46 protein-coding genes and 1 riboswitch (2 of these 47 running past the window's edge) are annotated in these 57,671 nt (G+C 38.9%); of the genes, 28 read left to right on the top strand and 18 right to left on the bottom strand.

Going from position 1 to position 57,671, the window contains the following annotated elements; all coding sequences use genetic code 11:
• Both BLR30_RS07035 and lon read right to left on the bottom strand, forming a co-directional pair.
• Positions 1-715, bottom strand: the 5' portion of a protein-coding gene (locus BLR30_RS07035) for an AI-2E family transporter (RefSeq protein WP_089856488.1). Its footprint begins 398 nt before the window's first position; only the first 715 of its 1,113 coding nucleotides appear in the window; its start codon is at positions 713-715; its stop codon lies off the left edge, out of view.
• A gap of 179 nt (positions 716-894) precedes the next feature.
• On the bottom strand, positions 895-3,300 hold the full coding sequence (gene lon / locus BLR30_RS07030; protein ID WP_175443617.1) for an endopeptidase La: 2,406 nt from the start codon (positions 3,298-3,300) through the stop codon (positions 895-897).
• A 259-nt stretch (positions 3,301-3,559) separates the two neighbouring features.
• Between lon and BLR30_RS07025 the strand changes: the two genes are divergently transcribed.
• From BLR30_RS07025 to serS, 10 genes are all read left to right on the top strand, one after another.
• Positions 3,560-5,707, top strand: a complete 2,148-nt coding sequence (locus BLR30_RS07025; protein ID WP_089856486.1) for a SurA N-terminal domain-containing protein — start codon at positions 3,560-3,562, stop codon at positions 5,705-5,707.
• A 128-nt stretch (positions 5,708-5,835) separates the two neighbouring features.
• Entirely contained in the window at positions 5,836-6,786 is a 951-nt protein-coding gene (locus tag BLR30_RS07020) for an MlaD family protein (protein ID WP_089856484.1), read from the top strand.
• A gap of 10 nt (positions 6,787-6,796) precedes the next feature.
• Complete coding sequence (locus BLR30_RS07015; protein WP_089856481.1) at positions 6,797-8,134, top strand: 4Fe-4S dicluster domain-containing protein; 1,338 nt, start codon at positions 6,797-6,799, stop codon at positions 8,132-8,134.
• Between the two features lie 81 nt (positions 8,135-8,215).
• Complete coding sequence (locus tag BLR30_RS07010; RefSeq protein WP_089856478.1) at positions 8,216-9,001, top strand: (Fe-S)-binding protein; 786 nt, start codon at positions 8,216-8,218, stop codon at positions 8,999-9,001.
• A 19-nt stretch (positions 9,002-9,020) separates the two neighbouring features.
• Positions 9,021-10,160: a hypothetical protein gene (locus tag BLR30_RS07005; protein WP_089856476.1), complete on the top strand. Its 1,140-nt coding sequence runs from the start codon at positions 9,021-9,023 to the stop codon at positions 10,158-10,160.
• Positions 10,161-10,184: 24 nt separating this feature from the next.
• The gene (locus BLR30_RS07000) at positions 10,185-10,673 is read left to right on the top strand and encodes a hypothetical protein (protein ID WP_089856473.1); all 489 of its coding nucleotides are present in this window, start codon (positions 10,185-10,187) and stop codon (positions 10,671-10,673) included.
• Positions 10,674-10,775: 102 nt separating this feature from the next.
• Positions 10,776-11,912: a glycosyltransferase gene (locus tag BLR30_RS06995; RefSeq protein ID WP_228400732.1), complete on the top strand. Its 1,137-nt coding sequence runs from the start codon at positions 10,776-10,778 to the stop codon at positions 11,910-11,912.
• Between the two features lies 1 nt (position 11,913).
• Positions 11,914-13,167, top strand: a complete 1,254-nt coding sequence (locus tag BLR30_RS06990) for a lipopolysaccharide biosynthesis protein (protein ID WP_089856471.1) — start codon at positions 11,914-11,916, stop codon at positions 13,165-13,167.
• 119 nt (positions 13,168-13,286) lie between these two features.
• The gene (locus BLR30_RS06985; RefSeq protein ID WP_089856469.1) at positions 13,287-13,793 is read left to right on the top strand and encodes a hypothetical protein; all 507 of its coding nucleotides are present in this window, start codon (positions 13,287-13,289) and stop codon (positions 13,791-13,793) included.
• 66 nt (positions 13,794-13,859) lie between these two features.
• Positions 13,860-15,128, top strand: coding sequence for a serine--tRNA ligase (gene serS / locus BLR30_RS06980; RefSeq protein WP_089856466.1), 1,269 nt, complete (start codon positions 13,860-13,862; stop codon positions 15,126-15,128).
• Positions 15,129-15,231: 103 nt separating this feature from the next.
• Here serS and BLR30_RS06975 read toward each other — a convergent pair whose 3' ends face one another.
• The 9 genes from BLR30_RS06975 to BLR30_RS06935 all read right to left on the bottom strand — a co-directional run bounded on the left by BLR30_RS06975 (position 15,232) and on the right by BLR30_RS06935 (position 25,485).
• Positions 15,232-16,179, bottom strand: coding sequence for a T9SS type A sorting domain-containing protein (locus BLR30_RS06975; protein ID WP_089856463.1), 948 nt, complete (start codon positions 16,177-16,179; stop codon positions 15,232-15,234).
• A 385-nt stretch (positions 16,180-16,564) separates the two neighbouring features.
• Complete coding sequence (locus tag BLR30_RS06970) at positions 16,565-17,332, bottom strand: sulfite exporter TauE/SafE family protein (protein ID WP_089856460.1); 768 nt, start codon at positions 17,330-17,332, stop codon at positions 16,565-16,567.
• On the bottom strand, positions 17,323-17,775 hold the full coding sequence (locus tag BLR30_RS06965; protein WP_089856553.1) for a FixH family protein: 453 nt from the start codon (positions 17,773-17,775) through the stop codon (positions 17,323-17,325). The genes BLR30_RS06970 and BLR30_RS06965 overlap by 10 nt, the downstream gene beginning before the upstream one ends.
• 72 nt (positions 17,776-17,847) lie before the next feature.
• On the bottom strand, positions 17,848-19,302 hold the full coding sequence (ccoG, locus tag BLR30_RS06960; protein WP_089856458.1) for a cytochrome c oxidase accessory protein CcoG: 1,455 nt from the start codon (positions 19,300-19,302) through the stop codon (positions 17,848-17,850).
• Between the two features lie 98 nt (positions 19,303-19,400).
• Complete coding sequence (locus BLR30_RS06955) at positions 19,401-20,282, bottom strand: cbb3-type cytochrome c oxidase N-terminal domain-containing protein (RefSeq protein ID WP_089856455.1); 882 nt, start codon at positions 20,280-20,282, stop codon at positions 19,401-19,403.
• A 10-nt stretch (positions 20,283-20,292) separates the two neighbouring features.
• Entirely contained in the window at positions 20,293-20,493 is a 201-nt protein-coding gene (locus tag BLR30_RS06950; protein WP_089856453.1) for a cbb3-type cytochrome oxidase subunit 3, read from the bottom strand.
• An 18-nt stretch (positions 20,494-20,511) separates the two neighbouring features.
• Positions 20,512-22,770 (bottom strand): cytochrome-c oxidase, cbb3-type subunit I, encoded by a 2,259-nt coding sequence (gene ccoN, locus BLR30_RS06945; RefSeq protein WP_089856451.1) that lies wholly within the window; start codon positions 22,768-22,770, stop codon positions 20,512-20,514.
• 5 nt (positions 22,771-22,775) lie between these two features.
• Positions 22,776-23,000 (bottom strand): cbb3-type cytochrome oxidase assembly protein CcoS, encoded by a 225-nt coding sequence (gene ccoS, locus BLR30_RS06940; RefSeq protein ID WP_089856450.1) that lies wholly within the window; start codon positions 22,998-23,000, stop codon positions 22,776-22,778.
• Positions 23,001-23,109: 109 nt separating this feature from the next.
• A complete protein-coding gene (locus BLR30_RS06935; protein ID WP_175443616.1) occupies positions 23,110-25,485 on the bottom strand; it encodes a heavy metal translocating P-type ATPase in 2,376 nt (791 codons plus the stop codon).
• Between the two features lie 89 nt (positions 25,486-25,574).
• Here BLR30_RS06935 and BLR30_RS06930 point away from each other — a divergent pair, with 89 nt between their 5' ends.
• The 15 genes from BLR30_RS06930 (at position 25,575) to BLR30_RS06860 (ending at position 50,499) form a co-directional block, all read left to right on the top strand.
• Positions 25,575-26,288: a Crp/Fnr family transcriptional regulator gene (locus BLR30_RS06930; RefSeq protein WP_089856448.1), complete on the top strand. Its 714-nt coding sequence runs from the start codon at positions 25,575-25,577 to the stop codon at positions 26,286-26,288.
• Positions 26,289-26,350: 62 nt separating this feature from the next.
• On the top strand, positions 26,351-27,166 hold the full coding sequence (panB, locus tag BLR30_RS06925) for a 3-methyl-2-oxobutanoate hydroxymethyltransferase (RefSeq protein ID WP_089856446.1): 816 nt from the start codon (positions 26,351-26,353) through the stop codon (positions 27,164-27,166).
• A 15-nt stretch (positions 27,167-27,181) separates the two neighbouring features.
• Positions 27,182-27,505: a hypothetical protein gene (locus tag BLR30_RS06920; RefSeq protein ID WP_089856444.1), complete on the top strand. Its 324-nt coding sequence runs from the start codon at positions 27,182-27,184 to the stop codon at positions 27,503-27,505.
• The gene (locus BLR30_RS06915; protein WP_089856442.1) at positions 27,506-28,186 is read left to right on the top strand and encodes an RluA family pseudouridine synthase; all 681 of its coding nucleotides are present in this window, start codon (positions 27,506-27,508) and stop codon (positions 28,184-28,186) included. It abuts the gene before it with no gap.
• A gap of 432 nt (positions 28,187-28,618) precedes the next feature.
• A riboswitch (TPP riboswitch) is annotated at positions 28,619-28,720 on the top strand.
• Positions 28,721-28,778: 58 nt separating this feature from the next.
• Positions 28,779-28,985 (top strand): sulfur carrier protein ThiS, encoded by a 207-nt coding sequence (gene thiS, locus BLR30_RS06910; RefSeq protein WP_089856440.1) that lies wholly within the window; start codon positions 28,779-28,781, stop codon positions 28,983-28,985.
• 22 nt (positions 28,986-29,007) lie between these two features.
• Positions 29,008-30,819, top strand: coding sequence for a phosphomethylpyrimidine synthase ThiC (gene thiC, locus BLR30_RS06905; RefSeq protein WP_089856439.1), 1,812 nt, complete (start codon positions 29,008-29,010; stop codon positions 30,817-30,819).
• A complete protein-coding gene (locus BLR30_RS06900; RefSeq protein WP_089856437.1) occupies positions 30,816-31,400 on the top strand; it encodes a thiamine phosphate synthase in 585 nt (194 codons plus the stop codon). Before thiC ends, BLR30_RS06900 begins: the two co-directional genes overlap by 4 nt.
• Positions 31,376-32,119, top strand: a complete 744-nt coding sequence (locus BLR30_RS06895) for a hydroxymethylpyrimidine/phosphomethylpyrimidine kinase (protein WP_089856436.1) — start codon at positions 31,376-31,378, stop codon at positions 32,117-32,119. The genes BLR30_RS06900 and BLR30_RS06895 overlap by 25 nt, the downstream gene beginning before the upstream one ends.
• A 105-nt stretch (positions 32,120-32,224) precedes the next feature.
• Positions 32,225-32,839 (top strand): thiamine phosphate synthase, encoded by a 615-nt coding sequence (locus BLR30_RS06890; protein ID WP_089856434.1) that lies wholly within the window; start codon positions 32,225-32,227, stop codon positions 32,837-32,839.
• On the top strand, positions 32,836-33,612 hold the full coding sequence (locus tag BLR30_RS06885; RefSeq protein ID WP_089856432.1) for a thiazole synthase: 777 nt from the start codon (positions 32,836-32,838) through the stop codon (positions 33,610-33,612). The genes BLR30_RS06890 and BLR30_RS06885 overlap by 4 nt, the downstream gene beginning before the upstream one ends.
• 237 nt (positions 33,613-33,849) lie before the next feature.
• Positions 33,850-34,962 carry a 2-iminoacetate synthase ThiH gene (gene thiH / locus BLR30_RS06880; RefSeq protein WP_089856431.1) on the top strand — a complete coding sequence of 371 codons (1,113 nt, stop codon included), beginning with the start codon at positions 33,850-33,852 and terminating at the stop codon, positions 34,960-34,962.
• Between the two features lie 344 nt (positions 34,963-35,306).
• A complete protein-coding gene (locus tag BLR30_RS06875) occupies positions 35,307-36,017 on the top strand; it encodes a HesA/MoeB/ThiF family protein (RefSeq protein WP_089856429.1) in 711 nt (236 codons plus the stop codon).
• Positions 36,018-36,669: 652 nt separating this feature from the next.
• Entirely contained in the window at positions 36,670-38,568 is a 1,899-nt protein-coding gene (locus BLR30_RS06870) for a hypothetical protein (RefSeq protein ID WP_089856426.1), read from the top strand.
• Between the two features lie 677 nt (positions 38,569-39,245).
• On the top strand, positions 39,246-39,824 hold the full coding sequence (locus tag BLR30_RS06865) for a hypothetical protein (RefSeq protein WP_139164602.1): 579 nt from the start codon (positions 39,246-39,248) through the stop codon (positions 39,822-39,824).
• Positions 39,825-39,873: 49 nt separating this feature from the next.
• Positions 39,874-50,499: a LamG domain-containing protein gene (locus BLR30_RS06860; protein ID WP_139164601.1), complete on the top strand. Its 10,626-nt coding sequence runs from the start codon at positions 39,874-39,876 to the stop codon at positions 50,497-50,499.
• Positions 50,500-50,564: 65 nt separating this feature from the next.
• Here BLR30_RS06860 and BLR30_RS17890 read toward each other — a convergent pair whose 3' ends face one another.
• Positions 50,565-50,783, bottom strand: coding sequence for a hypothetical protein (locus tag BLR30_RS17890; RefSeq protein ID WP_228400731.1), 219 nt, complete (start codon positions 50,781-50,783; stop codon positions 50,565-50,567).
• A gap of 61 nt (positions 50,784-50,844) precedes the next feature.
• Here BLR30_RS17890 and BLR30_RS17885 point away from each other — a divergent pair, with 61 nt between their 5' ends.
• From BLR30_RS17885 to BLR30_RS06845, 3 genes are all read left to right on the top strand, one after another.
• Positions 50,845-51,135 (top strand): hypothetical protein, encoded by a 291-nt coding sequence (locus BLR30_RS17885; RefSeq protein ID WP_228400730.1) that lies wholly within the window; start codon positions 50,845-50,847, stop codon positions 51,133-51,135.
• A 165-nt stretch (positions 51,136-51,300) separates the two neighbouring features.
• The gene (locus tag BLR30_RS06850; RefSeq protein ID WP_089856416.1) at positions 51,301-52,035 is read left to right on the top strand and encodes a DNA-binding domain-containing protein; all 735 of its coding nucleotides are present in this window, start codon (positions 51,301-51,303) and stop codon (positions 52,033-52,035) included.
• Between the two features lie 96 nt (positions 52,036-52,131).
• On the top strand, positions 52,132-52,332 hold the full coding sequence (locus BLR30_RS06845) for a hypothetical protein (RefSeq protein ID WP_089856414.1): 201 nt from the start codon (positions 52,132-52,134) through the stop codon (positions 52,330-52,332).
• A 697-nt stretch (positions 52,333-53,029) separates the two neighbouring features.
• Here the strand turns inward: BLR30_RS06845 and BLR30_RS06840 are convergent.
• The 6 genes from BLR30_RS06840 to BLR30_RS06815 form a co-directional block, all read right to left on the bottom strand.
• Positions 53,030-53,665, bottom strand: a complete 636-nt coding sequence (locus BLR30_RS06840) for a carbonic anhydrase family protein (RefSeq protein ID WP_089856412.1) — start codon at positions 53,663-53,665, stop codon at positions 53,030-53,032.
• 50 nt (positions 53,666-53,715) lie between these two features.
• Positions 53,716-55,308: a SulP family inorganic anion transporter gene (locus BLR30_RS06835; protein ID WP_089856410.1), complete on the bottom strand. Its 1,593-nt coding sequence runs from the start codon at positions 55,306-55,308 to the stop codon at positions 53,716-53,718.
• 137 nt (positions 55,309-55,445) lie between these two features.
• A complete protein-coding gene (locus tag BLR30_RS06830; RefSeq protein WP_089856408.1) occupies positions 55,446-55,745 on the bottom strand; it encodes a hypothetical protein in 300 nt (99 codons plus the stop codon).
• Positions 55,746-55,765: 20 nt separating this feature from the next.
• The gene (locus BLR30_RS06825) at positions 55,766-56,434 is read right to left on the bottom strand and encodes a carbonic anhydrase (protein ID WP_089856406.1); all 669 of its coding nucleotides are present in this window, start codon (positions 56,432-56,434) and stop codon (positions 55,766-55,768) included.
• A gap of 250 nt (positions 56,435-56,684) precedes the next feature.
• Positions 56,685-57,236, bottom strand: coding sequence for a serine acetyltransferase (locus tag BLR30_RS06820; RefSeq protein ID WP_089856404.1), 552 nt, complete (start codon positions 57,234-57,236; stop codon positions 56,685-56,687).
• A 10-nt stretch (positions 57,237-57,246) separates the two neighbouring features.
• Positions 57,247-57,671: the 3' end of a glycosyltransferase gene (locus tag BLR30_RS06815; protein WP_175443615.1), read on the bottom strand. 727 nt of this gene lie beyond the right edge of the window; the window shows 425 of its 1,152 coding nt (coding positions 728-1,152); its start codon lies beyond the right edge, outside the window; the stop codon is at positions 57,247-57,249.

Below are 57,671 nucleotides of genomic sequence, written 5' to 3'. Positions count from 1 at the left end.
AACCAGTAAGAACTCCCAGTAGAATGGCATATTTTACCCCCAAAATAGTAAGGACAATAGTAGTAAGGAAAGAAACGATGATAACCTGAAGGCAAAGCCCCGTAATGTATCTTTTGGTCATGATTCTTACCTCTGAAACGACTTCCTGGACACTGCTTTTATGCTTTTCGGTAAAAACATTAACGATGAAATTGTTTAAAATTCTTCTGTAATTTAAAATGAAAATAAAAAATAAAATGAAAAATGCTAAAAATCCTAATCCGGTAGAGAATATCCCAAAAGTAAATCCCAGAATGATACCTGTGGAAGAAAGAAGTTTCTTTAAGCCTTCGTCTAGGTACGCAAACTGCTCATCTATTTTTACATTAAAGGTTTTAGAAACCCATCTTTGAAGATCGTGAAAAACATGGTTTGCCTGTTCACTAAGCTGGGGAATATCTTTACTGAAGCTGGAAATCTGGGAGCCGAAGAAAAAAATGAGTCCCGTAAGAACAATCAGTAAAATCATTACCGAAAAAATGGTAGACAATGATCTGGGAAATTTTAATTTTCTTTCCAGAAAATTTGCAAACGGCAAAAATAGCATGGCCATAAGAAACGCCAGGAAAAACGGAGCCAAAATACTTTCGCCTAATGCCAGAAGATAGCCGATTCCAATAATGGAAACTACAACCAGCGTAAGCTTTATCAGAAAAGGAAGTCGAAGAAAATTCATAATTTCAAAACTGTTGTATAAAAATAGCAAAACCCTCCGAATAGAAGAGTCTTATTATAAATTATTTTTGAGTTTAGAAAATTTTATGCCAGATACTGTGGTTATTAAATTTTTTACTATTCATTAAAAAACACACCCCGATTTGAGATGTGTTCTTTTATTGAGAAAGTGAATATGTATTATTTTTCCAAGGCAAGCTCCAGAACTTCCCTCATCCAGTTTACATAATGAACGTTGAGGTTTTTCAGATAATCTTTTTTAATTTCCTCCACGTCTTTTCTGTTAGCTTCACAAAGAATTACTTCCTTTATTCCTGCTCTTGTGGCTGCCAGAAGCTTTTCTTTAATCCCGCCTACCGGAAGAACCTTTCCGCGTAATGTAATTTCACCGGTCATCGCAAGATGGGGTTTTACTTTTTTATTTTTAAATGATGAAACCATTGAGGTGAGCATGGCAATACCTGCAGAAGGACCGTCTTTAGGTGTCGCACCTTCCGGAACGTGTACGTGAATGTTTTTCTTTTCGATATCATCCTGTGAAATTCCAAGTACATCATGCTTTGCTTTAATATATTCCAATGCAATGGTTGCAGATTCTTTCATTACTGTTCCCAGGTTTCCTGTCATAGTGAGTGCGCCTTTTCCGTTGCTGATGATACTTTCGATAAACAAAATATCTCCACCTACACTTGTCCAGGCAAGACCTGTAACAACTCCCGGAACATCGGTCAGTTCGGCAAGACTTTTAGGTCTCGGAACGCCTAAAATTTCATCAATTTTTTCAACAGAAATCTTAGGGTTGTATTCTTTCACCAAAGCCGTTTGAAGAGCTACCCATCTCGCTATGGCGGCAAGTCTTTTTTCTAAAGTTCTTACGCCGCTTTCAGAAGTGTGCGCTTCAATAATATGTTTAAGCTCAATATTTCCAAGTTTAAATGATTTGGAATCCAAACCGTTTTCTTCCTGTTGTTTCTTTATTAAGTGTCTTTTAGCAATCTCAATTTTTTCTTCCAGCGTGTAACCTGTAATCTGAATGACTTCCATTCTGTCAAGCAAAGGAGTCTGAATGGTAGAAAGTGAATTTGCCGTTGCAATAAACATTACTTTAGACAAATCATAACCCATTTCAAGGAAGTTGTCATAGAATGATTTATTTTGTTCAGGATCAAGTACTTCTAAAAGAGCAGAGCTTGGATCGCCATGCATACCTTTTCCAACTTTGTCGATCTCATCGAGAACAATTACCGGATTAGATGTTCCTGATTTTTTTATGGATTGAAGAATTCTCCCAGCCATCGCTCCGATATAGGTTTTTCTGTGGCCGCGGATTTCACTTTCGTCGTGAAGCCCGCCCAAAGAAACGCGTACATATTTTCTTCCCAAAGCATCAGCAACAGATTTTCCCAGAGAGGTTTTTCCGACCCCCGGAGGTCCTACCAAAAGAAGAATTGGAGATTTCATGTTGTTTTTAAGCTTTAAAACAGCCATGTGTTCCAGTATTCTTTTCTTAATATCTTCCAGTCCAAAGTGAGCTTTATCTAAAATTTTCTGGGCTCTCTGGATATCAAAAGTATCTTTGGTGAAAGTATCCCAAGGAAGATCTGTAAAGAAATCAAGGTAATTTCTCTGAACGTTATAATCAGGAGAATTAGGATTTTGACGCTGAAGTCTGTTGATCTCTTTCTGGAAATGTTCTTCAACTTCTTCGCTCCAGGATTTTTTTCTTGCTTTTGTGATAAGCTCTTCTACATCACTTTCAGGTCCGCCGCCAAGTTCTTCCTGAATGGTTCTGATCTGTTGATTCAAAAAATATTCTCTCTGCTGCTTATCAAGGTCTTTTGAGGTTTTCTGATGAATCTGATTTCTCAATTCTAATTTTCTGAAATCCTCATGCATCATTTCATAGCATTTGTTTGCTCTTTCCATAAGGTTTTTTTCTTCCAGAAGTTTTTGCTTTTCTGAAGACGGAAAATTAGCATTTGTACAAATGAAATTCAGCAGGTCATCATTATTGTTAATATTTTTGATGGCGAAATTTGCAGCATTCGGAATGTTTGGATCAAGATCAATAATTTTTAAAGCAAGATCTTTTACATTTTCAAGTAAGGCTTCGTACTCTTCTTTATTTTTAGGTCTTGAATCTTTTAATTTTGAAATTTCAGCTTTAAAATAAGGTTGGGTGGCAACAATCTTTTTTACTTTGAATCGGTGAAATCCTTTTGTAATTGCCGTAATATTGCCTTCCGGAAGCTTTATGATTTTAATAATTTTAGCCAAAGTACCTACCAGATAAATGTCTTTTTCAGAAGGTTGTTCCAGATCAGAATTTTTCTGGCTTACAATACCTATGAAATCACCGTTTTTCTGAGCTTCTTCCAAAAGTTGTATCGAAGTCTTTCTTCCGGCTGTAATCGGAATGACAACGTTCGGGAACATTACCATATTTCTTACAGGAAGGATAGGGAATATTTTTTGTCCGGAATTCTTCTCTGTTTCGGAAAGATCAGAAAGATTGATCTCCTCGGCTACAATATCAAATCCGTCGCTTATCATTTCTTCTAAACTTATATCTTCAAATTCTGTCATAGTATATCGAATGACAAATTGTCATTACCGTTTTAATTCATTAACGTGAAATCCTGCAATATATATTGAAAACTATACTGCATCTTGTGTGTGCTTTAATGACACAAGAGCTATGCCATTTGTTTTTTGCTAAAAAATACGGTCAAAATTTCCTTTTTTATAAAAATTAAATTTTAAAATTAAAATAAAGAACCAGGATTTCCGTAATTTCTTAAAAATGTGTATTTTCGCACACTGATAAAAAACTATAATATATATAATGGCAATTTTAGGACAAATTAGGAGTAAACCTTGGCTTTTAATGGGAGTAATTGCACTGGCGCTTTTGGCGTTCCTTGTAAACCCTGACAGTATCGATAAGGTTTTTGGTAAAAATCCTGATGTTTTAGGAAAAGTAAATGGTGAGAAAATTACCCGTGAAGAATTCAACGATCAACTTTTCGTGCTACAACAACAGGCAGAGCAACAGGGACAACCAAAGACTGGTCTTGAAGAGCAGGCCTGGCAGTTGCTGGTACAGTCTAAACTGATTAAGCAGCAATTCGAAAAATTAGGCTTCGAAATGACAGAAGATTATTTCTGGAACCAGCTTCCATATGATCAGATGTTTGCTCAGCAGAAGCAGTTTTTCGACGAAAAAGGTAATTTTAAAACCCAGGAGCTTAAAAAACAGATCGAAGATATGAAGGCTACTTCGCCGGAAGGGTACAACCAATGGTTGAAAACCAGAAAATCAATTGAATATCGATTGATGGCGAGACAGGTATTTGCCAACGTTTCTACAGGGATCACCACGGGAAAAAAAGAAGCTGAAGAATTGATGAAGCAAAGAGATCAGCTGGCTGATATCGACTTTGTGAAAATTGATTACGCAACATATCTTCAGAAAAACAATATTAAAGTTACCACTGAAGATCTTGCAAATTATATTAAGCAGCATCCTGTGATGTTTAAAGCTGAAGAAAGCAGAAATATCGGGATTGTTTATTTCCCTTCTCAGCCAAGTGCTGCAGATGATGCAGCGGCACAGAAAGAAATCAATAAGCTTTTTTCTGGTGGAACTGATGCGAGTGGAGGTACAGAAAATTTCCAGAATACAAAGAACGATTCTATGTTTGTAATGGCAAATTCTGATATGCCTTACAATCCTCAGTATCTGAAACCAAATCAGTTGCCGCAAACTATTCAGAATCAGATTCCTTCTGCTGCTATCGGACAGACTTTCGGACCTTATAAAGAACAGAACTTCTATGTGGTTTCTAAACTTTTAGATAAGAAAACTTCAGATTCTACATTATCAAGACACATTCTTATTGCTTTTAAAGGAAGCCCTGCAGGAGAAGGTGTTACAAGATCTAAAGAACAGGCTAAGAAATTAGCAGATTCCATAGGAGCAATTGTAAAAGCCAATCCTGGTAAATTTACAGAATTCCTTAAGCTTTCAAACGATCCAAATTCAGCGGCTCAGGGTGGAAGTTTAGGGTGGACAACTCCTGAAACACCTTTCGTTCCTGAATTCTTAACATATTTAGCAAATAACCCGAAAGGAGCTACAGGTGTTGTAGAAACTCAGTTCGGTTATCATATCATTAATATTGAAGATAAAAAACCGGGAGCCATGGCCTATAAGGTTGCTAACCTGGTAAAAGCAGTAAAACCTTCTGATGCTACCGAAGCAGAAGTGAACAAAAAAGCAAGCCGATTTGTTCAGCAGGTTCAGGGGAAATCTTTCAACGATTTCGTGAATATTGCTAAGAAAGCAAATTATCAGTTCTCTAATCCAAAACAGGCAAAAAGATTTGATGGTCAGCTTCAGGGACTAGGAACGGAAAAAGATTCTGAAATTCTGGCTTGGGCTTTTAATAAAAAAAGAGAGAAAGGCGATACTGAATTATTTACAGTAGACGGAACAGGAGATAAAATTGTTGTTTATCTAAATGGCAAACAATCAAAAGGTACTGCAGATCCTGAATCTGTGAGAGATCAGATTGAAGTTGTTGTGAAAAACAAATTGGCAGCAAAACAGATTTCTGAGAAAATCGGTAAAACAGGAAGTTTAGATCAGATCGCTAAACAGTTTGGTACAACAAAACAATCTGCACAGGTTAACTTACTGAATCCTTCAGTAGCAGGTTCTATGGAACCTAAAGTTGCCGGAGCTGCATTTGGTGTAGAAAAAGGTAAAATTTCCAATCCTGTGGAAGGTGGAACCGGTGTTTATGTTTTAATTAAAAAGAACGAGACGATCAATAAGCAACCGGGAGATCTTAAACAATTCACAGAATCTATTACACAAAGAAATGCAGGAATGTTCGGACAGGCTTGGTTGAAGAGCTTGCAGGATAATGCTGATATCGATGATTATAGAATTGAAATCTGGAACAAATTAGGTTCTCAGCAACAATAAAAAATTATTTTTTAAAAAGATAAAAAAGCGGCAAAGTTTTTGCCGCTTTTTTTGTGTTTAACGCAGGGCAATAGAGAAAAACATTAATTTAAATGTAGTATATTTGCTCATTAGAAAAAAATTAGCAAGTGAAGTTCAGTAAAGAATTAAAAGCTGGTGTGATCGCACTTTTGGCCATAGTTGGTTTTGTGGTGTTATTTCAATTTATGAAAGGTAGAAGCCTTTTTACTACCGACAATATATTTTATGCAAAATATGACAATGTAGAGGGATTAGCCCAATCTGCACCTGTTTCCATTAATGGATTAAAAGTCGGACAGGTTGATAAAATTATTCCCAATACGTCAAAAGACGGAAAAATTGATTTTCTCGTAAAAATTACTGTTGATAATAATTTTGAGTTTTCAAAAAATTCTACGCTGGAAATTTTTGAGCCTGGCTTGATGTCCGGCAAAGAAATGCGGATTAACCTCATGTATGGAGGGCCAACGGCTAAAGACGGAGATACTTTAAAAGGAGCTTTTAAACTGGGAACTTTAGGAAGTCTTTCCTCTCAGGTAGGTCCTGTAAAAGATCAGCTGCAAACTGTTCTTTACAGAGTGGATTCTTTGATGTCTAATGCCAATCAGGTAGTAAATGCTCAGAATAGAGAAGAGATCAGGTTATTGTTAGAAAATCTCAATAAGACCGTAGCCGCTTTACAAACTACGGCGGGTAGTGTGAACAATCTTGTTGGGCATAATGATCCTAAACTTCAGAAGGTTTTGGATGATGCAAGTCTTACAATGCAAAGTGGTAAAGTTACTTTGGATAAGTATGGAAGTCTAGCTGAAAGCATCGATACGAAAAGACTTAATGAAACCATTGCAAATCTTGATCAGACAGTTGGAAAGCTTAATAATGTAGTTGCAGGAATTAATAATGGAGAAGGTAGCTTAGGCAAACTTATGAAGGATGAAGAACTGTATAATAATCTGAATTCTGCATCCAATAATCTAAATTCTTTAATAGAGGATGTGAAGGCTCATCCTAAGAGATATGTAAATTTCTCAGTATTTGGAAAAAATAGTAAAGACTAATAAATAATCCATGCAATATATCGCTCATATTATTTTTCTGATTTTATTAGTTGCAGGTTTTGGGCTGTTTGCAAAAAGTCTGCACAAGATATACAGAAACATCAGATTAGGACGTGAAATAAAACGCAACGACAGAAAAGGTGAACGTTGGGAAACCATGACCAGAGTTGCATTGGGACAGAGTAAAATGACAAAACGTCCCGTGGCTGGTATCTTACATATTTTCGTATATGTTGGTTTTATTATCATCAATATTGAACTTATTGAAATTATTGTTGACGGAATTTTTGGTACTCACAGATTCCTGGCAACGGTGTTCGGAAATACTCTTTACAGTTACTTCACAGCAACGCTTGAAGTTCTTGCGCTTTTAGTAATTGTTGGTGTTGTATTATTTTTCATCCGTAGAAATTTTTATGGAGTTAAAAGGCTAAACATGAAAGAGCTTTTCGGTTGGCCGAAAGAAGATGCGAACTGGATTCTTATCATTGAATTTGCCTTAATGATGGCTTTCTTTACGATGAATTCATCAGACTTTATTTTACAGGCTAGAGGTTATAGCCATTTTGCACACCTTGGATCTTTTCCTGTAAGTCAAATGACTCTCGTTCCGTTATTTGAAGTTTTTAGCTTTGACAGTGGATTTTTATTCGGAATAGAAAGAGCGGCTTGGTGGTTTCACTTCGTAGGAATTTTGTTCTTCATGAATTACCTTTATTATTCTAAGCATTTACACATTATTTTGGCTTTTCCGAGTACATGGTACGCAAATCTGGAAAAGAAAGGGAAATTCAACAATTTGGATTCTGTTACCAAAGAAATCAAACTAATGATGGATCCCAATGCAGATCCTTACGCAGCTCCGGCTGAAGGTGAAGCAGAAGCTCCTGCAAAATTCGGGGCAGAAGATGTTTTTGATTTAAATCAGGTACAGCTTTTAAATGCTTATTCATGTACTGAATGCGGACGTTGTACAGCCGTTTGTCCGGCCAATATTACAGGTAAAAAGTTATCTCCGAGATTAATTCTGATGAAAACCAGAGACCGTCTGGAAGAAGTTGGGCGAAACATCGATAAAAACGGAAAATTTGAGGATGACGGTAAAAAACTTCTGAACGATTATATTACAAAAGAAGAATTGTGGGCTTGTACAACATGTAACGCGTGTACAGAAGCTTGTCCGGTATTGCTTGATCCGCTTTCTATTATTTTTGAGATGAGAAGATTCCTAGTAATGGAGCAATCTGCTGCACCGCAGGAACTGAATCTGATGATGACCAATGTGGAGAATAATGCTGCCCCATGGCAGTATAACCAAGCAGACCGTTTGAACTGGGCAAAAGATTAATTAATATAACAATGTAAAAATGTAACGATGTAACAATCATTGGTAAACTGTTACATTGATATATTGGTAAACTGAATTAAAATGGATTTCAACATAAAAACAATGGCAGAATATGCTGCCGAAGGAAAATCACCCGAAGTTCTGTTTTGGGTTGGTTGTGCGGGAAGTTTTGATGACCGTGCCAAAAAAATCACGAAAGCATTTTGCAAAATATTAAATAAAATAGGCGTTGAATTCGCTGTTTTAGGTCAGGAAGAAAGTTGTACGGGAGATCCTGCAAAACGTGCAGGAAATGAGTTTGTCTTCCAGATGATGGCTTTAACGAATATTGAAGTTCTTAATGCTTATGAGGTAAAGAAAATTGTTACTGCTTGTCCGCATTGTTTCAATACACTTAAAAATGAATATCCTGGTCTGGGGGGAAATTACGAAGTGATTCATCATACGCAGTTTCTGAGAAATTTGATGGAAGAAGGCAGATTGAAAATTGAAGGAGGCGCTTTCAGTGGTAAGAAAATTACTTTCCATGATCCTTGTTACTTAGGAAGAGCAAATAATGAATACGAAGCACCAAGAGTTTTACTGGAAAAACTTGATGCAGAACTTGTAGAAATGAAACGCTGCAAATCCAACGGGCTTTGCTGCGGAGCGGGAGGTGCTCAGATGTTTAAAGAACCTGAAAAAGGGAATAAAGATATCAATATCGAAAGAACGGAAGAAGCTTTGTCTTTTGAACCTAAAGTAATTGCTACCGGTTGTCCGTTCTGTAATACAATGATGACGGATGGTGTAAAGCATTTCAATAAAAACCATGAAGTTGAAGTAAAAGATATTGTGGAACTTTTGGCAGAAGCCGAAGATTTATAATCTAAATCTCAACAGTTTCATGAAATCAAAATGGAAGATCTCCTTTTTTTTCATTATAATCATTGTTGTTGCGCTTAGTTTCTGGAACTATAAAAACAGAGTCTACGATTGGGATATGCCGGGTTACATCGGATGTTTGTACACCTTGAAATTTCCCGATTCGCCTGATAAAGTTCGCACACTTACCTATACAGAAATAAAGAAAAAAGCTCCTGAATATGAGTTCAGAGATATTTTAGGAATACTAAAGCCTGCCGACAAAGCCCGACAGGCTTTTGCTAATAATACACAAGCCTTTACAGAACAATTGCCATATTTCCAGATCAAAATTGGTTATAATCTTGCGATTTTACTTTTGTATGAGGTCGGGTTTTCTTCACCTGATTCGGTGACGCTGCTAAGCATTTTCTCCTATTTTATTTCAGGGATTATGATCTTTTTTATATTAAAAATCATTTTTCCCGAAAACTATATACTTGCTGTAATATTGACTGTAGGATTGCTGCTTTTACCGCCAATGACGTATATGTCAAGAGTGGCAACACCCGATATGTTCATTGTGCAGATTCTTTTGCTGTTCATTATCGGATTATTAAAAAAGTGGAATTCGTGGGTCATGTTTTTAGTTCTTTTTGCGATTACTTTTACAAGACCTGATTACATTCCTTTCACATTAACTTATCTTGCTGCAGCTGGAATTTACAAATACTCTCAAAGCAAAAAAACAGATTTTATTCTTTTGCTTCAAGGAATTTTGCTTCTTGTTCTTTATTTTACCATTATAAAAATTTGCCATTATCCCGGTTGGAAGCATCTCTTTTATGATACTTTTATCCATCGGCGTTCATTTATTTCTGCGCCACCACCAAACTTCGGTTTGAATGAATATCTTCATATCATCTACATAAAAATCATTTATTTTAAAAGGATAACCGTTGTATCCGTGGGGCTTCTTTGCCTTACTTTTTACTGTTCAAAAGACTTATGGACAAGAATTTGTTCGATTATGATATTTGCAAATATTTACATTAAATTTTTCTTCTTTCCGCATTCTTCGGGGCTGAGATTTTTCTTTCCTTATATTCTGATGCTCTTATTCATCGCTTTGTATGCGTTAAGCAAAAAATACAATGGTTTCAAACTCAGGAAAATTGCGTAATTTTGAACTTTAAAATGTATCAGAATGAAGATCGAAGAATCAAACATAGTAGAGACAAACGATTACAGAGTCATTATATATCCTGCGTCAAGACCTTTTGAAACAAAGGAGGCAAAAGTAATTACTGAAAAACTTTTTGATTTTCTGGCGACTTGGGCCGCGCATGGCAAACCACTTTCGTCATCTTTTAAAATTGAAAAGAACCAGTTTATCATCATTTGTGTTGATGAAGAAAAAGAAATGGCTTCCGGATGCAGTATTGATGCGCTTGGGAAAATAATGAGAGAAATCGATGAAGAATATCAGTTGGGACTTTTCGACAGAATGAAAGCAAGTTTTATTGAAAATGGAGAGGTAAAAACCCTAAAGCTTATCGATTTTAAATCAAAAGTAAGAAGTGGTGAAATTTCTAAAGATACTCAGGTATTTGATTTTTCAAAATACACCTATCTGGAGTTTTTAGGAAACTTTATTTTACCTTTTGAAAGAAGCTGGGCAGCTGGCATTAAATAAAGTTAAGCAAACGATCAATAAAATAAAAAGTGGAGTTTTTCCACTTTTTTTGCTTTAATTATATTTGTTGAAAATATAAAGACAGATTTACTGTAATATTAAATGAAAATACATAAAATTCTTTTTTTAACGACCGCACACCGGCATGATGATGACAGGATTTTTTATCATCAGGCTAAAGCGTTGAAAGAAGAAGGTTATCATGTGAAAATATGCAGTCTTTCATCAGAATTTCAAGGTACCGTTGACGGAATAGAAATAGAATCTTATGCTGTGCTCGAAAAAAGTATTGCAGAAAAGAGAAAAATTCTTGAGGATGTATGTGAAGCTTATCAACCGGATCTTGTGATCTGTTCTGAACCTTTGGCTGTGATTTCGGCAAAGAATATCAAGAGAAGTAAGAAAATAAGCATTATCTACGATGTTACAGAATGGTATCCTTCGATGAGAATGGTCGAACCATTTTCTTTTCCTTTGAATATCATTCATGCGGTGAAGTTTTTTCTCATTCAGTTGTACGCAGGTTTTATAAGCACAAATTATATTTTTGGTGAAGAGACCAAGAAATTTCCGCTGGCGTACTTTTTTCCGTTTAAAAAATCTGTTATTTTACCTTATTATCCTGATGATATTTATATTCATCAAAATATCAAAACATTAAAACCCGGTGAAATAACACTTTGCTATACCGGTCAGTTTTCCGAAGAAAAAGGGATTGGTAATTTTTTTTCAGCAATAGACAGTTTAAGAAAAAAAAGGCCTGAGCTTAAAATATCAATTCTTTTGATTGGTGGCTCAAGAAAGGAGAAAGACGAACGTTATTTCTCTGAATTGCTTAAAAAATATCAGTTTGAAAATCTCAGAATAGAAAAGCCGACATCTTTCGAAACTTTTACAGAAGCTTATGCAGATGTGGACATTTGCTTTGACCTGAGAACTTTGAACTATGAAAACCATCATTGTCTCCCGATTAAGATATTTTATTATGCCGCTTCAGGAAAACCTGTGATCTATACAGATTTGAAAGCGACCCGGCAGCATATAGAAGTTTCAAAGTTCGGATATTTAGTAGATCCCGAGAATTCGGACAGTATTTCAGATCTTATTATAAATTATATTGAAGATCCAAAACTGTATTCTCAGCATGCTCACAACGCGAGAAAAGAATACGAAACAAAATACAATTGGAACAGAATCAGAAATTCTTTCCTGAACTTTGTCAGAAAATCATTGAAATAGCATGAAACAGAACACTATTTTTAAAACTTTTGTTTCAAGATTTTTAATTCTGATATTAAATTTCGGACTTGTGATCTACTCTACCAATATGTGGGGAAGCAGCGGAAAAGGTGTCATTTCGATTATGATTGCTGACCTTACGATCATCAGCTTTTTTGCCAATATTTTTGTGGGAAGTAGCATGAGCTATTTCGCTAAAAAATTCAAAATAGAGGAAATACTACCTTTCGCTTATATTTGGGCGGTTCTCATAGGGATTTTTATCCCTATTCTTTTCAGTTTCAGTCACAATGCTGAATATTCTTATTACCTTATTTTGCTCTGTGTGATGTCATCACTTTTAACGGCCAATATAAATCTGTTTGTCGGGCAGCAGAATATCAGAATGTTCAATCTATATACGGTTTTGCAGCAGGTTGTTCATATTTTATTTATTGTAATCATTGTTTACATCATTAAAATTACTTCCGTTAATGCTTATTTCATTGCTCAGATAAGCTGTTTTGCATTGTTGTTTGTCGTCAGTACAATTCAGGTAACCAAGCATATACATTTTAATACATTTTCCTTTACTAAAAAAATTGGTAGACAATTATTCAATTATGGGTGGAAAACACAGCTCAGTGCATTTCTGCAATTTCTGAATAACAGATTATCATTTTATTTTCTTGAATATTTTAAAGGAATTGTAAGTGTCGGTGTATTTTCCGTAGGAGTTGCCTTTTCGGAGGCGGTGTGGACGGTAAGCCGAAGCCTTTCCGTAGTGCTTTATGCCGATGTGGTAAATAATACCAGCTCTAACGATGCTATTGAAAAAACCAAAATATCATTACGGATCAGTTTTCTTATCACGTTGCTGTTTATTCTGGTCATGTTGCTTATTCCTGCTGAGCTGTATGCTGTGATTTTCGGAAAAGATTTCAGTCAGACGAAAGAAATTGTTCTGCTTCTATCACCGGGAATTCTTGCCATTGCCGTGAGCAATATCATTGGGTATTATTTTGCCGGAATCAACAAGTTGAGAATATTGAATGTAAAATCACTGATCGGACTTGTTTTCACGATAGTTTCTTCATTTTATATCATTCCGAAATGGGGAATTCATGGAGCATGCATAGTAAGTTCTATTTCCTATTGCCTGTCATCAGGATTGCTGTTCTGGCGATTTTATCAGATCACAGAATTTCACGTACAGGATTTTATTCTTTCCAGAGCCGAGATCAATCTTCTGTGGAAGAAAATTCTGAGAAAGTAATATCTGAGAAACTGTGTTGAGATTTTGAATTTTAACTAAGTCTTTCAACGCAGGAATATTTACCTTTAAATAATCTTCATCGTCAAATATATCAGAAGAAAATTTTATCTTTGCTGAACATGAAGAAGAATGTTTTTTTCGGAATTCTGATTATTTTTTGTGCCTTTCTGAGCTGCAGAACAGGTGATGATGAGTTACAGAGAATCGACCAGATTTTAAATATTTATATGAAAAACAAATCAGGAAGAGATCTTTTTCATAAAAAAAACGACTCTACCTATTTTACCTACTCGTTGAATGACGTAAACGGAGTGGCAGATTTGGCACCTGTAAACAGCACTTTGAAGGCAACTTCAGATTCCACACTTTTTATAGAATATATCGCCGGCGCAAAAAGGGTAGGGGTTGATACTTTAAATGCAGATAACAAAATATACCAATCCGAGATCACCGTTTCCCTTATCAAAAGATTAAACAATACTATTCTGGATACCATTAATGAAGATCTGAAGATAGAATACAGAATGACTCCATCGGTATTTGAGGTCTCGAAAGTTTATTATAATGATACTTTAAGATTCACAAAACAAGAGGGTTCCCCGAATGTAGTTACAATCGTAAAATAATTTTATACATTTGCAAAACTGTTGACATTCTGTGTTCAACATTCTAATAACTAACATCTAAATAAAATGTTACAAGTCAATTTTTTGCGCGACAACAAAGAGCGCGTTTTAGAAGGTCTTAAGAAAAGACAATTCAGGAATCTTGAGTTGGTAGACGAGGCTATTGCTACTGACGACGAAAGAAAAAGAATTCAGTTTGAATTGGATTCCCAGCTTTCTGAGAGCAACAAAATTTCCAAAGAAATCGGGCTTCTAATGAAAGAAGGAAAAAAAGAAGAAGCCGAATCTGCAAAATCTAAAACTGCACAGCTTAAAGAGTCGACATCGGAATTGAAATCTCAATTAGATGTAAAAGAAAAAGAACTGATTAATATTCTGTATCAGCTACCGAATATTCCTCATGAAAAAGTGAAAAGTGGAGCTTCTGCAGATGATAATGAGATCATCTATCAGTCTCATGATGTGGAAGGTCTTGGGGAAGGAGCAATCCCTCACTGGGAACTTGCAAAAAAATACAACCTTATTGATTTTGAACTAGGGGTAAAAATTGCCGGTGCCGGTTTCCCTGTTTATCTTGGAAAAGGAGCGAGGCTTCAGAGGGCTTTGGTTCAGTATTTCCTTGATAAAAATGTTGAAAAAGGATATATGGAAGTTAATCCTCCTCATGTGGTAAATGAAGCGTCAGGATACGGTACAGGGCAGTTGCCGGATAAAGAAGGACAGATGTATTACATCAATGAAGATAATCTTTATCTTATCCCGACAGCTGAAGTGCCTGTTACCAACCTGTATCGTGATGTTTTGCTTGAAGAAAAAGATTTACCGATTAAAAATACGGCTTTCTCACAATGCTACAGAAGAGAAGCGGGAAGTTATGGTGCTCACGTAAGAGGACTGAATCGTCTCCACCAATTTGAGAAAGTAGAGATTGTAAGAATTGAGAAACCTGAAAATTCTTATGCAGTTCTAGAAGAAATGGTAGAGCATATCAAAGAAATTTTGAGTGATCTGGAATTGCCTTACAGAGTGTTGAGACTTTGTGGTGGTGATACCGGTTTTGCCTCTGCGATGACCTATGATTTTGAAGTATGGAGTGCGGCTCAGGAAAAATGGCTTGAAGTAAGTTCTGTATCCAATTTTGAAACATTTCAGGCGAACAGATTAAAGTGCCGTTATAAAACAGACGGAAAATCTCAGTTAGTTCATACGTTGAACGGTTCTGCAATGGCATTGCCAAGAATAATGGCAGCTTTGCTTGAAAACAATCAGACAGAAGAAGGAATTAAGCTTCCGAAGAAGATCGCTGAATATGCGAGATTTGATGTGATTAATTAAATAAGAGACTAATCAATTAATAAAACAAACCACTGTGTAAAGCAGTGGTTTGTTTTGTGTATAATCTTTATTCCGGATTTTCCAATTACTTGAAATAACTGAATTATTCCTTAATAAATTTAGTTGAAGTTGAACTTCCGGTTTTATCAATAGTCTGCAAAATATAGTTTCCTTTTGCTAAACCTGATACGTTAACCTGTGGATTTCTAGCTGAATTTTTTTGAGAATAAACTTTTTGCCCGACTAAATTAAAAATATTTAATTCCACAATATCGTTAGCCGATTTTACAAAAAGCTGATCTTTTACCGGATTAGGATAAACTGTTGTGCTGCCATCTATCTCAACAGACTTCACACCTAGCGAACTTCCCGAGCTTATTTTCACATAAGAAAAATTTCCTTGCAATACACTGGTTGTTGAGCTTGACCAACAAGCAGTAAAAAGACTAGCATATCCCGAAGTACTTGTTCCTGCAGCATCAATAGAAGTTGTAATTCCGTTACTGCCAGTATGGCGTACTTCTATAACAAGGTTGGTACCCGTGTACAAATAGGGCGTATTAAAGTTTATATTAAAAGTGAAACTTCCATTGTTGGAAACAGAGCCTGCCGGTATTGAAAGGCTTCCGGAGCGTACCTGTGTTTGTGTTCCTACTACGTTTGCCGCAAAGTTAAGTTGTCTGTTGACGGGATCTACACCATCACTCAAATAAACCTGATAATCAGGAAATGTAGTGTCAGAAACTGGCCATGCAGCAGTAGCTGAAGTTGGAAGTCTGAATGATATTGAGCTTATATACTGCCCGGATAAGGCAGTTAGTTGAGAATCATCAATAATCATCTGATAAGTTCTGGCAGAATTAGCAAATGGTCCTGTAAATGCTCCCGCTACAGTTAAGTTAGGAACCGTAACTGTAGTTTGAGATTTTACTGATGAAAACATTAGCATCATACTTAATGCAAGTGCATGAAACGCGATTTTTCGAAAAGGATAAAAAGGTAATTGATATCCGGATTTTTTTAAATCAGAAAATGGTAGTTTTGTTGACATATTATAAGTTTTTATTATAGGATAAAGGTATGAAAATGATTTTATAATAAAATGATATTTAAAAAGATTATTTTATAGTATTTTTGTTTTTATTAGTAAATTTTTAATAGAAATATTTTATTTGAGTTGTTTTATTTCTTTTTTAATGCCCGGAAAGCCTCTTACCAGGGTGTAACAAGGTTTCCCGCTTTCCGGAATGTTTGTCGCAAGGTTGTAACAGCCTTTCCCTGTTCCCGGAAAAGTCGCTGCAGAGTGCAGGAAGGTTTCCCACTCTCCGGAAAATTCGCCGCAGGCTGCAGGAAGTTTTCCGGAAACATATGCTTTAGCATAAAACCCTCTGAACGAACATTCAAAGGGTTTATTATGATTTAAATTTACTTAAAATTTAATGACAGTTTGTATTGCTGTGATTGTGCGTACTGTGATCTCCCGGTAAGTTGCAGTCGCCTTGGTTATCTTTGGATATTGTCATAGCTTCTGCTCTTGGAGAAATATAGGGAATTCCCAATTCTAAGCCTCTTACAATGAAGAGACCTCCTAAAATAATCATCACAATAGGAATCGCTTTTAAAACTTTTATTCTGAATGCCTGGCTCATGAGATTACCTACCAAAACTATGGCAAACATAAACGGAAGGGTACCCAAGCCGAATAACGCCATATATAAAGCGCCCTGCCATATTCCGCCGCTTGCGAGGCTTGCTGTTAAAGCCATATAAACCATTCCGCAAGGGAGAAAACCGTTCAGTAGTCCCGTAGTGAATCTTGATCGGTAATCTGCCTTTTGAAGTAATCTGCCTAAATTTGATTTTACTTTAAATAAAAATTTAGAGAAGAATGGGATTTTAGAAGCAAAATCTTTACCTCCGAATGAAAAGACTGCCATAATAATCAGCAGTATTCCCACTGCAATCGTCAGATATTTCTGGATTCCAGCCATCTCAAAACCTTCACCTATAATTCCCAGGATGGCTCCTAAAAGTGAATAAGTGAAAATTCTTCCAAACTGGTAAGTAAGATTTTGCAGATAATAATTAGTTGCCTGCTTTTTGGTTAATCCCATCGACAGAGCAATCGGTCCGCACATTCCGACACAGTGAAATCCGGAAGCAAATCCCAATCCTATAGCCGATACAATAAGTGCTATTTCCATATCACATCATAATCCATTCTATAGTCTGTTTTGTCTTTGGTCCAGTTCAATCTTAGTGTATAATTTCCAAATCTCAATACCTGAGCAGGAATTAAAAAAGATTTGCTGGCATCAAGCTGTACAGATTTGTGTATATCTAAATTCTGATCGTCGGTTCTGTTTAAAACGAATTTTACCGTTGTATTGGAATTATCGTAATCTTTAGGAAAAGTAATTTTGATCCCCGATTTATCCTGACTGTAAACCGGTTTTTCCTGTAATTCATCAGCTCTTTTCTTGGCATCAATAACGTCCTGATATTTCAGCTCTTCTTCATAGTAATTATCGGTTACCATTTCAGAATTTTTCTGTCCGTTCGGGAAGAGAAACAACATGGAAAGTATAAATATGATGAATGCTAATAATGCGAGTACAACACCATGTCCCCAAGTGAATTTTTTCATTTCTTCGAAATTAATAGGTTTGAAAACCTCAATATCCAATCAGATATTATTGTTGATATTGAGGTTTATGAATTAAAATTGTAATTTAAATGGCCCTTCAAAATAAGTCTGATAAGAGTCTACCAGTTTACCACTCATATCATACACACCAATGGTGATATTCTGCTTGGAAAGGTTCATTTCACTTTCCGGGAAGCTGATATTGATGGTTCCCTTTGAAATCTTATCACGATCTACGGTGATCTTGCTTGATGCACTGTAAATTACTTCTCCGTGTTTCGGCTCGATTACTTTCACAGTTACGACTTTCTTTTCATTGGTTTTATTCAGGAAAGTATAATTATAAGTATTGGTAATTTTTCCGTCTCTTACAAAGAATGTACTTCCGGCAGGTTTAATAAACTTGGCTTCCATTTCACCACGATTATAGAGAAGATATCCTAAAAATGCAGTTAAAAGGACAAGAATTATAGTAAATCCTTTCATTCTTCCTGTAAACTGGAACTTGGTTTCTTTTTCGATTTCGTTTTCTGTAGCATATCTTATCAGTCCTTTCGGAAGACCAACCTTTTCCATTACTTCGTCACAGGCATCGATACACGCAGTACAGTTTACGCACTCAAGCTGCTGGCCATCTCTGATATCAATTCCTGTAGGACATACCACTACACACTGATGGCAGTCGATACAATCTCCTTTTCCTGCCGCTTTACGGTCTTCGCCTTTTCTCCATTTTGCTCTGTTTTCTCCTCTTTTAAAATCGTAAAAAACATTTACGGTATCCTTATCAATCAATACTCCCTGCAATCTTCCGTATGGACATACCAACGTACAAACCTGTTCTCTGAACCAGGCAAATACAAAATAAAATGCCGCAGTGAAGAGGATCATTACGATAAAATTGGTAGGATTGGCAAATGGCCCTTCAGAAATAATTTTAAAAACTTCCTTATATCCCACGATATACATGAACATAAAATGGGTAATGACCAATGAAATAATAATGTAGACCGTCCATTTAAGGCTTCTTTTCCATATTTTTTCGCTGTTCCATTCCTGGCGGTCAAGTTTCATCTGCTTGTTTCTGTCTCCTTCAATAGCATACTCTATTTTACGGAAAATCATTTCAAGGAAAATTGTCTGAGGGCATATCCAACCGCAGAAAATTCTACCGAAAGCAATCGTAAATACAATAATGAAAATAAGGGAGGTGATAGCTCCAAGTGTAAGGATGAAAAAGTCCTGAGGATAGAAAGGTTGTCCAAAAATGAAAAACTCTCTGTCAATTACATTAAAAAGAATAAGCGGATTGCCATTGATTTTAATAAATGGTACCGAAAAATAAATTAATAATAATATACAGCTTACAATGTATCTATAGTTGGTATATTTTCCTTTAGGCTTTCTGGGATACACCCATTTCCTTTTCCCGGACTGATCCATCGTGCCTATAGAATCTCTGTAAGTTTCAGGGTCAAGAACCTGCCCTTCCCCGCCGCGTGCTTCTATTTCTTCTATGTCTGACATTTGTAATTGTATTTAAAAAAGAAAAAACATAATTCGTTACTATTTTAATGTAATAACAAATTATGCTTTTTCATATGTTTCTAATTTTTAAGTTAAAATTATTCTTTTTCCCAATGTGCTTCAGTTCCTTGAGGAGCGGCACCACCCTGAGCCGGTGTTACAGGAGGTAATTCCTGGTTGATGTGATACACGTACGCTGCAATTTTTTCAATTTCAGCTCCGGATACTTCACCGTTTTTACCGAATGCTCTCATGGCAGGATTTGTAGGAGAACCGTTCCAATCCATATGAAATACATTTTTGAATAATGTTTTTTCAGGCTGGTTGATCCAGAAATTATCTGTAAGGTTTGGTCCAATACCTCCACTACCGTCTTCTTTGTGACAAGATGCACAGTTTGTTTTAAAGAGTTCTTTACCTTCTGCAATATTATCCGCCGAATATTTTGCCGTTTCAATCGTTACAGGAGGTTGTGTTTTCTGATATTCTTCAATACTAGCCAATTGCTCTTTATATTCCTGCTCATATTCACTGATAGGGTGAGCAAAATTGGTAAACGAGAATGCTGCTACATACACAATACAAAAAGCAGTCCCAAAATAGAATAATCCCAGCCACCATTTTGGTAATTGATTGTCTAACTCCATAATTCCGTCAAAACCGTGGTCGATAAGAATATCTTTCTCTTCAGCTGCAGATTGCTTTTTAAATGCGGCATTATATAACCTCGTGAAATAAGGTGTCTTTTTCTCTGCAAGATAAGCTGCCTTCTCTTCAGGAGATAATCTCTTGAATTTATTATTCTCAATAAGATCTCCAATAGCACTGTGAATATATGCCAAGATGCAAGAAATTACTACAGTTCCCCAGAAATAAGGTGAACCCAGGAACTCATAGCTTTGTACAAACAGATAATAAAAAACTATTAAAAGTCCGATTATGATTAAGATGTTTATAAAAACCGGTGTTCTTTGTTTCATAATAAATAGATTAATTTTTTAAATTAAAATCATCATCCTGATCGTCACTCAGAGGAGCCTCTTCTTCTTCTTTGTAATATTTTTTAGGCCTGCTAAAAACATAGATTACCAAGGCTACGAAGAACAGCATAAAGAAAATCAGAGCCAGAGTCTGGTAAAAACCAGCATTGTCGGTATTGGATAATATATCTTTAAAGTTCTGAGGTATCATGATGGGAACGTTTTAATGTTAGTTATTACTTGCTGTTTTAATTTCAGTTGTTTTGATATCCGTTCCTAATCTCTGAAGATACGAGATAAGAGCTACGATTTCTTTTTTCTCCAATTCTCCCTTAGGTCTTTTAGCATAAGCCTCTTTAAGGTCATTTGCTTCTGAGAAGATATCTTTTACAATCCCGGATGCCTGGTTGTCTGCCCATGAATTGGCAGAATCAATTTCCGCTTTTGTATAAGGTACATCAAATGCATTCTTCATCAGCTTCATTTTATCAACCATTTTAGATCTGTCCAGATTCGTAGCAATCAACCATGGGTAACGAGGCATGATAGAACCTGCAGAAGTCGATCTTGGGTTGTACATATGTTTGTAGTGCCAAGAACTTGGGTTTTTACCACCTTCTCTGTGCAAATCCGGTCCGGTTCTTTTTGATCCCCAAAGGAACGGTCTGTCATATACAAATTCTCCGGCTTTGGAATACTGTCCGTTTTTACCATTGAATCTTACAATCTCATCTCTGAATGGTCTTACCATCTGCGAGTGACATGCGTTACATCCTTCTCGGATATAAATATCTCTACCTTCTAATTCCAGCGGAGAATAAGGTTTTACCGCTGATATAGTAGGTACACTTTTCTTAAGGGATAATGTTGGGATAATTTCCACCATACTACCGATTGAGATCGTAAGTAAAGATAGAATACCCATCAATACAGGCGTTCTTTCCAGCCAAAGGTGAGTTCCTTCTCCTTCTTTACGCTTTTTGTTGATGTTTGCCAGTGCCGGAGCTTCTGCAGGCACATCTTTCTGGAATGATCCTTTTCTTACTGTAGCAATAAGGTTTACCACCATTAAAAGAGCTCCTGAAAGGTATAATAATCCTCCGAAGAATCTCATTTTAAAGTAAGGGATAATAGCAGTTACCGTATCCAGCCAGTTTTTCCAAACCAACGTTCCGTCCGGGTTGAACTGTTTCCACATTAATCCTTGTGTGAAACCTGAAATGTACATAGGAACGGCATAGAAAATAATTCCTAATGTTCCCAGCCAGAAATGCCAGTTAGCAAGTTTTGTTGAATATAATTTCGTTCTCCACATGATCGGGATCAGATAATAGATTACCCCGAATGCCATGAAACCATTCCATCCAAGTGCACCTAAATGTACGTGCCCGATTACCCAGTCTGTAAAGTGACCGATTTTATTGATGTTTTTTGTAGCCAAAAGAGGACCTTCAAATGTTGCCATACCATAGCAGGTAACAGCTACAACAAAGAATTTTAATATCGGATTTTCTCTTACTTTATCCCATGCACCTCTTAATGTAAGAAGTCCGTTAAGCATACCTCCCCAAGACGGAGCGATAAGCATGATAGAGAAACCAGTTCCGACAGCTTGTGCCCAAGCCGGTAAAGCAGTATATTGAAGGTGGTGAGGACCAGCCCAGATATAAACGAAAATTAATGACCAAAAGTGAATAATAGACAGCTTATAAGAGAAAACCGGTCTGTCAGCAGCTTTTGGTAAGAAATAATACATCAATCCTAACACTGGAGTTGTCAATACGAATGCAACCGCATTGTGACCGTACCACCATTGTACGATAGCATCTTTTACCCCTGCATATGCTGAATAAGATTTCCAGCCTGTGAAAGATAAAGGAACCTCAAGATTGTTGAAAATATGAAGCATTGCCACAGCAATCCATGTTCCGATATAGAACCAGATGGCTACATATAAATGTCTTACTCTTCTCTTAGCGATGGTTAAGAACATATTTGCCCCGAAAATCACCCATGAAATGGTAATTAAAATATCGATTGGCCATTCGTGTTCTGCATACTCTTTGGAAGTATTAATTCCCATAAAGAACGTAACGTAAGTCACTAAGATCATGATCTGCCATGTCCAGAAATGGATCCATGACAAGGTGTCACTGTACATTCTTGTTTTTAACAGTCGCTGTAAAGAATAATATACTCCTACATAAACGACATTCATTACGAATGCAAAAATAACAGTACTTGTGTGCAACATCCTGATTCTTCCAAATCCAAACGCACCATGTGTGTTTATCAAGCCCTGTATACTACCACCTAAACTATTAATGGTTGTATCATCTGTTCCGAAAAAGAACTCCGGAAGCTCGGGGTAGAAAAGCATTAATGCAGCTGTAAGCCCAAACAAAAACCCTATGATCCCGAAAACTACGGTCGCATAAAGGAATGCCCGGACAATACTGTTGTCATAACTAAACTTTTGTGTTTCCATATCAACTATTCACTTTTTTCTTCAATTTTTTTACTTTCTCCTTTTTCATCATCGTTTTCTTTGTTGCCGTTCTCTTCTTTTTCCTTGATCTCATCAGAGTCAAAAAGAATTCTTACAGCAGGGGATTCGTCATCCTCAAACTGTCCTTTTCGGGCATACACTATAAACACGATCAGGAAAACCGCAGCCAAAGAAACGCTGCAAAGGATCATTAAATATAGAATATCCATTAGACAACAAAATTAACCTATTTTCGGGGTTCAAATTTAGTGAAAAATAATGACATTCGTCACGAAATACGGCACTCAGCTAATTTAAAATCAGTCTAAATAAGGGCGGTTACGAGTGGTTTTTGAAATATTTTCTTCCCAGGATCCAGGTCGAAAGTGTTGTGAATGAAACGACCGTGATGGAACTCGCCGGCATAATTAAAGCTGCAAAAAGTGGATGCATATGTCCTGTGACTGCATAACTTAAACCAACAACATTGTAAAGAAAACTTATTATAAATGTCATTTTGACAATTGTCATAGAGCCTTTGCAGACATTCAGGTATTTATCAAGAAGAACCACTTTTTCTCCATTCATGATGACATCGGAAGAAGGTGTAAAGCTGTTGGTGTCATCGGCAATTGCTATTCCCACATTGCTTTGCTTCAAAGCTCCTGCATCATTTAATCCGTCTCCCAGCATGGCAACTTTAAGGTTTTGATCCTGAAGGTTTTTGATGTAATTAAGCTTATCTTCAGGGTTTTGGTTAAAAGCCATTCCCTTGTATGTGGGAATTAGTTCTTTGAGTTGATTTTCTTCTGAAGAATTGTCACCACTTAAAATAAAAACATTGTATCCTGTCAGTTTTTTAAATAAATTTTTAAGATTTTCTCGATATTCATTTTTAAAAATAAACTTTCCTAAAAATTCGTTGTTTTTACTGATATAAACCGCCGTTTCAAGGTTTTTGGATTCCTGATTATTGTATCTTGCGGAGCCGATCTTGTAGATGTTACCTCTCACGCTTGCCTCATAGCCTTTTCCGGAAATTTCCTGAAATTTTTCAACAGGATAGTAATCGTCATTTACGTCAATAAAATCATAGAGCGATTTTGAAAGTGGATGATTAGAATTCTTTAATAGAGTTTTAATATTCAATAAATCAAATTCTTTAATCTCAACGCCTTCGTGTTTTATATTTGATTTTTTTCTATGAGTGATCGTTCCTGTCTTATCAAAAACAATGGTATCCAGCTTGGCGATTTTTTCTATCGTTAAAGTATCTTTTACATAAAATTTGTTCCGTCCTAAAATCCTCATAATGTGACCAAAGGTAAAAGGAGCAGACAGCGCAAGCGCACATGGACAAGCAATAATTAATATTGCAGAAATAACCTGAAACATTTTATCTAAATCAATAAAATACCAGTAGATTCCAGATGCTAAAGCAATACCTAAAATAATGAATGTGAAATATTTGCTGACGTTATTCGTTAAGGTGTCTAGTCCGGTCTCGTGTTTTTTAAATGCCTCCTTATTCCAAAGCTGTGTTAAATAACTTTGGTCGACATTTTTAATGACTTCCAGTTCAAGAGAAGATCCTATTTGTTTTCCTCCTGCAAAAATTTTATCTCCCGGTTGCTTGCTGATCGTTGCGCTTTCACCGGTAATAAAACTGTTGTCTATATTTCCTTCGCCGTTAATCAAAATGGCATCAACAGGAATGATTTCCTGATTTCTTACTAAAATACGGTCTCCGATTTTAATTTCCGAAAGGAGAATATTGTCCTGTTTTCCTTCAAAATCAACCTTCGTAACGGCAATAGGATAGAAAGATTTGTAATCCCTGTCGTATGAAAGTGCATTATAAGTTCTTTTCTGAAAAATTTTACCTAAAAGCATGAAAAACAGTAATCCACATAAAGTATCAAAATACCCCGGTCCGTAATCGGTAGCAACCTCGTAAAGACTGCGGCCGAAAAGAACGATGATCCCCAACACAATAGGAACATCAATATTTACAATTTTATTTTTCAGTCCATACCAGGCCGATTTATAATAATCAGATGCCGAATATACCACTACAGGAATGGCAAGCAGGCACATTAAAGCTCTGAAAAGACCTTTGTAATGTTCCATCCAATAATCTTCGCCACCGATATATTCCGGGAAAGAAAGAAACATTCCGTTTCCAAAGGCAAAAGCAGCAATAGCAAATTTTACCAATAAGGATTTATCTAAATGTTCAACATTTTTATCGGCTGTTTCAAGATTGATTACGGGTTTGTATCCCAGATTTGTAAGGAAATTGGCTAATTCGCTTAATTTTAAATCATTATGATTAAATGAGATCTGTAAAGTTTTTCTTGTAAAGTTTACCTGAGAATAATTAATATGGTTATTCAGAGTATGAAGGCTCTCTAATAACCAAATGCATGAAGAGCAGTGGATTACAGGGATTTTAAAAGTTACCAGGCTGGTGTTTCCCTCGGAAAAGTCAGTTACTTTCTCAAAAATTTCGGGAGTATCAAGATAATCGAATTGCGATGAGCTTTCATCAGGGCGGATTCCCGCCTTTTTATTAAGTTCGTAAAAGTTACTTAAATTATTGGTGTTCAGTATTTCATAGACCGATTTGCAACCGTTGCAACAGAAAATTTTTTCATCAAATAAAATTCTTTCTTTTTCGATCCCCTGACCACAATGAAAACAGTTCTCGCTCACCTTCATAAATTATTGAACTACAAAATTATAACAATTTTTTTTGTTTATCGAGTTAAAAAGTTCTATTTTTGTGATAAATGTCATATAAAATGTCGCAGGAACAACAGATTGCAATCGAAGATAGGTTCGCCAGAGTTTTTAATGATAAATCATTTAAAGAACGACTTTCCAGTGCTGATTTTGAGAAATATATCAATGCTAAAAAGAAACTAAGTTTTCAGAAGCATGATACGATTTTTGAAGATGGCGAAAGTCCAAAAGGAGTATTTGTACTGGAAAAAGGGGCGGCTAAACTTTCAAAGTCCGGAGCATTTGGGAAAGACCAGATTCTAAGATTCATCAAAGAAGGTGATATCATCGGTTATCGTTCTCTGCTTTGCGGGGAAAATTTCCAGGCAAAAGCGGAAGCCATGACAGATATCGAGGCTACTTTTCTGCCGGCAGATATATTTATGTATCTTCTGGAGGTAGATCCACAGCTTTCTTTTGTTATGCTTCAGAAAATTTCTTACGAACTGGGCGAATCTTCCAATACCATTACTTTCCTTGCGCAAAAAACCGTAAGAGAAAGACTTGCAGAAATCTTGCTGCTTCTGGAACAGAAATTAGGTGTTGATCCGGAAGGTTTCATCAAAATCTCTTTAACGAGGGAAGAGATTGCCAACATTATCGGAACGGCTACGGAAAGCGCCATCCGTCTCATTTCCGAATTCAAAGGAGACAATCTCATTGAAGTAGACGGAAGAAATATCAAAATTCTCAACCACGACAAATTAATGAAACTCGGTCACGTCGTTTTATAAAATCATACAAAATTCAAGTCGGCCCAGCGCCGACTTTTTAACGTTTAAAAAATAGATACATTATGTCTGTTCATTCTGAAATTAAAAAAGTTACCACTGAAACCTTGCGCAAAATGAAATTTGACAAGGAAAAAATAACGATGCTTACGGCATACGATTTTACCACTGCTAAAATGGTGGATGCAGGAGGAATTGATGCGGTTTTGATTGGTGATTCTGCGGCTAATGTAATGGCTGGTTTTGAAACAACGTTGCCGATTACTTTAGACCAGATGATCTACCATTCTCAAAGTGTTGTCAGAGGAACCGACAGAGCTTTAGTGGTTGCTGATTTACCTTTCGGAACCTACCAGAGTAATCCGGAAAAAGCCCTGGAATCGGCGGTTAGAATGATGAAAGAAGGAGGTGCTCATGCCGTGAAAATTGAAGGTGGAAAGGAAATTTCAAAATCGATAAAAAAAATCATCAATGCCGGAATTCCTGTGATGGGACATTTAGGTTTAACGCCTCAGTCGATTTACAAATTCGGAACGTATAAAGTACGAGCAAAAGAAGAAGCAGAAGCCGAAAAATTAATTGCTGATGCACAACTCTTAGAAGAATTAGGTTGTTTTGCAGTTGTTTTAGAGAAAATTCCTGCAGATTTAGCCAAAAAAGTGACGGAAGCAATTTCAATTCCAACCATCGGAATCGGAGCCGGAGCACATTGTGACGGACAGGTTCTGGTATATCACGATATGGTAGGAATGAACAAAGGTTTCAGTCCTAAATTTTTAAGAAGATATCTTGATCTTTATACCGAAATAACAGGAGCCGTGGCACAATATGTAAAAGATGTAAAAAGTCAGGATTTTCCAAACGAAACCGAAAGCTATTAATTTTTATATTCAATAATGAAAAACCAACAATCTATTCAGGGAATTTTATCCGTCGTTGCATTGCTTTGTCTTGCTGCGGGGTGGTTCAATTTCTTTTCAGAAGATATAAATCTGTTACTTTCAAGGAAAGTATTTTATGTACTGATCGGGATCAGTTTTTTCCTGCAGGCTCCTTTTTTAAATAATAAAAATTTCGTGTACGCCATGTATGGTGCTGCTGCATTATGTATTGTGGGCGCATTGTTTCCTATAGAGTGGAAAATTTCAGGAATAAAAACAATTGGCCTCTTAGCGGGAATTATCCTTTCATTTACAAACAGACCCACTTACCGTCAGTAGATCATGGAGGAACAGATTGTTTATGAAGACAACCATCTTTTAGTGATTAATAAGAAAGTCGGACAGCTCGTTCAGGGTGATAAAACCGGCGATGAATCATTATTGGATTCAATTAAAAACTTCATAAAAAAGCGAGATAATAAACCGGGAAATGTTTTTCTTGGCTTGGTTCACCGTATCGACAGGCCTACTTCGGGTTTGGTGATTTATGCTAAAACTTCCAAAGCGCTGTCCCGTTTGACGCAGATGGTAAAAAACCGTGAGATCGCGAAAACATATTGGGCCGTTGTGGCAAAAGAAATGATTCCTGAAACCCAAAGGCTTATTCATTATTTAAAGAAAAACGAAAAGAACAATAAAGCTATTGTTTTCCCGAAAGCGATGGAAGGTGCCAAAGAAGCCATTCTCACGTATCATGTGATTAAAACTTTAGACAATTATCTGTTGCTGGAAATTGATCTTGAAACCGGGAGACATCACCAGATCAGAGCGCAGTTATCTAAAATAGGAGTTCCGATTAAAGGTGATTTGAAATACGGATCTCCCCGTTCAAATCCTGATGGAGGAATTAATCTTCATGCCAGAAAACTGGAATTTATTCATCCGGTTACCAAAGAAAATATTGAAATTACGGCTCCGGTTCCACAGAATGACGCGATCTGGAAGGCTTGTGGAGAATAATATTAATAATAGAAGAAAAATTAGAAGTTAGAAGATGGAAGCTGGAGGTTATTCGGTTTCCATTTTTTATTTTTGTAGGAGCTTTTTCCCGCTTTCCATTACAATTCCTCATTACGCGGCTTCACTTCGTTTCGCCGCTCCATTGCGGGATTTTCATTGCAATCGGGGCTAGGGTGTGAGTCGGTTATTTTGCTATTGACAAAATATCCAGAGGGATTATCATAATGTAAGAATCTTCATAAACCCAAAATCTGCAAATCAGCGAGATATTTTTTTTACGCAAGTTTTAATTTAAATATAATATATTAAAGAAAGTAAATGATAATCGACGAGTTGATTTAATGAAGCTGTGTTTTCAAACTCCCATCCTCCATCATCCTGCTTCCATCTTTCTCAAAAATTTTGTCCATTCCAAAAAAAGCTTTACCTTCGTTTCAACTTTAGGGGTGTCTGTTGACAAAAACAGGCTGAGATTTTACCCTTTGAACCTGATTTCTAGATCATACTAGCGTAGGGAAAAGTGAAATGACTTTGCGGTACATTCTATTGTACCATCATAGGCATTCCTAAAGTAAATGTAAAAATTTTAGGAATGGAACTCACAATCAACCATACATTAAGAACATTCGATATACTTCCTGAAACATTGGAAGCATTATTGGCTATGGAAATTTCTCAAAAGAGAAAAGGTATTGCCGTAGCGCTCAATAATCGTATTATTCCGCAGGCGTTCTGGGCGGAAACATTTCTCAACAACAAAGATTCAATTTTAATCATCACTGCCACTCAGGGCGGTTAATTCCACATAAAAACAAAATTGTATGGCTCATCACATCACCCGTTCGCCGTTTCCGAACTCAAAGAAAATCTACGTTGAAGGTAAAATTCATCCCATCCATGTAGCAATGCGCGAAATAACACTCAGTCCGACAAAATTATCCAACGGATTTTTAGAGCATAATCCACCGGTTACCGTTTACGATACTTCAGGACCTTACACTGACGAAAATTCTGAAATTAATATTGAAAAAGGGCTTCCGAGAATTAGGGAACAGTGGATCTTAGATAGAAATGATGTAGAAATTCTTGACGGAATCACATCAGAATACGGGAAAGCTCGTCTTTCCGATTCAAAGCTTGATGATTTGCGTTTTTCTTACAATCACAAACCAAAAGTTGCCAGAGAAGGAAAAGAAGTAACTCAGCTGTACTACGCAAAGCAGGGCATCATCACTCCCGAAATGGAATACATTGCCATTCGGGAAAACCAAAGGATTGAGCAGCTGGATTCCGTTTCCAAAGAAATGGCTTTTCAACATGAAGGCAACAGCTTTGGGGCAAGAACCCCGAAAAGTAAAATCACTCCCGAATTCGTAAGAGATGAAATTGCAGCAGGAAGAGCCATTATTCCCAACAATATCAACCATCCTGAAAGCGAGCCGATGATTATCGGTCGGAATTTTTTAGTTAAAATCAATGCCAATATCGGAAACAGTGCCGTTTCATCAAGCATAGAAGAAGAAGTGGAAAAAGCAGTCTGGGCTTGTCGTTGGGGAGCAGACACAATCATGGATTTATCCACCGGGAAAAATATTCACGAAACAAGAGAGTGGATCATCAGAAACAGTCCGGTTCCGATTGGGACGGTTCCGATATACCAAGCATTGGAAAAAGTAAACGGAGTTGCTGAAGATTTAACATGGGAAATTTTTAGAGATACCTTGATTGAACAAGCGGAGCAGGGCGTGTCTTACTTCACGATTCACGCCGGCGTTTTGTTGAGATATATTCATTTAACGGCAAAAAGAGTGACGGGAATTGTTTCCAGGGGAGGTTCCATTATGGCTAAATGGTGTCTTTTTCATCACAAGGAAAACTTTTTATATACTCACTTCGAAGAAATCTGTGAGATCATGAAAAAATATGATGTGGCTTTTTCTCTCGGTGACGGCCTTCGTCCGGGTTCCATTGCTGATGCCAATGATGAAGCACAATTTGCGGAGCTTGAAACATTGGGAGAATTAACGAAAATCGCCTGGAAGCACAACGTTCAGGTCATGATTGAAGGACCAGGGCACGTTCCGATGCATATGATTAAAGAAAATATGGATAAGCAATTGGAAGTATGCCAAGAAGCACCTTTTTACACATTAGGACCATTAACGACTGATATTGCACCGGGTTACGATCACATCACTTCGGGAATCGGAGCGGCAATGATTGGATGGTTTGGTTGCGCGATGTTGTGTTATGTGACACCAAAAGAACATTTGGGGCTTCCAAATAAAGAAGATGTAAAAGTTGGAGTGATTACTTATAAGCTAGCTGCCCATGCTGCAGATTTGGCAAAAGGTCATCCCGGAGCGCAGTACAGAGATAATGCATTGAGCAAGGCAAGGTTTGAATTCCGTTGGGAAGATCAATTCAATCTTTCATTAGATCCGGAAACGGCAAGATCTTACCATGATGAAACGCTTCCTGCTGACGGAGCGAAGATTGCGCATTTCTGTTCGATGTGCGGACCGAAATTCTGTTCGATGAAAATCACCCAGGAAATCCGTGAATCTGCGGAAAAAGGTATGTTCGACAAGTCCCAGGAATTCATTGAAAAAGGAAAGGAAATTTACATATGATTATTGTAATCACTCCGGAAGAACATATTCAGAATGAAACTGAATTGATTAATGAATTATTTCATGAAAGGCTGGATCTTCTTCATATCAGAAAAACGTTTATCAGTCAGGAAGAAATGGAAGTCTTTATCCAAAAGATAGACATGAATTTTCACTCTCGATTGGTTCTGCACAGTCATTACGATATAGCAAGAGAGTTTAATATTTCAAGATTTCATTTCAGAGAAATAGATAGGCAAAATGGATTGTTTAAACCTTTTAAAAATAAACTCATTTCAACTTCGGTTCATGACATCGAAACTTTTAATGAATTACATGAAGAATGGGATTATGCCTTTATCAGTCCCGTTTTTCCAAGTATTTCTAAAAAAGGATATGGAAAAGATTCGACGATTTTGAATGATATGAAAAAAAGAAGCAATTCAGCAGTAAAACTGATTGCGTTAGGAGGAATTAATGAAAATAATATTCATGAAGTATTCAACAGTGGAGCTGACGGCGTAGCTTTATTAGGTGCGATTTGGAAAAGTAATCAACCGTTAAAAGTTTTCAGAAAATGCAGACAGAACGTCCTTTCGTGATGAGTATCGCAGGCTACGACCCCAGTAGCGGAGCAGGCTTACTGGCAGATATTAAAACATTGGAACAGCTGAAAGTTCAGGGATTGGGAATTTGTACGGCAATGACGGTTCAGACAGAATCACAATTTTTCAGTATAGAATGGCAGCCTTTGGAAACAATTCTTTCATCAATTGATATTTTGATGAAGAACTATCCGATAAAAGCAATAAAAATAGGCGTAGTAAAAGATGCGGAATTTTTAATTGAAATTATTAAAACCATAAAGTTAAATAATTCTGAAGCCATCATAGTCTGGGATCCGGTGTTAAAAAGCACGTCCGAGTTCTCTTTTTTTGATCTGAATACCATTCCACAGCTGAAAAATGTATTGTCACAAATTGATTTACTCACACCAAATTACAATGAATACAGGATTTTACAAGAAAATCGTCTTTTGGATAATGCAGAAAATTCATGCTCTGTGTTAATAAAAGGAGGGCATCGCGAAGATAAACCCGGAACAGATACTTTATGGAAAAATGGAATAGAAATTTTAATTGAACCTAACGATAAAAATCAAGTTTTCTACCCAAAACACGGTTCCGGTTGCGTGCTTTCATCCGCCATCACAAGTCATTTAGCAAAAGGCGAAAATCTGGATACTGCCTGCCGAAAAGGGAAATCATATATAGAGAAATTTTTAACAAGCAACCCGACTTTATTGGGATTTCATTCTTAAATGAATCAATTTCTATCATTTGCTGAATGAAGTGCCTTTGCGAACGAAGAATATATAAACACTTTTTACAATTAACCTTGCGCGCCCTTAGCGTTAAAATAGAAAATGGAAAAATTACAATACATCTCTCAGGGCTTCACGATAGAAGATCAGGAGCTCAATATCCGGAAAGCCCTTGATAACGGCATACAATGGATACAGGTTCGCTGGAAAAATGCTCCGGAAAACGAATTCATTAAGCTTTGTGAAACTTCAAAAAAACTTTGCTCAAAATATCAGGCCGTTTGTATCATCAACGATCACGTTCATATCGCAAAAGAAATTGATGCACACGGAGTGCATATCGGGTTACAGGATATGCCGGTAGAAGCTGCAAGATTTATTTTAGGTGAGGATAAGCTCATTGGTGGAACGGCTAATACATTTCAGGATGTACTTCAGAGAATGGCAGAATCCTGCGATTATATTGGACTGGGACCCTTACGGTTTACACAGACTAAAGAAAAGTTGAGCCCTGTTTTAGGTTTAGGAGGCTATCAGAATATCATAGAGGAATTAAAAGAAAAATCATTTGAAATCCCTAAAATATTCGCCATTGGAGGCGTTGTTCTGAACGATATAGAACTATTACAGCAGATCGGAATTTATGGGGTGGCGGTTTCAGGACAAATTACGGGTAAGCCTACCATTATCAGTCAATTTAAAACAGCATTACAATGAAAAATCAACTATTAACAATAGCAGACAGAACCTTCGAATCAAGATTATTCTTAGGAACAGGAAAATTTGGAAACCTTTCAGAAATGACGGATTCCATCATTGCTTCAGGAAGCGAGTTGGTAACGATGGCATTGAAACGTATCGATGCGCATTCTTCAGAAGATGATATTTTAAATGCTTTAAAACCAACAAAAGCTCACCTTTTGCCCAATACATCCGGTGCGAGAACTGCAAAAGAAGCGGTACTGGCAGCGCAGCTGGCAAGGGAAGCATTGGAAACCAACTGGGTTAAGCTGGAAATTCATCCCGATCCGAAATATTTGCTGCCCGATCCAATTGAAACTTTATATGCTACAGAAGAATTAGCCAGATTAGGATTTGTGGTGATGCCTTACATTCATGCCGATCCTGTGCTGTGCAAACGTCTGGAAGATGCAGGAACAGCAGTGGTAATGCCATTGGGAGCACCAATCGGAACTAATAAAGGACTGAAGACCTTGGATTTTTTGGAAATCATCATCAGCCAGACGAATGTTCCTGTGGTGGTAGATGCCGGAATAGGAGCGCCTTCCGATGCAGCAAAAGCAATGGAAATGGGAGCAGACGCGGTTTTGGTAAATACCGCCATTGCCGTAGCCAGAAATCCGGTGAATATGGCATTAGCGTTTAAAGAAGGAGTTATTGCCGGCCGAAGAGCATTTGAAGCCGGATTGGGAGCGATTTCTCAGCACGCAGAAGCATCAAGCCCGCTGACTTCTTTTTTGTTTGATTAATCTGAACTTCAACAAGATTGGCGAGCCCTGAAGGGGCGACCTAAAAAAGGATAGGATGCAATCCTATCAATATAATGATAGAATATAGAATATAAAGATTCCATAGAACAACACGCAGAATCCTAAAGTCTGTTGACTTCAAAATTCGCGAGTCCCGAAGGGACGATCTAAAAGAAGATGGGATGCAATATTATCTAAAGAAAAGCATTACACATAATTTGAATTAAATTAAATCAGATGAAGAGTTTTAACGACCTTTTTGAACAATATCAATGGGATGAAATAAAAACGAGACTAGAAACCATAACCTTGTCCGATGTTGAAAGAAGCCTTCAGAAAGACAATAAAACAATAGAAGACTTCCTGAATTTTATTTCACCTGTTGGCGCTCAGAAATTGGAAGTCATGGCGAAAATGGCGCAGCAGCTCACCTGGAAGCGATTTGGAAAAACAATCCAGCTGTATGCTCCGTTGTATCTCAGCAACGAATGCCAGAATATCTGTACCTATTGCGGTTTCAGTTTAGACAACGCTATTAAAAGGAAAACACTTTCCGATACAGAACTCATGATTGAAGCTTCGGTGTTAAAATCAATGGACGTAAATCATGTTCTGCTGGTCAGCGGAGAAGCCAATAAAAAGGTTGGAATAGAATATTTTCTGAATGCCATTCGTTTGTTAAAACCACACTTTGCCCATATTTCTATTGAAGTCCAGCCTTTGTCTGAGGAAGAATACCGGCAGCTGCATGAAGTAGGTGTGAATGCTGTTTTGGTTTATCAGGAAACCTATCATCAGGAAGTGTACAGAGAATATCACACAAAAGGCAAGAAGTCTAATTTCAGTTTTCGTCTGGAAACACCCGACAGAATTGGGAAAGCCGGAATTCATAAGATAGGGCTCGGGGTTTTACTTGGATTGGAAGACTGGCGGGTGGATAGCTTTTTCAATGCTCTTCATATCGATTACCTTCAAAAGCAGTACTGGAAAAGCAGGTTTTCAGTTTCATTTCCCAGGCTGCGGCCCGCTGAAGGAATTATAGAACCCAATTTCATTATGGAAGACAGAGATTTACTTCAGTTAATCTGCGCTTACAGAATCTGGAACGAAGATCTTGAAATTTCTATTTCGACAAGAGAAAACGAAAAGTTCAGGAATCATATTATTTCATTAGGCGCAACAACAATGAGCGCAGCTTCCAAAACCAATCCCGGCGGATATGCGGTAGATAAAGAATCTCTGGAACAGTTTGAAACCAGCGATGAAAGAAGCATGGATGAAATTAAAAGCATCATCAGAAAAGCCGGATATGATCCCGTCATGAAAGATTGGGATGCTATTTATAGTTAAATTAAATAATTTCAACCATTAAGATTTTATTTGAAGACTTAATCATTTAAGTGAGCAAAAATCTAAAAGTTAATTTGATTAAGCTGTGTTTTCAAGCTTTGCGGAGCAAATTTTTATTTGCCTTTACTTTCTAAGAGTAATATGTAAAGTTGAATTAAACTTTGCGTTTCTTTAGTTTGTAATTAAACGAAACAGGTTAAATTAATACACATGATAAAAGAATATCCATTGTTATCATTTGCTGAGTGTTAACGCCTTCGCGACCGATAAATATACACAATCATTTAAGTTAAAACCTTGTGCCCCTTGCGTTAAACCCAACCCAAACTAATCAATGTAATCAAATGAAAAAAGAAGACATCTTCGCACGCTACAGCCGGCAGATATTTATTGAAGAAATAGGCTTGGAAGGCCAAAAGAAAATAATGAATTCCAAAGTTCTGGTGGTGGGAGCCGGAGGTTTGGGAAGCCCTGTTATCCAGTATTTGGCCGCCGCCGGAGTGGGTACTTTAGGTATTGTGGATTTTGATGAGGTAGAGCTTCATAATCTTAACCGCCAGATCATACATAATGAAAATTCGGTAGGAGAATCAAAAGTAAAGAGTGCAGAAAAGTTTGTTAAAAGACTAAACCATCAGGTAAAGATTATCGGGATAGACAAGAAACTAGATCATTCCAACGCTGTGAAAATTATTTCAGAATATGATATCATCGTTGATGCTTCTGATAACTTTGCTACGCGGTACCTGGTGAATGATAGCTGTGTCAACTTGCAAAAGCCACTTGTGTACGGAAGCATTTTGGGTTTTGAGGGGCAAATTGCTGTTTTCAATGTTAATGGCAGTAAAAATTTAAGAGATATCTTTCCCGAACCACCTTCAGAAGACTATATTCCTGATTGTGACAGTCTCGGCGTATTAGGACCGTTACCCGGAATGGTAGGAAGCATGATGGCTGACCTGGTGTTGAAAATAATCACGGGATTGCCCCTTCCCCTCAATAAAATGATATTAATTGATACGTTGAAATGGCAGTTTCATACCATTGATTTCTAATTTCAGTATTAAATTATCAGTAAAAGCAATCATTTAGACATTTTATTATTAAAGAGTATTTTTGGAAATAATGATAATTTGTTTATATTTGTTTCGGAAAAGGGCTTTAAAACAGGCTTTTTCTTTACAACACAATAAACATTTATGATGAAAACATTATGGCTTTCCGCTTTCGTGTGTCCCTCCGCAAGACTGCTATTGTTGCAGTTATTTTTCATAGCAATATCAATATATTTTCAGAATTTCTTTCCTTCCGGCTATATTTTTTTCTTTCCCAATGATTCTTTTGTATCAGAAGATTCATCAGCAAGCTTTTAATTTAGTTATAAAGTCAGATGTTGAAAAATATGAAAACAGCGGATGCTTTTTTCTGGAAAGTCTTTTTGTTTAAAAATCTTCTTTACATAATATATCCTTCGTTTAGATTAAAGTTTACTATAGATCATTGCGGTCGTCCTCCGCCAGTCCTATAGACTTTAAAACTATTCTTAATTTTCATTATGCTATGACGTTACCTTTTTAAAACCTAACGTAATAAGAATAGTAAGAAATCGAATACACTAATTTAATGAAGATAACAAGCTTAAACTAGTTTTTTAGGTTTAAGGTTACTCTTCAGGATTTAATCATAAACGTTATTTAAATACAAACAATGAAAAAATTTATTACAATTGCTGTTTCATTATGCAATTTATCTCTTTTTAGCCAAGTTGGGATTAATACAACCACGCCCAAGGCTACTCTTGACGTAACCGCTAAGACCACCGACGGTAGCAGGCCTGAAGGGTTTATTGCGCCTCGTCTTACTGGAGATCAAATCAAGGCAGCAGATGCGCAATACGAAATTGCACAGACGGGAACTATTGCATATGCTACATCGGCAGCTACGATTCCGAGGACAATCAAAACAGCGGGTATTACAGCACCCGGTTACTATTATTTTGACGGCGCTGTATGGAAGAGCCTAAGTATGGGAAGTGTTACAGCTTCAGTAGTGTCGGATTGTAATACAAATGGGTTTACAGGAAGCTATGCTAATGGAACAGCTATGGCATCGTCAAATAAGTTTTCTGTAACTGTTACAAACAACTCATTCACTACGGCAACGATTGCATTTCAGACCTCTGATTTGGCATTGAGTGGCGTTTCAGGCATTACTGTGGCTTCTGTAAGTCCACCAACCGTCTCTTTGATTTCAGGGCAGTCGCAGCTGGTTGAATATACGCTTAGCGGTACACCAACCTCTTCAGGGACTTTAATGGGAACCTGGGCAAAATTATCGTTAAACTGTGCAAAAACAGTTGCAGTAATTGAGCCGCCTATTACCTCACTGGATTGCGCAGGGGCAACTAAAAATGGGATTTTAATAGGGGGTATCCCGGCAAACGGTGTATCTGCAGTAATCAGCTATGGAGGAGGTGATGGCTCCGGGTATAATGATCAGACAATTTCATCCACGGGAGTTACCGGATTAACTGCTACCTTAGTGGGCGGTAACTTTACTCCAGGCGGTTCTTTAACCTATAATATTACAGGAACTCCATCCGGAGGAGGAACAGCAGCTTTCCCTATTAGTATAGGAGGAAAGAGCTGTACTCTTAACTTCACGGTAAATAACACTCCTGTTGTTACCTGTGGCAACACGACACAATCTCCTGCAGGCACCTTGATAAATAATACTGCTTATACCGGTTCTTACACAATGTCTTATACCGGTGCTACGGTGGGCGTAAGCTATCCTGCACAAACATTTACCGTAAATGGTTTGACATTAGAAAGGAGTGCTGGTACATTCACCTCTACAAGTGGTACGATCACCTATACGCTTAGTGGTACCTATACAGGTGCGAGTAACCAGATTGTTACTTTTAATCCGTCATTGGTTGCAGGCTCCACGTGTACTGTTGTATATGGTGATGCTATACGAGGTGCGCTTGAAGCAGCAGCAGCAGCAGAAGGAACAGCATGTACAAGCTGTGCTGCTTATGATACAGCATCGGTAAACGATTGGGTAAAGGTTACTGCAGCCGAATATGCTGCGGTTTACAATACTGCCAATATTCCCGGAGCTACTTTAGTTGGTCAGGCGAATGCGCAAATGAATACATCATCATTAATTAATCAGGGAAGTAATTACACTTTTGCGAGCAATGACAATGATGCTCCGGTACCAGCAAATAGTTATATGATCGGTTTTTCTGTGGTTATATATCAGAACCAAGATGGCTATAATAATAACGTAAAAGTATCAGCTTCAAGAACAACAGGTTTTACCCAAATGGGGAATAAATTCAGAATAAAAGGCGGTGGCAGAATGTATTTCGTTTGTAAACGACCGACTACAACAACACCTAACACTTCGGGAAATGGTTATTTGGGTTCCTATCTGTCCGTTGGAGTAAAGAGTACTCTGGTGGGGTCTAATACTTATTATTTTAACTATCATTCTGGCGGGGATGAGAGCTCAGTTCCTTTCAGACAGAATAGCTATGGAGGTAATTATGGGGTTATACTTCAGCAGGGTATAGCAACAACTACAAAATCTTGGTAATATGCTTTTAATGAAAAATAGTCTCTTATATCTAAAAGTTCAATATGTCAGTATATTGGCAATTTAAGTTTTAATATACATCTTTATATACACATATTTTAACTTTTACATTTATCATGTAATAAATCCTACCCCCAAAGGTTTCAAAACCTTTGGGGTTTATTAGTTACCTTGTCTCTTGTTTGAAGAATGGTTTTGTTGGCTGTTCATGGGTTTTTAGCACTAAAAGAAATACTAATTTCAGTTTGACACTAACCCAAATCCTTCATCGCCCGACGAAGCACCCTCTCATCGGGCGAGATAAGGATCTTATCTCGGGTGTCATAAGAGGGTCTCATCGACCGATGAGACCCTCTCTCGTAAATTATCTCTCTGAATGATATTTATTTGAATAGAAAGTCGCGCTTTTATAGTTTAAGAGAATAAATATTACCATCGGTATAGCAATCATCTTGTGCTTAAACACTGCCAGAGTTGAAATTAGAGCGATGTGTATTTTATTCACTTTTGTTTGAGAAAACATAAATTATATTAACGATAATTTAATAATTATGAATAATTTAATATACAAAGTGTTGTTTTTTTTGGATGTTATTATATTTTATGTAAATTTGTAGACATAAAAGCAGTCTTACACGACTCGCCTTTTGCACACGATGAAAAAAGCAGCGCAATTAATGAGAAAAGTTTGGAAACAGAAAGCCTCCCACACAATAGGGAAGCTCTTCTTTTTTTTCATTATTGCCGGTTTCAATGTACACGCTCAATCATACTCCGGGGCAGATGCCGGAATCTACATAGAAAAAGGAACGTCCGTTTACGTAAAAGACGGAGTTACAGTATCCGGACTGGAAGATGACGGATACATCACTGAAAATTCAGTCAAAATAGTTGCTGACAATAAAAATCTCCTCTTAGGTAAAAAGAAAAACAATCGAAAGTTTGCTGAACTAAAAAAGCCTGCAAAAGCTCAGGATGTTCGAAAGCCACAAGATCCAGCCACTTCCAAAACCATTTCTTTACCCTTTTCAGAGAACAGGTATAGATTGGGACTTGCGGGTGGTAATGGCAGTATGGCGGTCGTTACGGGCAATCCTTCTGTAAAACATATTGCGGTTTACGAAAGATTCAGCTTTGAAAAATACATCATATTCAGGGAAGAGGAACGTGTATCGTATGCTACCATTCTTAGCCCTGTCTCAGGAATATTAACGATTCACTTCTCTCGGCCTCCCCCTTTTAATAGTATTGTATAAACAGTAGTGTATTCAAAAGAATATAACACAATACTATTAAAATCTTATAATGAAAAACAAAATTTATTTAATGACAATATTCTGCTTATTGACAGGATATTGTAGTAACATGCTCAAGGCGCAGACCGGCCCCGGAGGGGTCGCCGGTGCGTCACTCTGGCTGAGGGTGGATGATTCCACTACGCTCACGACAGATGCTAATGGCAATGTGTCGAAGTGGAGTGATTTCAGTGGTAATGCGAATGACATGACACAGTCAACGGACACTAAGCGTCCCGCATATATCAATAATAGCTCAGGAAACATAAATTTTAACCCTGTAGTATCATTTAACGGAAGCAATAATGAACTTTCCGATAGTAACGGGGTTTTTGGAACTTCTACCAATAGCAATGCAACAGCTTTTGTCGTAAGCTCGGTGAAGACGGTTCAAAACAGTTCTATATTTTATGAAATAGTTAAAAACCAATCTAATGCAGATGCTCAATTTACTTTACACGCCCCTTGGGGGAATAGTATTATGTACTGGGATGGAACCGGTACGAATAGAATTGAGACAGCATGGGGAGGAGCCGTGAACACCCCCTACATATGGACGGGTTGGAACACTTCAAGCCCGACTAAGACCTCATTGAGACGAAACGGGACAGAGATCGTTTCTGGTACCGCCATGAACAACTACAGTGGACAAAATAAACCGATGTATATTGGTTCTCTTGGCGGGTCAAGTTATTACAATGGCTCTATAGGTGAGGTTATTATATATAAGACGGCACTCTCAGAAGCACAACGTATTCAGGTAGAGTCTTACCTTGCGATTAAATACGGAACCACACTGCCTTCCGATTACAATCTCTCAGACGGTACCACAGTCTGGAATAAAACAGATAACAGCGGGTACAATAACAACATCGCCGGTATCGGTCGGGATTTTAATTCCGGGCTGCTTCAAAAGCAATCGCAATCCGTAAATAGCGGTTTCCAGCCGATTATTGCAAAGGGTAATCTTGCGGCTACGAACAGCAGTAATAGCAACGGCTTTGCCGTGGACGGTGACTTCCTGGTATGGGGATCCGATACAGGGAGTACTACTTTCTCAACGCCTTTTGCATTTAATGGGTTAAACTACCGAATGCCTCGTATCTGGAAAATGCAAAAGACAGGAAGCGTAGGCATTGTAAAAGTAGCCATCCCGGTAAGTATGTGGCTGGGTGCGGTTACCCAGCCTACCTTACTAATCAGTGGTGATGCCACCTTTGATGGCTCGGATAGTAATTTCTTAATGAAGAAAGAAACAATTGGTGGGATCGACTACTACGTGACGGATCCTATTAATCTTAACATCACTTCAGGGCAATACTTCAGCTTTGCAGGATTTGTAACCGCGCCAGGAGGAGTATTAGGAGAAAAGCTGTGGTTAAAAGCGGATGTAGGTACTGATACTACTGCTGATGGGGCGAGTCTGACGGTGTGGAATGACCAAAGTGGTTTGAACAGAAATGCAGGTAATGCCAATAGCGTTTTCTTTAGAGCTGGTAATAATAATGCCTATTCAGCCAATTTCAATCCTACTGTTGATTTCACAACTACAAACTCCCGCATATATAATGTAACAGGAGGCATGGTAAGTACAAGTACAGCAAGTATCCATTTATTTCTGATTTCAAATCCCAGAAGTGGTGCATCTACGGATAAAATGCTTGGTGCATTCACTAATTTAGGCTCTTCAGGGAGCAATAACTGGAATGAGCTACCATCTGTAAGAATATCAGGAAGCTATCATGCTGAGGCGGGAAGTACAGGAGGTACCGGATCAACTATTTCTTATAATCCGGCAATTTTGGGAACAACTGTACTAACTAGTTTATCGGTAAGCCCATCAGCAGGTGCTGTTACCTTAAGACAGAATGGAGCACAAGCGGGTAATCTGACCGGAAAATCACTTCAAAGTGGAACTCAGGGATATGTTTTAGGAAATGATGTATTTGGTGGTGGAGGTAATAATATTTCTGCATTGTTTACAGCCGGTGAAGTGATTGCTTATGAAGGTGAGCTCACAGGAGCAACATTAAGCAAAGTAGAAAGTTACCTTGCTCTAAAATATGGTGTAACAAAGTCAGGTGATTATATATCTTCAGATGCTGTTGCCTATTATAATTCTACTTCGAATTCTGGTTACCAGAATAACATCGCCGGTATCGGTAGAGATGATGCGTCAGGTCTGAACCAGAAGCAGTCGCAATCGGTAAACAGTGGCATCCAGCCTGTGATCGGAAATGCGAATATATCAGATACTAACGCCAACAACAACAATAATTTTGGTGCCGATAAGACCTTCATGATGTGGGGTTCAGATACAGGCAGCACCAATTTTGCCACGGCATTTGCTTTTGGCGGGCTGAATAACAGAATGACACGTATCTGGAAAGTACAGGAAACCCAAACGGTAGGCAAGGTAAGGGTTGCGTTAAAAGTAAGTGATCTTCCGGGAAGTGTAACCAAACCAACCTTATTGGTAAGTGGTGATACAACGTTTGACGGTCTTGATGACAGGTTCTTAATGACTAAAGAAACCATCGGTGGAGTAGATTACTATGTAACAGATATCAACGCTAATATTGACTTGTCTTCAGGGCAATACTTCAGCTTTGCGGCTTTTATGACAGCGCCTGGAGGGGTGTTGGGAGCATCCTTGTGGTTAAAAGGAAATAAGGATGTATCATCTAGTTCCACAACCTTAACGCAATGGATAGATCAGACAGGGAATAATAATTTTTCTGTTACTAATACAATACAAACAGGTACGCAGACAATTAATTTTAATAATGCAGTCTATTTTAATGGATCAGGCTACCTGACTGGAGATAGGGCTATATTATTTAAAAATGGCTATGGAATGTATCAATTTTCAGCCGGATCCGATGCTTTTGCAAACACAGTTATTTCAGGTACAAGCTCGACCTACGGTAACGCCGCATATTTCTTTAAGGGTCAGAGAATGGCTGCTGGAGATAATGATGCAGATGGAACAGGGGGTGTAACATATGTAAATACTACTACAGATATTGGCTATAATAAGCTTTTGGCAAATATGGATATTATTGCTGGTGCTTCCGCCTCATCTACTTTAGCTTACGTTAATGCAGGTAAGCTTGTAACACAATTATGGGTGGGTTCAGGCAATATGGCTAATCATAATTCTATACCATATGTTGGGCGTTCAAATGATAATACAAACCAAGATAGGTTTAATGGATTACTTGGAGAATTGATTATGTATCCTTCATCTCATACCGATGTAGAGCGCTTAAGGATTAACTCATATTTGGGAATTAAATATGGACTAACTTTATCCCGTAACAATAATGGAAATGCAACTTCTGGAGAGCCTATAGTAGCGGGAAGCATTTTTGAAGGAGATTATATAGCTTCAGATGGTAATACAAAATTTTGGAGTACTGATGCAACTTACCAGAACAACATCACCGGGATCGGTAGAGACGATGCTTCTGCCTTGAATCAAAAGCAGTCACAATCGGTAAACGGAGGAATCCAGCCTGTTATCGGGAATGTAAACATTGCCGATAACAATGCAAATAATGGCAATGACTTTACTTCAGACAAAAGCTTCCTGGTTTGGGGTTCTGATACAGGAAGTACCTCTTTTGCAACACCTTTTGCCTATGGAAGCTCCAATTTCAGGATGACCCGAATCTGGAAAATACAGAAGACAGGAACAATAGGAACGGTAAAAGTAGCCATACCGGTAAGTCAGTTGCCGGTGAGTGTAACCATGCCGTCATTATTAATCAGTGATGATGCTACTTTTGATGGCAGTGATGCCAGAAAGGCTATGACACAAGTATCATTGGGAGGAGTGCAGTATTATGTAGCAGAGGTAGATACCAATTTAGATGGATTTACTTCAGGACACTTCTTCAGCTTTGCAGGATACGTAACTGCGCCGGGAGGAGTTGCCGGGGTATCATTATGGTTAAAAGCTGATGCAGGAACTTCTACAGTTGTTGATAGTACTCCATTATCATCTTGGGCAGACCAAAGCGGTAATGGAACCAATGCATTACAGGCTACAGTTGGAAATCAGCCATTATATCGTACTGTACCTTCTCAGCTAATGAATTTTAATCCAATTGTGTCTTTCGATGGAGTTGATGACTATATTGATGCAAATAGCTTTATCAATGGTTCCACAAATACATTGTTTTCTGCTGTAAGACCACCTGCAGTAACTGATAGCAATGTTAGAAATATATTAAGTTTTGGTGCTGTAGGCACAAGTAATGGAGGAGAGTTCAGATTAAATAACGGAACTGTAGAATTCGGGCAAAATAATGGTAGCTGGGTGTCAATAATCAGTGCAACGACTGTTGATGCAGGAATCCCACAATTATTTGGGTCTTCTATGAGCAATACTACCAATGGAGCTAAGATTTATAAGAATAATTCAATAATAAAAACAGGAACGATCAATCAAATTCCTTCACCAGCAAGCTTAGTAAGCATAGGCTCAAGAACAATTGCTGGTCGTGCGCTTTACTTTAGTGGAGCAATTCCTGAAGTTATTACCCATAATACTGTTCTTTCCGATATAGAACGGTTAAGAATTAATTCTTATTTAGCCGTTAAATATGGTGTGACGTTATCCAAAGATTCCGATGGTGATACTAATTCTGGAGAAGAAATAGGAACTGGAAGCGGCATTTATGAAGGAGATTATTTAGCTTCCAACGCAACAACAAGATTCTGGAAATCCGAAGATGGTACTTATCAAAATAACATCGCCGGAATCGGAAGAGACGATGCTTCCGCGTTGTTGCAAAAGCAGTCTCAATCAGTAAATACAGGATCTCAGCTTATTATGGGTCTTTCCACGGTGGTGGCTACCAATGCAGCCAATACCGGAACGCTTAACAACCTGCAGTTCCTGATGTGGGGGGATAATAATGCAGCCAATACAACTCCTTTTACAGGAATTTCCGGCTACAACACAAGGTTAAGCAGGGTATGGAGAGTACAGAATACCAATGCGGTGAACCAAAGTGTTCAGGTATTGGTGCCATTTACGCTTGTCTCTTCCAGCAGCAGCTTATTATGCGGTACCGATGCTGCCTTTTCGGCCAACACCTACCAGGTGTATAATCCGAATCCGAATACTGTAACCATAAACTCGGTGGTTTACCGTGTATTTACGGTTCCTGCTGTAATGGTGAACCAGGCTTCGTTCTATATGACCCTGGCTTTCTACGAGCAGTCACCGGGTGGGGTAAGAGATGAGGTCTTATGGCTTCGCGGTGACACAGGCCTTACCAATACGCTTTGGGAAGATCAAAGTCCTGCGGTTAACAATAATGACCTCCAATTTAGCACCTATGCCTGTAATGAAAACCCAAGAGGGCAGATGGTGTTAGGAGAAACTCTGAATTTCAACCCCGTAGCAAGCTTTGGAGACAATGACAACTGGGTGTGGGGATACACACCTGCCAACATTTCACGTCTTCAACACGCTAATGCCGATGTAGCCATTGTGTATAAGACTGACGGTGCCTATGCACAGGACGTATGGGGTACAGATTGGGGAGGTGCATTTGATGAACGTTCATTAACTACTACCCAAATCGCCAACGATAATACAGGAATTGGCTATAGCGGAGGTAATTCAGGGGCTGCTACGATCAATGTGGCTTCCTTCCAGGGTACGGTTTCTGGCGGATCCAATGTATTGATTAATGGAAACAATGTGCTTAACTTTACAGGGTCCACCACCTATTCGGGTTGTAACAACATCCGTTTAGGCGACGTAAAAGGTGCGGGCAATGTCTTCAAAGGAGTAGTAGGTGATATGGTCGTGTACCAAAAGAACATGAGTGCGATCGATCGTATCCAGCTCAACAGCTACCTGGCATTGAAGTACGGAATTACACTTGGAAGAAACAACGACGGAAAACTGCCTGTTGGCGATATGGTATCGGCTTCACCGGTACAAATATTTGAAGGTGACTACCTGGCGAGTAACGGTACGACCAAAACCTGGTCATCCGATGCGGTGTATCAGAACAACGTGGTAGGGCTTGGAAGAGATGATATCTCGGCTTTCCATCAGCGTATTACCACGAGTCAGTCGGCGACACCGGATATCATTACCCTGAGTACCGACAGTAATTTTGCGAATAAGAACCAGAGTGGTACTAACGGGCATACCGATATTGTGAATGACAAGTTTTTCTTTGTCACCGGAAATAATAACGCGGCAACATCTTATGCTAAAAAGTTAGGTTTAAGCAATGGGCTTAATGCCTTGATGAAACGTATATGGAAAGTACAGAGAACAGGTACAGCGCAGGATGTCTATATCAAAACGACAGACAATCTCGCCACCTATCTTGTGTATAGTAATGATCCTACGTTCTCTTCCAATGTTCAATATCAACAGCTTATGGCAGGAGTAACACAGCAGGGCGTACAGATCCCTTCAGGATCCTATTTTACGTTTGCTACCTTTATGAAGTGGCCTGGTGGTGTAGAAGATGAAGTGGTATGGCTTCGTGGCGATATTGGTCTTACAGGAACGCAGACTTGGTTAGATCAAAGTGGAAACAATAATAATCTCCGTTTTGACATCAATGACTGTTTAGGAGGTTCAGCAGGCCAGATGACCTTGGGGAAAACCTTTAACTACAATAGCGTAGCAGGATTTGGTCCCGGTACAGGCTGGACCTGGGGTATGATCCAGGCAGATATTTCCCGTGTATCATCTCCTGATGCAGACGTGGCTATCATGTACAAAGCAGATGCGGTAAAAGAGCAGGATGTATGGGGTACAGACTTAGGTGGTATCCTTGATGAGCGCTCTCTGCTTACCACCAAGATTGCCAACGATAACCATTCAATTGGATACAACGGTGGTAATAGTGGTTATGCTACCATCAATATGGCTTCGTTTAAGAATACAGTTTCCGATGGATCAAACGTACTCATCAATGGAAACAATGTATTGAATTTTACAGGCAGCACTACTTACAACGGATGCAGTGTAATCCGTTTGGGAGATGTACCTGGAAACAGGGAAGATTATAATCCTTTTACAGGGGTCTTCGGTGAGTTTGTGGTGTTTAAGAAAAATATCACAGCATCTCAACGTATTCAGCTTAACAGCTACCTTGCTTTGAAGTACGGTATTACGTTAGGCCGTGATAATAATGGTAACGGAACATCAGGCGAGAACATATCAGCTCCGATTCAGGAGGGAGATTACCTGGCCAGTTACGATGGTACCGTTCGTATCTGGGAGAGCGATGCTGTTTACCAGAACAATGTGATCGGTATCGGCAGAGACGATATCACAGCGCTTCATCAGCGCATTACGAAGAGCCAGATGCCGGTATCGGATATTATCACATTGAGTACAGATAATAACTTTACCAACAACAACCAGAGCGGGGCAAGTGGGCATACCGATATTGCTAATGATAAATATTACTTTATCACAGGACACAACGGGCAGCCGACAACCTTTGCCTTAAAGTCAGGGTTAAGCCACAGTCTGAATGCTATCATGAATCGTGTATGGAAAGTACAGCAGACCGGAACACCTCAGAATGTCTTTGTAAAAGTAGACAACGTGAGAGCAACCTACCTGATCTACAGTACAGATCCTACATTCTCATCAAATGTTACCTATAAAGTACTTGCTTCAGGTGTAACTGCCGGTATCCAGATTCCAACAGGAAATTACTTCACCTTTGCGGCCCCGCTTAACGGTCCGGGTGGGGTAACTACTAACCTGGTGAGATGGTACCGTGCCGACAGGGATGTGGTGACAGGCTCTACCCTTACATGGAAAGATCAGACGGTTAATGCAGACGCGACCCAGTCGGTGGCAGTCAACCAGCCGGTGTACAATACATCAGGAACTTCCCTGTTGAACTTTAACCCGTCGTTCACCTTTAATGCGGATACAGTCAATTCTTCACTATCAGATTTCATGTCCTTCAGTGATGCGGGAATGGCAAATGGAAGCAAGATAAGATCGGTATTCGGTGTGGGTAGAACTTCGGTCACAGGAGGAACTTTCGAGTGGCTTACCAGCTATGGTACGAGTGCTGACGCTCAAAACTTCGGACTGATGAGATCGGGTAATAATGTTTTGGTGACAACGTATGGTCATGATTTTAGCCCTTATAGTTCAGCTTCTCCTTATGCGTCTAATACACCGGTAATTTCGTATGGGGCAGCTAACAATAGTAATATTTATGGAACGTATAATGCCCTTCCGATTGCAAGTACCACAGCAACAGCTCCAATAAATACTGTACTAAACATAGGAAGAATAGGGACAAGACAGTCAGGAAGTGAAAACTGGAACGGTGTTATCGGGGAAGTGATCTATTATAATACGATCCCGTCTTCTACCGATAAGCAGCGTATCGATTCTTATTTAGGATTGAAATATGGGGTAACACTGGGTACTAACAGTTCTCCGTTCACCTATTTGTCATCCGATGCAGTTAACAATACTTCTTTCTGGACAGGCAGCAATACCTACCAGAATAATATTGCAGGGATCGGTAGAGATGACATCAGTGATCTCTATCAGAAACAGAGCCAGAGTGTAAACAGTGGCAAGCAGGTGATCATTGGTCTTGATAACATAGCGGCCACCAATGAAGCCAATACAGGAACCTTTGATACCAATCTTCAGTTCCTGGTATGGGGAGACAACAATACCGATATGTCGGGTGATACTTCAACATTCACAGCCTTATATCCTTATCAGGAGAGACTTAATAGGGTATGGAGGGTACAGAATACCAAGAATCTTTCAAAAGATATCCAGGTATTGGTACCGGCAACATACATCAAAAACCTGAAAGTGTCTTCACTGCTCTACAGTACGGATGCTACATTCCCTGCAGGAAGCCAGGTGTTTGAGAGCAATACTGCCGGTGTGGTAACGATCAACTCAGTAGACTATAAAGCATTCACCATTCCTGCGGCGCAGGTGAATCAGTCGGAGTTCTTCTTCACCATGGCGTACTATCAAAAGTCACCGGGAGGAGTAGCAGGTGAGAACCTGTGGCTGCGTGCTGATGATGAGGAAATAGTTTCCAACGCAGATAATGCATCAGTAGCAACATGGAAGGATCAGAGTGGTAACAACAGCCACGGTACACAGGTCGTTTCCGGTCAGCAGCCTACGTACAGGAACAATGTGACGGATAATATGAACTTCAACCCGGTACTGGCCTTTAATGGTGGTCAGAACTTCGATATCACAGGAACGCTGGGTATCGACGGTCAGAAGAATGTAGCTGTTTTCGCAGTATCCGATATATTGGGTGCGCATTATTTCCTTCAGCCAAAAGTGGCAGGGGGTAATCTTCTGCAGTTCAGCTCTGCCGGTGCAGGATATGTTAACCTGACATTAGGCGGATCTTCAGCCACCAATACTACGGCCGCACCTTCAGGAGGTTCTTCAGAACTATATTCAGGATGGAGAACAGCAGCAGGAGATGTATTGTACAGCGGGATCAATGCCAAACAGCTTAACACTCTAGCTAACAGTACCAACTGGACAGGCGGAAACCTTGTCATGGGTAACGCTACCAACGGTAAAATTCCGGAAATGGTCGAATATTCTTCGTCACTGGATGATACGAAGCGACTGAAGGTAAACAGCTATCTTGCCCTGAAATATGGTATTACCATCTATCAGCCAACAACAGGTCAGGATTATCTGGCATCAGATGGAAGCAAGAGCTGGACAGCCGATGCGACGTATAAGTACAACATCGCAGGAATCGGAAGGGACGACCTTACGGCACTCAACCAGAAGCAGAGTCAGAGTGTGAACCGAGGTGCAACGGCCAATATTGAGACTGACAGCCAGGTGCTCGTAGCACTTAATGCTGTAGAGGCAAGCAATAAGGCCAATACCAATACCTTCAGCTCAGATATGCAGTACTTGGTATGGGGAGACGACAACGGATCCTTAACCACCAGAGTGGCCACAGGAAACGTAGCATCCAATGGGCTCACCTACACCAAGCGTTTCAGCCGTGTATGGAAAGTGCAGAACAAAGGGAACTTTGCCGATAAGATTGGCGTTTACTATCCTGTTTCAGCATTCGGAAATGCATCGTCCAGTTCCATAGGACTGATCTTTGCTTCTACCGCTGCCAAACTAAGCGACGGTACCGCTTTCGTGATCGCCAACAGTGGAAAAGAAACGATTAATGGTACGGAATATTATGCTTTCTATGTATCCGGAGGTGTCGTACCTTCACTCAATTACATGTCCTTCACCACGGCTACTTCGGTATGCTATAAGCCTGCGGTAACTTCCGGAACAGCTTTAGCGACCAAAGCGGGAATCACAGCTCTTGGAAGAGCCGGTGTAAATGCCGACAACTGGCCGATGGTAAGAAAAGGAGGCTGGATGGCTCTTGAAGCAAAAACCAAAGGTATGATCATCAACAGGGTGAGATTCAATGATTCCAACCAACCTGTGGCAGATGATGACACGACTCCTATTCTGACTTCTCCGGTGGAAGGGATGATCGTGATGGACCTTACCAACAGAATGCTGAAAGTCTATACCGTGAAGAACGGAGTTGCCGGATGGTATGAGATCGGTCAGCAGACCTGTCCTGATTAAATAATGAGATGCATCAGCTCTTTCCCGCACGGCGCACGCTGTGCCGTGCGGAAAGGCTGATCTTTTTAACAACTTAAATAATAAAAGACAATGAAATCAATACTAATTGCAGGAGGGCTGCTGGTCTCATCGGTCTGCTTTTCCCAGGTGGCGATCGGCAAAACTTCGGTTACCAACAACTGGGTATCCCTTGAGTTCGGAAACACTGAGAACCGGGGCCTGATACTTCCTTGGGTAAAAGTAGATCCTGATACGAAAACTATTCCCGATATGGTAGACGGCATGATTATTTTTGATCCTGCCGATGCCCAGGTGAAAGCCGTCGTGGCGGGAACCTGGCAGACCTTGAGCGCTGCCGATCCCAATGCCGGGACACTGGCTGCGGTAGATACTTCGCTTCAGGAGACCAAGCCGGAAGTTTCATCCGCCATGGTAAGGATAGGAGATACTGAGAATCCTGATCTTAAAGGGATCCTGGTACTCTCAGATACCGATAAAGCGATGGTGCTTCCCAAAGTGGCAAGTCCGCATCTGAACATTATAGATCCCGCTCCGGGATTGGTGGTCTACGATACCACGGCCCATCAGATCGCCGTTTTCAATGGCCAGGGATGGAGCTTCTGGGGACCGAAGTAATCTTCAGCAGGGTTTTTCAATGATCGGCCGGGGATGATAATCCCCGGCCGGTTTTTAAAATATCAGTTAAAATGAAAATCTGTAAATAAGTCAAGCTCTGAAAATAATTTATGAATGATGACACTTTAAAGCAGATACAACGAATAATAATTAAAAAATAAAACAATGGCAAACATACTTCACAGAATCAAAGCGTATCTCTACGATAACACTTTAACCAAAGACAATCCCAACGATTTTACGGCGCGCACGGTGAGCGAGCGAAGCCTCAATGTACAACAAATCTGTCAGGCAGCGGTATCCCGTGGCGGTGCAGATATCTCTGCCTCTTCAATGGAACACGCCACCGAACTTTTCCTGAAAGAAATGGCCTACCAGCTATGCGACGGCTTTTCGGTGAATACAGGGTATTTCACCGCAAGCACCACCATCCGCGGGGTGTTTGATAGTCCGTCGGAGACGTTTAACAAAGACAAACACAGCATTATCTTCCAGTTCAACCAGGGAGAAAAGCTGAGAGCAGAGATTCCTAATATTGAAGTCAATATTCTTGGCGTAGCAGAATCTTCTGCGGTGATCCTACAGGTAACGGATGTAAAGAGTGGTTCGGTAAATGACCTTCTTACGCCGGGCAGAAACCTGAAGATTGTAGGAAGCAAGATTAAAGTAACCGGTGATGATTCTTCGGTAGGAATCTATTTTGTAGATGCCACAACACAGGCTAGAACCAAAGTAGATTCTTCCGATATCGTTACCAACAATCCTTCGGAGATTATCCTGGTAATTCCTGAATTAGCAGCGGGAACTTATAACCTGGAAATTGTGACTCAGTTCACCGACAGCAGTATGCTGAAGCAACCCAGAACAGCATTACTTGATAAGCCTCTTACGGTAGAGTAATTTCAGACCGGACGGTGCCACTCGTACTGTCCGGTCAATGCCATCCGTACTGTCCGTTCACTGACACTCGGGCGAACCGCTCAGTGCCACAGGTACGTGTGGGGTGGTGTCACGGATGTGAACCATTCCAAAATAAAATTTAAGATTTATTCAACAGCTCCGGCTTGGGAAGGTTTCCCGGCCGGAGTTTTGGCTTCGGCTCCGCTCAGCCAACTTTGTGTGGGAGGATTTTGGGGGAGAGTGGCTTCGAGAGCCTCAGCCACCTTACTTGGAGAGTTTGAAGGTTTGAGAATGTGAGCGGTGAAGAGTTTTAGGTGTCACAGAAATTCTCCTCCTCTGGAGGGGTGGCGAAAATTCAGAATGAATTTTTGACGGGGTGGTTCTAATAAGATTTTCATAAAAACCGCAATTATAACCATTCCGATTGTCATCCCGTAGGGATCTAAGCACGAATCTTTCCATGCTGACTTTAAGAGCTTTGCCGAGATTCCTACCGGAATGACAAAGTGCGTGTTTTAGTGTTTGAGAGTCTTAGAGTGAGAGTGTTGGAAAATTGAAGCAGGTGCAAAAATTTCCCTCGTTGGACGGGGAGGTTTAAGAAGACCGTCACAGAATAACCAGCATTATAACTTTCTTGCGAACCCTAGCGTTAAAGTAGTGGTATAGAGAAGCCTGAGACCACTCGAATACTCTCGGTGTAAAGGAGTTTGGCTTCGGCTCCGCTCAGCCGCCTTTTAGTGGGAGAGTTTTAGGGTTTGAGAGTCTGAGTGTTTTAGTGTGGGGGTGGCGTTTTAGAGTGTACGAGTATAGAAATCTATTGAGTATTCATCGAAATACTACGAAGCCTTCGACGGACTCAGCCTGGCACCGCAAATGAAAAAAAGCCATCAATCACGATGGCCTTCAGATGTACTTTTAAAAAGTAGTTTCCAATTTATCTAACTATAACATATTTGGTAGTTCTGCGTTCTGTCAGGAGACAGAAGATTGATGTTTACAACCAGGTTACAACACCGGTTTCAACATCATAATTAGCGCCTACAATCTTGATCTTACCGTCCTGCTCAAGCTTTCTGAGCGTAGAACTCTGCTTACGGATATCGTCAATCGCACTTTTTACATTCTGATGATTCAGTCTCTCCAACAGTGAACTGTTTGCTGAAGAACGTTCTTCACCATCTTCTATCACCTCTTTGATGATCGGATCAAAATGGTTGATAAGGTGGTTTAGGTTATCCATTCCAAGACCTTCGATTTGTGCGGCATCCAGTCCGCCTTTTAATGCACCACATTTGGTATGTCCCAATACGACAACCAGTTTGGAGCCGGCTACATTACATCCGAATTCCATAGATCCCAGGATATCCTGATTCACGAAATTCCCGGCAATTCTGATACTGAAAATATCTCCCAGTCCCTGATCGAAAATAAGCTCTGCGGAAGTACGGCTGTCGATACAGCTTAAAACCACTGCAAAAGGCCATTGCCCTTCACGGGTTGCATTTACCTGCTCCAGAAGATCTCTGTTGGCTTTCAGGTTATTGACAAATCTCTGGTTTCCTTCTTTTAAAAACTCTAATGCTCTTTCAGGTGTAATGGTGGATTGAGTTTCGTGAGTATGTGCTTTCATATAATTTATTTATATTTTTAAAGTTAAAAAATTGTATTAAACAATGAGCCTTACATGGCTCTTTTGTGGGTGACTACGATATGAGAATTTTCGTCTCTTTCATAGTCTCTGTATGACGTTTTGAACCCTAAGAGTTCTACATTGATGTCTTCTTCTTTAGCCCTGATATTGGCAAAATCCTGAATCATCTCTAAAACATCGGTAGCAATATAAGACGTTCCCCTAGCATCGATGATTACCGTAGAATTGGACTTTATATTCTTCAATGTTTTCTTAATGGCTGCTTTATTAAGGAATGAAACTTCCTCAGCCAGTTTGATACTGATCCCGTCTGCATCATCAAGCTTTTCCCTGCTAAGATAATACGCTCTTTTCATATTTCCCTGCAAAATGTAGAAAACGGATATAGCCAGCCCGATTCCTACTCCTTTCAACAAATCTGTTGCCACAACAGCCACAACAGTAGCCACAAACGGAATAAACTGGAATTTGCCCAGATGCCAGAAATGTTTGAAAGTCGCCGGCTTCGCCAGTTTGTATCCCACCAAGATCAATACGGCTGCTAAGGTCGCAAGAGGAATAAGATTCAGTATAAACGGGATAGATAATACACATATTAAAAGGAGGACACCGTGGATGATAGCAGATAATTTTGACGTTGCTCCCGCGTTGGCATTGGCAGAACTTCTTACCACTACTGAAGTCATCGGAAGTCCACCGATAAATGAGCTCACCAGGTTTCCGATTCCCTGCGCTTTAAGCTCAAGGTTGGTATCTGTAATTCTTCTCTGCTGATCCAGCCTGTCGGATGCTTCAATACAAAGAAGGGTTTCAATAGACGCTACAATCGCAATGGTAGCCCCGGCGATCCAGACTTTCGGATTGGCAAATCCTGCGAAGTCGGGAAGGGTGATAAGATTTTTAAAATCATCCAGAGATTGCGGAACCGGAAGAGACACCAGATGTTGGGTCTCTATAGCCAGTGAACTTCCTGTCGCTTTGAAGATTTCATTAAGGACGATTCCTGCAACCACTGCTACAAGAGCTCCCGGAAGCATTTTTATTCTTTTTAAAGCATGAACTTTATCCCAGATAATTAGAATGGATATAGAAACCAGGGTTACAACGATTGCACCCGGATGAATAGCTCCTAATAATTCTGAGAAATAACCGAAGTTCAGTCCGTTGTCGAAAATCGATTGATGGCCTTCGTAATCTTTATCAAATCCCAATGCGTGGGGAATCTGCTTTAAAATAATGATGATCCCGATGGCCGCAAGCATTCCCTCAATAACGTTATTGGGAAAGTAATTGGAAATACTTCCTGCTCTTACAAATCCCAGAATTAACTGGATAACGCCTGCAATAATTCCTGCGCAAAGAAAAATATTAAATGCACCGAGATCGGTAATGGCTGTAAGAATAATCGCCGTTAATCCGGCCGCCGGACCCGATACCGAGATGTTGGAGTTACTTATTGAGCCTATTACAAGACCTCCCACGATACCCGCAATAATCCCGGATAAGGGTGGTGCTCCTGATGCCAGCGCAATCCCTAAACAAAGGGGTAGCGCTACTAAAAATACGACGAGTCCTGAAGGGAAATTCTCCTTTATTCCTCCTATTAATGATGTTTTTTTCATGATATCAAACTGCTGTGAATTGAACTGATTTATCTATAAATCAATTGCATAAGATTGGAAATTTAATTTTATAATAGTACATGAGTATCCGATATCAGAATTTGATATGCATACATGTAAAAAGCCGATTATAAGAATTAAGCTTCCGGAGGCGGAGAAAATATGGTGAGTAAAGGTGACAGATGAAAGGAATCATCTACCAGCACAAAAGATCTTTCTTCCAGGGAGATTTCGGAGAATTTAAGGTAATCGAAAACATCCAGGGTTTTTGGAAGTGCCTTTTCGTAAACAATAAAAGATGATGGGTGAGAATGTGGTTCTTCTTCAGTGATTACAACATTCGTTCCTGTGAGATCCCAGCCGAAAACCGAGGCAATACCCGGTAAAGCCGTGAAGTTCAGAAAAAACAATAATGTAATAATACTCCAGAGTTTCATTTCACATTTTTTTAGAAAACCTATTTGGTCTTTCTGCTCATTACCCAGTCAGAACTCGTAAGGTTGTAGATCTTTTGGATGTCTTTGAGAATTTTCTCAAAATCGATCTCCAGATCAATGATCTTACCTGTTCTGAGGTCAAATACCCACCCGTGAACAACAGGATACTCTTCTAAGATGTACCGTTCCTGTACACAGGCCATTTTGACAACGTTGATGCACTGCTCCTGAACATTAAGCTCAACAAGTCTGTCATAACGCTTGCCTTCATCCGTGATAGAATCCAGTTCGCTCTGATGAAGTCTGTAAACATCGCGAATGTTTCTAAGCCATGGATTCAGCAATCCGAGATCCTCAGGTGTCATGGCTGCCTTTACTCCGCCGCAGTTGTAATGGCCACAGACAATAATATGCTTTACTTTGAGATGTTCTACAGCATACTGAATAACCGCCGTGGAACTCATATCCAAAGTATTGACAATATTGGCAATGTTTCTGTGGACGAAAACTTCGCCGGGCTTGGCTCCCATCAGTTCTTCTGCTGTTGCCCTGCTGTCTGAACATCCGATATACAGATATTCGGGAGTTTGGGTCTTTGCAAGATCCTGAAAGAAATTGGGGTTGTCTGCCAATTTGGATTCTACCCATTTTCTGTTGTTTTCAAAAATAACTTTGTACGATTGTGACATAATTTAATATCTATAATTATTTATTTCGTGTAAATTATTTTCAAAATCAATAGACTAAATCAATAACACTACAAAAATAGAATATTTGATGAAAAAGCAAATACTTTTAACAAAGTTTAATATTAAAATATGCTTAAAATCATGCTTTCTATCCTATTCCTAGGCAAATTGCAATTCATAAAAGATACACGTGATGTATATTTTGGATAAAATTACAAACAATTCATAGAAAATCAATATTAAATTAAGATTAGATTTTATGATTGATATATCCTTTCGTCGCAGTTTCTGAAGGATATATGATGCCCGGGTTTCCCATGACAACAGAATGCGAAGGAACATTAAAATTGACATACGCATTCGGGGCAATAAGCACGTTGTTACCAATCGTGATTCCTCCTACAATTACAGCATTTGTGCCGATCCATACCTCATCACCTATTACAGGGAAGCCTGCATTTTTACCCCGGTTTTGCTGTCCGATGGTAACGCCTTGTGCGATATTGCAGTTTTTCCCGATTTTCACTTTGGGATTGATGACCAATGCACCCCAATGTCCCAGATAAAGACCTTCACCGATTTCCGTTTCCGGATAGATCTGATAACCGTATTTGATCTGATAATGCCTGAGCAGCATTTTCCAGAATAAATTTAAAATTGGTGTTTTCCTGTATTTCTGTGCTTTTCTGAAAATATAAATAAAATGCAGGTTCGGATTTATGCATCGGACAATAATCTGTAATCCGGAAAGCCATTTTCCGCTTTCCCTGTAAAAATCTTTTTGAATGGTAGAATGAGCCATGGCAATTTATTTATATATAATCAATGATTTCCTGAAGATGCTGTACGGATTTTTCCAGAGTAAAAGGAAGTTCGGACTGTTCAATTCTCTTTTTGTATTCTTCAGCGACACTTTTATCGGTAAGAAACTTTTTCATACCCTCATAAATTCCCTCTTCAGAATTTGTGGTGATGTTTCCCAGCCTGCCGTCCTGAAGAAGATCCCGTATTCCGGAAACATCAGTTGCAGAAACAGGCTTGTGGAAGATGAGAGCTTCCGCAATAACCGTAGGAAAACCTTCATGCCTGGAAGATAATACATAGAAATCCGCTTTTTTCAGGTAAGGATAAGGATTGCTGGTGAATCCAAACATTTTAGCTGTTTCTTGAATTCCTAATCTGTTAAGCTGATCCTGAATAGTATCAAAATCGTAGCCGTCGCCGATAATAAGCAGCT

The organism is Chryseobacterium taeanense, from assembly GCF_900099685.1.
In the GTDB taxonomy this organism is placed as follows: Bacteria; Bacteroidota; Bacteroidia; order Flavobacteriales; family Weeksellaceae; genus Chryseobacterium; species Chryseobacterium taeanense.
The sequence above is the reverse complement of the archived record's forward strand: the minus strand, read 5'-3'. Positions and strand labels throughout refer to the sequence as shown.

Excerpts from the sequence above, each read along its gene's own strand:
- lon (WP_175443617.1), bottom strand. The coding sequence starts at position 3,300 with ATGACAGAATTTGAAGATATAAGTTTAGAAGAAATGATAAGCGACGGA.
- BLR30_RS07025 (WP_089856486.1), top strand. The coding sequence starts at position 3,560 with ATGGCAATTTTAGGACAAATTAGGAGTAAACCTTGGCTTTTAATGGGA.
- BLR30_RS07015 (WP_089856481.1), top strand. The coding sequence starts at position 6,797 with ATGCAATATATCGCTCATATTATTTTTCTGATTTTATTAGTTGCAGGT.
- BLR30_RS07010 (WP_089856478.1), top strand. The coding sequence starts at position 8,216 with ATGGATTTCAACATAAAAACAATGGCAGAATATGCTGCCGAAGGAAAA.
- BLR30_RS07005 (WP_089856476.1), top strand. The coding sequence starts at position 9,021 with ATGAAATCAAAATGGAAGATCTCCTTTTTTTTCATTATAATCATTGTT.
- BLR30_RS07000 (WP_089856473.1), top strand. The coding sequence starts at position 10,185 with ATGAAGATCGAAGAATCAAACATAGTAGAGACAAACGATTACAGAGTC.
- BLR30_RS06995 (WP_228400732.1), top strand. The coding sequence starts at position 10,776 with ATGAAAATACATAAAATTCTTTTTTTAACGACCGCACACCGGCATGAT.
- BLR30_RS06990 (WP_089856471.1), top strand. The coding sequence starts at position 11,914 with ATGAAACAGAACACTATTTTTAAAACTTTTGTTTCAAGATTTTTAATT.
- BLR30_RS06985 (WP_089856469.1), top strand. The coding sequence starts at position 13,287 with ATGAAGAAGAATGTTTTTTTCGGAATTCTGATTATTTTTTGTGCCTTT.
- serS (WP_089856466.1), top strand. The coding sequence starts at position 13,860 with ATGTTACAAGTCAATTTTTTGCGCGACAACAAAGAGCGCGTTTTAGAA.
- BLR30_RS06975 (WP_089856463.1), bottom strand. The coding sequence starts at position 16,179 with ATGTCAACAAAACTACCATTTTCTGATTTAAAAAAATCCGGATATCAA.
- BLR30_RS06970 (WP_089856460.1), bottom strand. The coding sequence starts at position 17,332 with ATGGAAATAGCACTTATTGTATCGGCTATAGGATTGGGATTTGCTTCC.
- BLR30_RS06965 (WP_089856553.1), bottom strand. The coding sequence starts at position 17,775 with ATGAAAAAATTCACTTGGGGACATGGTGTTGTACTCGCATTATTAGCA.
- ccoG (WP_089856458.1), bottom strand. The coding sequence starts at position 19,302 with ATGTCAGACATAGAAGAAATAGAAGCACGCGGCGGGGAAGGGCAGGTT.
- BLR30_RS06955 (WP_089856455.1), bottom strand. The coding sequence starts at position 20,282 with ATGAAACAAAGAACACCGGTTTTTATAAACATCTTAATCATAATCGGA.
- BLR30_RS06950 (WP_089856453.1), bottom strand. The coding sequence starts at position 20,493 with ATGATACCTCAGAACTTTAAAGATATATTATCCAATACCGACAATGCT.
- ccoN (WP_089856451.1), bottom strand. The coding sequence starts at position 22,770 with ATGGAAACACAAAAGTTTAGTTATGACAACAGTATTGTCCGGGCATTC.
- ccoS (WP_089856450.1), bottom strand. The coding sequence starts at position 23,000 with ATGGATATTCTATATTTAATGATCCTTTGCAGCGTTTCTTTGGCTGCG.
- BLR30_RS06930 (WP_089856448.1), top strand. The coding sequence starts at position 25,575 with ATGTCGCAGGAACAACAGATTGCAATCGAAGATAGGTTCGCCAGAGTT.
- panB (WP_089856446.1), top strand. The coding sequence starts at position 26,351 with ATGTCTGTTCATTCTGAAATTAAAAAAGTTACCACTGAAACCTTGCGC.
- BLR30_RS06920 (WP_089856444.1), top strand. The coding sequence starts at position 27,182 with ATGAAAAACCAACAATCTATTCAGGGAATTTTATCCGTCGTTGCATTG.
- thiS (WP_089856440.1), top strand. The coding sequence starts at position 28,779 with ATGGAACTCACAATCAACCATACATTAAGAACATTCGATATACTTCCT.
- thiC (WP_089856439.1), top strand. The coding sequence starts at position 29,008 with ATGGCTCATCACATCACCCGTTCGCCGTTTCCGAACTCAAAGAAAATC.
- BLR30_RS06900 (WP_089856437.1), top strand. The coding sequence starts at position 30,816 with ATGATTATTGTAATCACTCCGGAAGAACATATTCAGAATGAAACTGAA.
- BLR30_RS06895 (WP_089856436.1), top strand. The coding sequence starts at position 31,376 with ATGCAGACAGAACGTCCTTTCGTGATGAGTATCGCAGGCTACGACCCC.
- BLR30_RS06890 (WP_089856434.1), top strand. The coding sequence starts at position 32,225 with ATGGAAAAATTACAATACATCTCTCAGGGCTTCACGATAGAAGATCAG.
- BLR30_RS06885 (WP_089856432.1), top strand. The coding sequence starts at position 32,836 with ATGAAAAATCAACTATTAACAATAGCAGACAGAACCTTCGAATCAAGA.
- thiH (WP_089856431.1), top strand. The coding sequence starts at position 33,850 with ATGAAGAGTTTTAACGACCTTTTTGAACAATATCAATGGGATGAAATA.
- BLR30_RS06875 (WP_089856429.1), top strand. The coding sequence starts at position 35,307 with ATGAAAAAAGAAGACATCTTCGCACGCTACAGCCGGCAGATATTTATT.
- BLR30_RS06870 (WP_089856426.1), top strand. The coding sequence starts at position 36,670 with ATGAAAAAATTTATTACAATTGCTGTTTCATTATGCAATTTATCTCTT.
- BLR30_RS06865 (WP_139164602.1), top strand. The coding sequence starts at position 39,246 with ATGAGAAAAGTTTGGAAACAGAAAGCCTCCCACACAATAGGGAAGCTC.
- BLR30_RS06860 (WP_139164601.1), top strand. The coding sequence starts at position 39,874 with ATGAAAAACAAAATTTATTTAATGACAATATTCTGCTTATTGACAGGA.
- BLR30_RS17890 (WP_228400731.1), bottom strand. The coding sequence starts at position 50,783 with ATGCCGTCTACCATATCGGGAATAGTTTTCGTATCAGGATCTACTTTT.
- BLR30_RS06850 (WP_089856416.1), top strand. The coding sequence starts at position 51,301 with ATGGCAAACATACTTCACAGAATCAAAGCGTATCTCTACGATAACACT.
- BLR30_RS06840 (WP_089856412.1), bottom strand. The coding sequence starts at position 53,665 with ATGAAAGCACATACTCACGAAACTCAATCCACCATTACACCTGAAAGA.
- BLR30_RS06835 (WP_089856410.1), bottom strand. The coding sequence starts at position 55,308 with ATGAAAAAAACATCATTAATAGGAGGAATAAAGGAGAATTTCCCTTCA.
- BLR30_RS06830 (WP_089856408.1), bottom strand. The coding sequence starts at position 55,745 with ATGAAACTCTGGAGTATTATTACATTATTGTTTTTTCTGAACTTCACG.
- BLR30_RS06825 (WP_089856406.1), bottom strand. The coding sequence starts at position 56,434 with ATGTCACAATCGTACAAAGTTATTTTTGAAAACAACAGAAAATGGGTA.
- BLR30_RS06820 (WP_089856404.1), bottom strand. The coding sequence starts at position 57,236 with ATGGCTCATTCTACCATTCAAAAAGATTTTTACAGGGAAAGCGGAAAA.